Origin of the sequence: Streptomyces sp. NPDC101776 (genome assembly GCF_044766845.1) — a bacterium.
In the GTDB taxonomy this organism is placed as follows: Bacteria; Actinomycetota; Actinomycetes; order Streptomycetales; family Streptomycetaceae; genus Streptomyces.
In genome coordinates this window covers 55,622-112,228 of sequence record NZ_JBIWMV010000002.1, presented here as the reverse complement: position 1 = coordinate 112,228, position 56,607 = coordinate 55,622, and the positions used below count along the sequence as shown (strand labels likewise).

General features: G+C 69.7%; 50 protein-coding genes and 1 tRNA gene (2 of these 51 only partly in view). 30 read left to right on the top strand and 21 right to left on the bottom strand.

What is annotated here, in order from left to right; translation table 11 throughout:
* Positions 1–382 carry the 3' portion of a hypothetical protein gene (locus ACIRRY_RS06265; protein ID WP_403968556.1) on the top strand. Its footprint begins 248 nt before the window's first position, so only the last 382 of its 630 coding nucleotides appear in the window; the start codon falls outside the window, past its left edge; it ends in the stop codon at positions 380–382.
* A gap of 40 nt (positions 383–422) precedes the next feature.
* Here the strand turns inward: ACIRRY_RS06265 and ACIRRY_RS06260 are convergent, their stop codons facing one another.
* The 5 genes from ACIRRY_RS06260 to ACIRRY_RS06240 all read right to left on the bottom strand — a co-directional run bounded on the left by ACIRRY_RS06260 (position 423) and on the right by ACIRRY_RS06240 (position 8,556).
* Complete coding sequence (locus ACIRRY_RS06260; protein WP_403968554.1) at positions 423–1,838, bottom strand: S28 family serine protease; 1,416 nt, start codon at positions 1,836–1,838, stop codon at positions 423–425.
* Between the two features lie 125 nt (positions 1,839–1,963).
* Positions 1,964–2,356, bottom strand: a complete 393-nt coding sequence (locus ACIRRY_RS06255; RefSeq protein WP_403968552.1) for a hypothetical protein — start codon at positions 2,354–2,356, stop codon at positions 1,964–1,966.
* Positions 2,357–2,701: 345 nt separating this feature from the next.
* Entirely contained in the window at positions 2,702–6,436 is a 3,735-nt protein-coding gene (locus ACIRRY_RS06250) for an ABC transporter ATP-binding protein (RefSeq protein WP_403968550.1), read from the bottom strand.
* A gap of 151 nt (positions 6,437–6,587) precedes the next feature.
* Complete coding sequence (locus ACIRRY_RS06245; RefSeq protein WP_403968548.1) at positions 6,588–7,658, bottom strand: esterase-like activity of phytase family protein; 1,071 nt, start codon at positions 7,656–7,658, stop codon at positions 6,588–6,590.
* A 46-nt stretch (positions 7,659–7,704) separates the two neighbouring features.
* Positions 7,705–8,556, bottom strand: coding sequence for a serine hydrolase (locus tag ACIRRY_RS06240; protein WP_403968546.1), 852 nt, complete (start codon positions 8,554–8,556; stop codon positions 7,705–7,707).
* A 145-nt stretch (positions 8,557–8,701) separates the two neighbouring features.
* Between ACIRRY_RS06240 and ACIRRY_RS06235 the strand changes: the two genes are divergently transcribed.
* The 4 genes from ACIRRY_RS06235 (at position 8,702) to ACIRRY_RS06220 (ending at position 13,761) form a co-directional block, all read left to right on the top strand.
* Positions 8,702–11,008 (top strand): ArnT family glycosyltransferase, encoded by a 2,307-nt coding sequence (locus ACIRRY_RS06235; protein ID WP_403968544.1) that lies wholly within the window; start codon positions 8,702–8,704, stop codon positions 11,006–11,008.
* A 203-nt stretch (positions 11,009–11,211) separates the two neighbouring features.
* Positions 11,212–12,018, top strand: a complete 807-nt coding sequence (locus ACIRRY_RS06230) for an endonuclease I family protein (protein ID WP_403968542.1) — start codon at positions 11,212–11,214, stop codon at positions 12,016–12,018.
* Positions 12,019–12,192: 174 nt separating this feature from the next.
* Positions 12,193–12,606 (top strand): peptidase inhibitor family I36 protein, encoded by a 414-nt coding sequence (locus tag ACIRRY_RS06225; RefSeq protein ID WP_403968540.1) that lies wholly within the window; start codon positions 12,193–12,195, stop codon positions 12,604–12,606.
* 312 nt (positions 12,607–12,918) lie between these two features.
* A complete protein-coding gene (locus tag ACIRRY_RS06220; protein WP_403968538.1) occupies positions 12,919–13,761 on the top strand; it encodes a carbon-nitrogen hydrolase family protein in 843 nt (280 codons plus the stop codon).
* An 81-nt stretch (positions 13,762–13,842) separates the two neighbouring features.
* Here the strand turns inward: ACIRRY_RS06220 and ACIRRY_RS06215 are convergent, their stop codons facing one another.
* Entirely contained in the window at positions 13,843–14,625 is a 783-nt protein-coding gene (locus ACIRRY_RS06215; RefSeq protein ID WP_403968536.1) for a GntR family transcriptional regulator, read from the bottom strand.
* 82 nt (positions 14,626–14,707) lie between these two features.
* Here ACIRRY_RS06215 and ACIRRY_RS06210 point away from each other — a divergent pair, with 82 nt between their 5' ends.
* From ACIRRY_RS06210 to ACIRRY_RS06195, 4 genes are all read left to right on the top strand, one after another.
* Positions 14,708–15,181, top strand: coding sequence for an ATP-binding protein (locus ACIRRY_RS06210; RefSeq protein WP_403968534.1), 474 nt, complete (start codon positions 14,708–14,710; stop codon positions 15,179–15,181).
* 89 nt (positions 15,182–15,270) lie between these two features.
* Positions 15,271–15,570, top strand: a complete 300-nt coding sequence (locus tag ACIRRY_RS06205) for a hypothetical protein (RefSeq protein ID WP_403968532.1) — start codon at positions 15,271–15,273, stop codon at positions 15,568–15,570.
* On the top strand, positions 15,567–16,019 hold the full coding sequence (locus ACIRRY_RS06200; protein WP_403968530.1) for a type II toxin-antitoxin system VapC family toxin: 453 nt from the start codon (positions 15,567–15,569) through the stop codon (positions 16,017–16,019). The genes ACIRRY_RS06205 and ACIRRY_RS06200 overlap by 4 nt, the downstream gene beginning before the upstream one ends.
* Positions 16,020–16,275: 256 nt before the next feature.
* Positions 16,276–17,058 carry a VOC family protein gene (locus ACIRRY_RS06195; RefSeq protein WP_403968528.1) on the top strand — a complete coding sequence of 261 codons (783 nt, stop codon included), beginning with the start codon at positions 16,276–16,278 and terminating at the stop codon, positions 17,056–17,058.
* A gap of 70 nt (positions 17,059–17,128) precedes the next feature.
* Here the strand turns inward: ACIRRY_RS06195 and ACIRRY_RS06190 are convergent, their stop codons facing one another.
* The 3 genes from ACIRRY_RS06190 to ACIRRY_RS06180 all read right to left on the bottom strand — a co-directional run bounded on the left by ACIRRY_RS06190 (position 17,129) and on the right by ACIRRY_RS06180 (position 21,311).
* Positions 17,129–18,814, bottom strand: coding sequence for a thiamine pyrophosphate-binding protein (locus ACIRRY_RS06190; RefSeq protein ID WP_403968526.1), 1,686 nt, complete (start codon positions 18,812–18,814; stop codon positions 17,129–17,131).
* On the bottom strand, positions 18,811–19,779 hold the full coding sequence (gene speB, locus ACIRRY_RS06185) for an agmatinase (protein WP_403968524.1): 969 nt from the start codon (positions 19,777–19,779) through the stop codon (positions 18,811–18,813). Before speB ends, ACIRRY_RS06190 begins: the two co-directional genes overlap by 4 nt.
* Positions 19,780–19,841: 62 nt before the next feature.
* Positions 19,842–21,311, bottom strand: coding sequence for a sodium:solute symporter (locus ACIRRY_RS06180; protein ID WP_403968522.1), 1,470 nt, complete (start codon positions 21,309–21,311; stop codon positions 19,842–19,844).
* Positions 21,312–21,430: 119 nt separating this feature from the next.
* Here ACIRRY_RS06180 and ACIRRY_RS06175 point away from each other — a divergent pair, with 119 nt between their 5' ends.
* Complete coding sequence (locus ACIRRY_RS06175; RefSeq protein ID WP_403968520.1) at positions 21,431–22,993, top strand: PucR family transcriptional regulator; 1,563 nt, start codon at positions 21,431–21,433, stop codon at positions 22,991–22,993.
* Positions 22,994–23,071: 78 nt separating this feature from the next.
* Positions 23,072–23,860, top strand: coding sequence for a phosphatase (locus tag ACIRRY_RS06170; protein ID WP_403968518.1), 789 nt, complete (start codon positions 23,072–23,074; stop codon positions 23,858–23,860).
* A 21-nt stretch (positions 23,861–23,881) separates the two neighbouring features.
* Here the strand turns inward: ACIRRY_RS06170 and ACIRRY_RS06165 are convergent, their stop codons facing one another.
* The 4 genes from ACIRRY_RS06165 to ACIRRY_RS06150 form a co-directional block, all read right to left on the bottom strand.
* On the bottom strand, positions 23,882–24,871 hold the full coding sequence (locus ACIRRY_RS06165) for a cation diffusion facilitator family transporter (protein ID WP_403968516.1): 990 nt from the start codon (positions 24,869–24,871) through the stop codon (positions 23,882–23,884).
* A gap of 4 nt (positions 24,872–24,875) precedes the next feature.
* Complete coding sequence (locus tag ACIRRY_RS06160) at positions 24,876–25,748, bottom strand: acyl-CoA thioesterase (protein WP_403968514.1); 873 nt, start codon at positions 25,746–25,748, stop codon at positions 24,876–24,878.
* 36 nt (positions 25,749–25,784) lie between these two features.
* Positions 25,785–26,942, bottom strand: a complete 1,158-nt coding sequence (locus ACIRRY_RS06155; protein ID WP_403968512.1) for an acyl-CoA dehydrogenase family protein — start codon at positions 26,940–26,942, stop codon at positions 25,785–25,787.
* A 135-nt stretch (positions 26,943–27,077) separates the two neighbouring features.
* A complete protein-coding gene (locus ACIRRY_RS06150; RefSeq protein ID WP_403968511.1) occupies positions 27,078–27,680 on the bottom strand; it encodes a TetR/AcrR family transcriptional regulator in 603 nt (200 codons plus the stop codon).
* Positions 27,681–27,786: 106 nt separating this feature from the next.
* On the opposite strand from ACIRRY_RS06150, the gene ACIRRY_RS06145 reads away from it, so the two are divergent.
* The 4 genes from ACIRRY_RS06145 (at position 27,787) to ACIRRY_RS06130 (ending at position 33,603) form a co-directional block, all read left to right on the top strand.
* Positions 27,787–29,403, top strand: a complete 1,617-nt coding sequence (locus ACIRRY_RS06145; protein ID WP_403968509.1) for a carboxyl transferase domain-containing protein — start codon at positions 27,787–27,789, stop codon at positions 29,401–29,403.
* 68 nt (positions 29,404–29,471) lie between these two features.
* Complete coding sequence (locus ACIRRY_RS06140) at positions 29,472–31,490, top strand: biotin carboxylase N-terminal domain-containing protein (protein ID WP_403970798.1); 2,019 nt, start codon at positions 29,472–29,474, stop codon at positions 31,488–31,490.
* Between the two features lie 8 nt (positions 31,491–31,498).
* On the top strand, positions 31,499–32,437 hold the full coding sequence (locus ACIRRY_RS06135) for a hydroxymethylglutaryl-CoA lyase (RefSeq protein ID WP_403970794.1): 939 nt from the start codon (positions 31,499–31,501) through the stop codon (positions 32,435–32,437).
* Between the two features lie 5 nt (positions 32,438–32,442).
* Entirely contained in the window at positions 32,443–33,603 is a 1,161-nt protein-coding gene (locus ACIRRY_RS06130; RefSeq protein ID WP_403968507.1) for an acyl-CoA dehydrogenase family protein, read from the top strand.
* Positions 33,604–33,609: 6 nt separating this feature from the next.
* Here the strand turns inward: ACIRRY_RS06130 and ACIRRY_RS06125 are convergent, their stop codons facing one another.
* The gene (locus ACIRRY_RS06125; RefSeq protein ID WP_403968505.1) at positions 33,610–34,257 is read right to left on the bottom strand and encodes a biliverdin-producing heme oxygenase; all 648 of its coding nucleotides are present in this window, start codon (positions 34,255–34,257) and stop codon (positions 33,610–33,612) included.
* Positions 34,254–35,384: a polyprenyl synthetase family protein gene (locus ACIRRY_RS06120; RefSeq protein ID WP_403968503.1), complete on the bottom strand. Its 1,131-nt coding sequence runs from the start codon at positions 35,382–35,384 to the stop codon at positions 34,254–34,256. The genes ACIRRY_RS06125 and ACIRRY_RS06120 overlap by 4 nt, the downstream gene beginning before the upstream one ends.
* A 222-nt stretch (positions 35,385–35,606) precedes the next feature.
* Here ACIRRY_RS06120 and ACIRRY_RS06115 point away from each other — a divergent pair, with 222 nt between their 5' ends.
* The 6 genes from ACIRRY_RS06115 (at position 35,607) to ACIRRY_RS06090 (ending at position 42,756) form a co-directional block, all read left to right on the top strand.
* A complete protein-coding gene (locus ACIRRY_RS06115) occupies positions 35,607–36,656 on the top strand; it encodes an ABC transporter substrate-binding protein (protein ID WP_403968501.1) in 1,050 nt (349 codons plus the stop codon).
* Positions 36,657–36,764: 108 nt separating this feature from the next.
* Positions 36,765–37,598, top strand: a complete 834-nt coding sequence (locus ACIRRY_RS06110) for a siderophore-interacting protein (protein ID WP_403968499.1) — start codon at positions 36,765–36,767, stop codon at positions 37,596–37,598.
* Between the two features lie 152 nt (positions 37,599–37,750).
* A complete protein-coding gene (desA, locus tag ACIRRY_RS06105) occupies positions 37,751–39,193 on the top strand; it encodes a lysine decarboxylase DesA (RefSeq protein WP_403968497.1) in 1,443 nt (480 codons plus the stop codon).
* On the top strand, positions 39,177–40,454 hold the full coding sequence (locus ACIRRY_RS06100; RefSeq protein WP_403968495.1) for a lysine N(6)-hydroxylase/L-ornithine N(5)-oxygenase family protein: 1,278 nt from the start codon (positions 39,177–39,179) through the stop codon (positions 40,452–40,454). Before desA ends, ACIRRY_RS06100 begins: the two co-directional genes overlap by 17 nt.
* Complete coding sequence (locus ACIRRY_RS06095; RefSeq protein WP_403968493.1) at positions 40,451–40,981, top strand: GNAT family N-acetyltransferase; 531 nt, start codon at positions 40,451–40,453, stop codon at positions 40,979–40,981. The genes ACIRRY_RS06100 and ACIRRY_RS06095 overlap by 4 nt, the downstream gene beginning before the upstream one ends.
* Positions 40,978–42,756: an IucA/IucC family protein gene (locus tag ACIRRY_RS06090; RefSeq protein ID WP_403968491.1), complete on the top strand. Its 1,779-nt coding sequence runs from the start codon at positions 40,978–40,980 to the stop codon at positions 42,754–42,756. Before ACIRRY_RS06095 ends, ACIRRY_RS06090 begins: the two co-directional genes overlap by 4 nt.
* Before the next feature lie 91 nt (positions 42,757–42,847).
* Here ACIRRY_RS06090 and ACIRRY_RS06085 read toward each other — a convergent pair whose 3' ends face one another.
* Positions 42,848–44,437, bottom strand: a complete 1,590-nt coding sequence (locus ACIRRY_RS06085) for a beta-N-acetylhexosaminidase (protein ID WP_403970791.1) — start codon at positions 44,435–44,437, stop codon at positions 42,848–42,850.
* 97 nt (positions 44,438–44,534) lie between these two features.
* On the opposite strand from ACIRRY_RS06085, the gene ACIRRY_RS06080 reads away from it, so the two are divergent.
* Entirely contained in the window at positions 44,535–45,413 is an 879-nt protein-coding gene (locus ACIRRY_RS06080) for a DUF4429 domain-containing protein (protein ID WP_403968489.1), read from the top strand.
* A 60-nt stretch (positions 45,414–45,473) separates the two neighbouring features.
* Here ACIRRY_RS06080 and ACIRRY_RS06075 read toward each other — a convergent pair whose 3' ends face one another.
* Positions 45,474–47,054, bottom strand: a complete 1,581-nt coding sequence (locus ACIRRY_RS06075; RefSeq protein ID WP_403968487.1) for a purple acid phosphatase family protein — start codon at positions 47,052–47,054, stop codon at positions 45,474–45,476.
* Between the two features lie 165 nt (positions 47,055–47,219).
* On the opposite strand from ACIRRY_RS06075, the gene ACIRRY_RS06070 reads away from it, so the two are divergent.
* Entirely contained in the window at positions 47,220–47,477 is a 258-nt protein-coding gene (locus tag ACIRRY_RS06070) for a hypothetical protein (RefSeq protein WP_365300745.1), read from the top strand.
* 12 nt (positions 47,478–47,489) lie between these two features.
* On the top strand, positions 47,490–49,307 hold the full coding sequence (gene glmS, locus ACIRRY_RS06065) for a glutamine--fructose-6-phosphate transaminase (isomerizing) (protein WP_200712217.1): 1,818 nt from the start codon (positions 47,490–47,492) through the stop codon (positions 49,305–49,307).
* A 115-nt stretch (positions 49,308–49,422) separates the two neighbouring features.
* Here glmS and ACIRRY_RS06060 read toward each other — a convergent pair whose 3' ends face one another.
* Together ACIRRY_RS06060 and ACIRRY_RS06055 are read right to left on the bottom strand one after the other, a co-directional pair.
* On the bottom strand, positions 49,423–49,986 hold the full coding sequence (locus tag ACIRRY_RS06060; RefSeq protein WP_403968485.1) for a GPR1/FUN34/YaaH family transporter: 564 nt from the start codon (positions 49,984–49,986) through the stop codon (positions 49,423–49,425).
* A gap of 120 nt (positions 49,987–50,106) precedes the next feature.
* Complete coding sequence (locus tag ACIRRY_RS06055) at positions 50,107–50,634, bottom strand: universal stress protein (RefSeq protein ID WP_200677450.1); 528 nt, start codon at positions 50,632–50,634, stop codon at positions 50,107–50,109.
* Positions 50,635–50,983: 349 nt separating this feature from the next.
* On the opposite strand from ACIRRY_RS06055, the gene ACIRRY_RS06050 reads away from it, so the two are divergent.
* From ACIRRY_RS06050 to ACIRRY_RS06030, 5 genes are all read left to right on the top strand, one after another.
* Positions 50,984–51,328: a hypothetical protein gene (locus tag ACIRRY_RS06050; protein ID WP_403968483.1), complete on the top strand. Its 345-nt coding sequence runs from the start codon at positions 50,984–50,986 to the stop codon at positions 51,326–51,328.
* Positions 51,329–51,714: 386 nt separating this feature from the next.
* On the top strand, positions 51,715–52,968 hold the full coding sequence (locus tag ACIRRY_RS06045; RefSeq protein ID WP_403968481.1) for a helix-turn-helix domain-containing protein: 1,254 nt from the start codon (positions 51,715–51,717) through the stop codon (positions 52,966–52,968).
* Between the two features lie 134 nt (positions 52,969–53,102).
* On the top strand, positions 53,103–53,705 hold the full coding sequence (gene orn, locus ACIRRY_RS06040; RefSeq protein WP_403968479.1) for an oligoribonuclease: 603 nt from the start codon (positions 53,103–53,105) through the stop codon (positions 53,703–53,705).
* Between the two features lie 82 nt (positions 53,706–53,787).
* A tRNA-His gene (locus tag ACIRRY_RS06035) sits at positions 53,788–53,860 on the top strand.
* 75 nt (positions 53,861–53,935) lie between these two features.
* Positions 53,936–54,448 carry a GNAT family N-acetyltransferase gene (locus ACIRRY_RS06030; RefSeq protein ID WP_403968477.1) on the top strand — a complete coding sequence of 171 codons (513 nt, stop codon included), beginning with the start codon at positions 53,936–53,938 and terminating at the stop codon, positions 54,446–54,448.
* Here the strand turns inward: ACIRRY_RS06030 and ACIRRY_RS06025 are convergent.
* Positions 54,420–55,196: a serine/threonine protein kinase gene (locus ACIRRY_RS06025; protein WP_403968475.1), complete on the bottom strand. Its 777-nt coding sequence runs from the start codon at positions 55,194–55,196 to the stop codon at positions 54,420–54,422. The two genes, ACIRRY_RS06030 and ACIRRY_RS06025, sit on opposite strands and share 29 nt — an antisense overlap.
* A 140-nt stretch (positions 55,197–55,336) precedes the next feature.
* Here ACIRRY_RS06025 and ACIRRY_RS06020 point away from each other — a divergent pair, with 140 nt between their 5' ends.
* Positions 55,337–55,927 (top strand): TetR/AcrR family transcriptional regulator, encoded by a 591-nt coding sequence (locus ACIRRY_RS06020; RefSeq protein WP_403968473.1) that lies wholly within the window; start codon positions 55,337–55,339, stop codon positions 55,925–55,927.
* A gap of 25 nt (positions 55,928–55,952) precedes the next feature.
* Here ACIRRY_RS06020 and ACIRRY_RS06015 read toward each other — a convergent pair whose 3' ends face one another.
* On the bottom strand, positions 55,953–56,607 hold the 3' portion of the coding sequence (locus ACIRRY_RS06015) for a LacI family DNA-binding transcriptional regulator (protein WP_403968471.1). 401 nt of this gene lie beyond the right edge of the window; the window shows 655 of its 1,056 coding nt (coding positions 402–1,056); the start codon falls outside the window, past its right edge; its stop codon occupies positions 55,953–55,955.

The window sequence follows — 56,607 nt, the reverse complement described above, 5'->3', positions numbered from 1 at the left end:
CGCCCGGCACGACGGCGAGGTGAGCAGCGGTCCCCCGTGCCCGGCGACCACGGACTTCGTGCTGCACATCAGCGCCCAGGGCCCGTCGGGCGCGGGCGGCGACGGGGTCATACCGAAGGGCTACGCCTGTATGCGCAACCTCGAACCGCCGCACCCCGGCGACCCGGGTGGCGGGGGCGGGCCCCGCACGATCGTCGGCGACTGTGTCTACGGCTCGGGCAGCGGCCAGGTCCGGGAGACGGCGTGCGACGGCTCGGGGCAGCGGAAACCGCAGTACAAGGTCGTCAAAGCCGTGCTCCGGCGCACGAGTTGCCCCGCGTCGACCGCCCTGTACGTCCAGCTCGGCGGCGAGCGACCGGTGGGCTGCGCCCGGCCGGTGTAGTCGGAGGACCACCAACGGCCGGGCGCAGTAGAGGGGTTGCTTACGGGCGGAGCGTCGGCTCGCGCAGCACGTCCTGCCGGTCCAGCTTCGCGTCGTACGGTGCGAGTGCCTTCGCCTGTGCCGTCGTCGGGGCGGGGACGCCGGCCCACGCCAGGATGCGGGCGGTGGCGAGCGCCTTCTGGTCGGCGGTCAGGGCGGCGACGTTCGCGCCGTGGTTGAGGCCGGGCGCGGTGAAGACGTACGAGTCCTTCGCGCCCTTCCCGACGGCGAAGCGCTCCGCGCCCCACGGGTCGTTCTGGCCGTAGACGAAGAGCATGTGGTCGGCGTGGTGGCGGACCCAGCTGTCGACGTCCCGCATCGCGGTGGGCTGGAACTTCATCGGGATGGAGCGGGGGACGAAGTTGCGGGGCGGCTGGTAGCCGTAGTGGATGTACTTCTTCTCGATGTACGGGAACTGGACGGTGGGGGCGCCGAGTTGGGTGCCCGCCTGGTAGTAGTACGGGGTGTACGGGTCCAGGCCCTGGTCCGTGTAGAAGGAGAAGCCGGAGATCGTGTCGACCGAGGTCCAGATCTCGTCGTCGGTGGCGGCCTGTGCGTTCGCCGGGATGCTGTCGCAGTCGGAGAGCAGGCTGTACTGCCAGAAGCCCCAGACGTAGTCGAGGACGACGGCTTCGTAGGCCTTGTCCAGGCTGCCGACGGTGGTGAAGGTGAAGCCGTTCTCGGCCGCGTAGGCCGCGTACTTCTTCTCCAGCGGTTCCCGGCGCACCAGCGCCTCGCGCTGTACGGCGTCCAGGCGGTCGCGGCACTCCTTGGTGCCGACCTTGGTGAAGAAGCGGTCGTAGGCCGAATCCTCGTTGTTCACCACGTCGTTGGGGGCGACGTAGGCGACGACGCCGTCCATGTCGTGCGGGTAGAACCGCTCGAAGTAGGTGGCCGTCATACCGCCCTTGGAGCCGCCGGTGGCGATCCAGTTCTTGGTGTAGACCGACTTGAGGGCCTTGAAGACGCGGTGCTGGTCGCTGGCCGCCTGCCAGATGTCGAGCTTGGACCAGTCGGCGGGAGCGGGCCGGGACGGCGTGAAGTACCGGTATTCCAGGGAGACTTGGTTCGCGTCCGCGATCCGGGTCGGTTCACTGCGGCTGGGGGTCGTGGAGACGTTGTAGCCGCTGGTGTAGAAGACCGTCGGGCGCGAGACGTCCTTGTGCAGCACGGTGATCCGCTGCTGGAACGTGCCCTTGGACGGGTGCCGGTGGTCGACCGGCTGGGTGTAGTTCAGGACGAAGTAGCGGTAGCCGGTGTACGGCTTCTCCTGGATCAGGCTCATGCCGGGTATCGCCAGCAACTGGTCCTTGATATCAGTGACTTGGCCGGTCTGGGCGGCGGTGGCCACCCCGGCCGTACCCAGCGTGCCTATGAGCACGGTGAGCGCCAGCAGCCATCTGAGCGCCTTGCGCATGCAATCTCCCCTGTGAGGCAGTTGTGAACCGGAAGCTATCGGAGCAACTCCAGTCACACCAGAGGAGGTTGTTCACTCGGGGGCTGATCGCCGGGTCAGCGGCGGCCGGCTCAGCGGCCGTCAGGTCAGCAGAGGATCCAGCCCGACGTGACCGACCCGTTCGCGACCGAGCCCTTGATCCGCACACAGCGGTGCCCGGCGTGCACGGTGACCGGTCCGGCCCGGCGCGTGTAGCGCCCCTTGTCGACGACCGGGCGGTTGCCGCGCGCCTGGACGCTGACGGACATCACGCGCTTGGCGCCGGTGCTCTTGGGGACGGTGTACGCGCAGACGTAGTCGCCCCGCCGGAAGACATGGACGGTGCCGGTGGAGAAGGGCAGCGTCGCCACCTCCCGCCCCGGGCAGACCGCCGCCGCCTGGGCGGTGCCGGGGGCCGTGAGCGCGAGCAGCCCGGACGCGGTGAGCACGGCCGTGCCGAGCGCCACCCGCCGTCGTAGCGCACCCATGTCCACAGTCATCCCTCCCGCACAGCAGCCGAACAGCGTACTGATGTACGGACGCAAGACGTATGTCGCACGGTTGCGCGCCCCTCGGCGCCACGGAGGCCGGCGGGCAGCGAAGGGGTCAGTGGGGCGCGCCGACCGGCTCCTCCGACTCGGGCTCACCGACGAACGTGCGCCACAACCTCGCGTAATACCCGTCCAGCGCGAGCAGCTCGTCGTGGGTGCCGTCCTCCACGACCTGCCCGTGGGCAGAACCTCCCCATGCCGCTCTCGCACCGCTCGGCCCTGGCGGGCCTCCCGGGCATCGACACGGCGGCCGGACTCCGTCCGGCGCTCGGCGCCGCCTCGGGACCGCGCGGGTCAGGCGGCGGTCGTCGACACGTCCTCTCCGACGAACGTGCGCCACAACCTCGCGTAGTACCCGTCCAGCGCGAGCAGCTCGTCGTGGGTGCCGTCCTCCACGACCTGCCCGTGGTCCATCACCACGACCCGGTCCGCGCGGGCCGCCGTGGTGAGGCGGTGGGCTACGACGAGGGTGGTGCGGCGGCCGGCGAGGCGGTCGGTGGCTTGGTTGACCTGGGCTTCTGTTGCCAGGTCGAGGGCTGCCGTTGCCTCGTCGAGGAGGAGGATGTCGGGGTCGACAAGCTCCGCTCGGGCCAGGGCCATCAACTGGCGTTGGCCCGCCGAGAGGTTGCGGCCTCGTTCGGCGACCTCGTGGAGGTAGCCGCCGTCGAGCGTCGCGATCATCTCGTGCGCGCCGACCGCGCGGGCCGCCGCCTCCACCTCGGCGTCGGTGGCGTCGGGGCGGCCGTAGGCGATGGCGTCGCGGACGGTCCCCTGGAAGAGGTACGCCTCCTGGGGGACGACGCCCAGGTGATGGCGGTACGACGTGATGTCCAGCGAGCGGAGGTCCGTGCCGTCGACCGTCACCCGGCCGCCCGTCGGATCGTAGAAGCGGGCGACCAGCTTGACGAGTGTCGACTTGCCCGCGCCCGTCTCGCCGACGAAGGCGACCGTCTGGCCCGCCGGGATCGTCAACTCGACGCCCCCGATGGCCTCTTCGTCATCGCCGTACGCGAAGTGCACGTCCTCGAAGGCGATGTCGCCGCGCAGGGAGAGGACTTCGAGCGGTTCGTCGGCGGCCCGGGTGGAGGTCGGTTCCTGGAGGAGTTCCTGGATGCGGCCCAGGGAGACCGTGGCCTGCTGGTAGCCGTCGAAGACCTGGGACATCTGCTGGACCGGGGCGAAGAACAGGTCGATGTAGAGGAGGTAGGCGACCAACGCGCCTGTCGTCAGCGTCGCGTCGTCCACCCTGCCCGCGCCCGCGATCAGTACCGACGCCGCCGCCACCGACGACAGGAACTGGACGAAGGGGAAGTAGATCGAGATCAGCAACTGGCCCCGGGTACGCGCCGCGCGGTAGCCGGCGCTGCGCTCGGCGAAGCGCCTGCCGCCGTCCCGCTCGCGGCGGAACGCCTGCACGATCCGCAGCCCCGACACCGACTCCTGGAGGTCCGCGTTGACCAACGACACGCGCTCACGGGCGAGTTCGTACGCCTTCACGCTCGCCCGGCGGAAGAAGAACGTCGCAATGACGAGGGGTGGGAGGGTCGCGAAGACGACCAGCGCGAGCTGGATGTCGATCACCAGCAGGGCGACCATGATGCCGAAGAACGTGACGACCGAGACGAAGGCCGTGACCAGGCCCGTCTGCAGGAAGGTCGAGAGGGCGTCGACGTCCGTCGTCATCCTCGTCATGATCCGGCCGGTCAACTCCCGCTCGTAGTAGTCGAGTCCGAGGCGTTGGAGCTGGGAGAAGATCTTCAGGCGGAGCGTGTAGAGGACCCGCTCCCCCGTGCGTCCGGTCATCCTCGTCTCGCCGCGCTGTGCCACCCACTGGACGGCCACCGCGACGAGCGCCAGCAGCGAGGCGGACCAGATCGCGCCGATCGCCATCTTGGTCACGCCCTGGTCGATGCCGTGCCGGATCATGATCGGCAGCAGCAGACTCATGCTCGCGTCCACGGCGACCAGGCCGAGGCTGATCAGCAGCGGGGCGCCGAAACCGCGCAGCAGCCGACGCAGGCCGTAGGAGTCCTCGGCGCGTACCGCGCGTGCCTCGTCGATGTCGGGGGTGTCGGTCGCCGGGGGCAACGCGTCGACCTGGGCGAGGAGTTCGGGCGTCGCGGGCATCCCGGACAGCGCGGTGTCCTTGGGCTCGCGGTCACCCGTCCACAGCCGGGGCGTGAGCCCGCGCTCGGCGTCGAACTCGGCGTCCAACTCCGCGCGTACGGAGGTGTCCTCGGCCGGTGCGGCGGCGGGCAGGGCATGGCCGGGAGAGACGCCGCCGAGTTCGTCGGGGTCGGTGAGGAGACGGCGGTAGAGCGGTGAGCGTTCCTGGAGTTCGTCGTGCGTGCCGATGTCGGCGAGCCGGCCCCCGTCGAGGACGGCGATGCGGTCGGCGAGGTTGAGGGTGGAGCGCCGGTGGGCGATCAACAGTGTCGTCCGGCCCTCCATCACCTGTTTCAGCGCCTCGCGGATCTCGTGCTCGACGCGTGCGTCCACCGCCGAGGTCGCGTCGTCCAGGACCAGCAGGCGCGGGTCGGTGAGGATCGCGCGGGCGAGGGCGACGCGCTGCCGCTGGCCGCCGGAGAGGGTGAGGCCCTGCTCGCCGACCGTCGTGTCGTAGCCCTCGGAGAGTTCCGCGATGAACCGGTCGGCCTGCGCGGCCCGGGAGGCGGTGAGGATCTCCTCCTCGGTGGCGTCGGGGCGGCCGTAGGCGATGTTGTTGCGGACCGTGTCGGAGAAGAGGAAGGAGTCCTCGGGGACCAGGCCGATCGCGGCGCGGAGGGAGTCGAGGGTGAGTTCGCGGACGTCGTGGCCGCCGATGAGGACGGCGCCGTGGGTGACGTCGTAGAAGCGCGGGAGGAGGAGGGAGACCGTGGATTTTCCGGAGCCCGAGGAGCCGACGACCGCGAGGGTCTCGCCGGGGTGTATCTCGAAGCTGAGGCCCTTGAGGACGGGGCTGGTTTTGCCGGGGGCGCCGTCGTAGCCGAAGGAGACGTCGTCGAACTCGACGGTCGCCGGGGCGTCGGCGGGGAGTTCCTTGGTGCCGTCCGTCATCGAGGGCTCGGTGTCGATGAGCTCCAGGACGCGTTCGGTGCCGGCGCGGGCCTGCTGGCCGACCGTGAGGACCATGGCCAACATGCGGACCGGGCCGACGAGTTGGGCGAGGTAGGTGGAGAAGGCGACGAACGTGCCGAGCGTGATGTGACCGCGCACCGCGAGCCAGCCGCCGAGGGCGAGCATCGCGACCTGGCCGAGGGCGGGGACGGCCTGGAGGGCGGGGGTGTACTTGGCGTTCTGCCGGATCGTGCGGAGGCGTCCCGCGTAGAGACGGCGGCCGACCTCGCGGAGTTTGCCGGTCTCCTGGTCCTCCTGGCCGAAGCCCTTCACCACGCGAACGCCGCTGACGGCGCCGTCGACGACTCCCGCGACGGCGGCGGCCTGGGCCTGCGCGTACCAGGTGGAGGGGTGCAGCTTGCTGCGGCTGCGCCGGGCGATGAAGCCGAGGGCGGGGGCGACGGCCAGGGCGATCAGGGTCAGCGGCAGGGACAGCCAGGCCATGATCGCGAGGGAGATCACGAAGAGCAGGACGTTCCCGATGGTCATCGGGAGCATGAAGAGCAGGCCCTGGATGAGCTGGAGGTCACTGGTCGCGCGGCCGACGACCTGGCCGGTGGACAGCTCGTCCTGGCGGCGGCCGTCGAGGCGGGTGATCGTCCCGTACATCTCGGTGCGGAGGTCGTGCTGGACGTCGAGGGCGAGGCGGCCGCCGTAGTAGCGCCGGATGTACGTCGAGACGTAGACGAGGAGGGCGGCGACGATCAGGGCGGCTGCCCAGGGGGCCATGGAGCGGGTGTGGCCGGTGATCACGTCGTCGATGATCACCTTGGTGACCAGCGGGACGACGGCCATGACCGCCATGCCGGCGAGGGAGGCGCCGAGGGCGAGGATCACGTCCTTGGGGTAGCGCCAGGCGTACCCCGCGAGCCTTCTGGCCCAGCCCTGTGTCTCCCCCTGTTGTGCTGCCACGCGGGTGCCTTCCGTTTGTCGATCTACGGAAGGCACCAACGCGGATTGAACCGGATTTCATCCCTCCGCAACATTGCGCTTCGCGCGGAGGGGTCGTTTTCGGGTGCGGGTCAGCTGTGGCCGGTCGCGCAGTTCCCCGCGCCCCTGAAGACTAAGAGGCGGGCGTTGTGCGCACCCGGAGATGGTAGAAGCGGGTCGTCTGTGCCGCGTTCTGGTTGTCGTCGCTGACCAGGAGGACCTTGTAGCGGCCCTTCTCCTTCCCCGTGATCACCATGCCCTCGATGTTGTCGAGGAGGGGGTTCGGCTGGGGCTGCTTCGCTGTCGCGCCGAGGGTCGGGCAGTCGGCGATGTCCGCGAGGAGGGTCTTCTTGACGAGGCGGACGCCGGGCTGACCGGTGAGGGTGTCGATCCTGCTGGTGTCGGTCGCGTGGCGCGGGTCGGCCAGGTAGAGGCGGACGGTGTTGCCGACGCCGCTGGTGAAGCCGCGCTCCAGGACGAGGAGGCGGCCGTCGGGCAGGGCCTGCACCTCGGGGACGCCGAGGAAGGTGGCGTCGGTCTTGTAGGCGTACTGCGCGGCGAGCCTGAAGTGGTCGCCCTTGGTCCGGGTCCAGGTCTGGAAGCGGACGGCGCCCGAGGTGTCCCCGGCGATCGGGTACTCCATCGACGCGAGGAGCGTGTGGCCGCCGGGCAGCAGGGTCAGGCCCTCGAAGGTCTGGTTGGAGACGGCCCGCCCGGCCGGGGCGACCAGGAGGGAGGACGGGACCGGGAGGCGGTCGAGGATCTTGCCGTCGGTGGAGTAGCGGCGGATCGACGGCTCGGTCTCGGAGGTGATCAGGCGCGTTCCGTCGCGGTCGATGACCAGGCCCTCGGAGTCGAGGGCGGCGCCGTTCTCGTCGGCGAGCTGGACGACCCGCTTCGGCTGGAGGGTCTTCGCGTTCAGGTCGAACAGCGAGGAACGGTCCTCCAGCGCCGCGAGCGAGCCGTCCTTGTCCACGGCGAGCGCGGAGAAGTTGCCGACGAAGGTGCCGTCGTACGTCGTCTTGTCGAGCGCGTCGGAGAAGCGGTCGATCGAGACGGACGACGAACAGGCGTTAGCGGTAAGGGAGTTGCTGGTACGGGAGGTGCTGGAGGTGCTGATGGCGTTCGCGGGCCCGGCGGCGGTGAGGCAGGTGGCCGCCGCCAGGCCGGCGGTCGCGGTCGCGATTACGGTTCTCAGGCGCATGGGCGTCACCGTAGGACGGGTGGGTGACGTGCGGGAGACCCGTCGGTTAAGCCAGGTCCTTGTGAATCGCCTTTGCGACACCCTGGATCGTGGTGATCCCGTAGCTCATCGTGCTGTTGTCCTGGGTGAGCACGGACATCATGTAGTCGCGGCCACCCCCGTTGAAGGTGCCCAGGCTGTGCACGCGCCAGCCGTGCGTGGAGCGTTGCAGCCAGCCGTTCTTGACGTGCACGGTGGCGCCCGCCGGGGCTCCGTACGGCGTGCCCCAACGCTGGCCGGCGATCACCTGGTTCATCAACTTCAGGATGTACGCACGGGAGTTGTCGCTCAGCACCGTGTTCTTGGCGGTGACCAGCTTGAGCAGCTTCTGCTCGTCGGTCACGGTCTCCTGGGTCAGGCCCCAGTAGTTGTTCGCGCCCGGCTTGGTCTGCGTCATGCCGGCCGCGGCGAGGAAGCCCTTGATCTTCGTCAGACCGAGCTGCCGCCACAGGGTGGAGGTGGCGTCGTTGTCCGACTTCGTGATCATGGCCTTGGTGAGGGTCGTCTCGCGGGCCGTCAGCACGCGGTTGTGCTTCTTCGCGTCCCAGAGCAGCGTGGCGAGCACGGTCACCTTGACGGTGCTGGCCGAGTCGTAGGCGGTCGTCGCCCGCAGGGTGCAGGTGGTGTTGGTCTTGCGGTCGTAGAGGCCGACGGCGACGGTTCCCTTACGGGTCGCGAGAGCGGCTGTGATGTCCTTCTTCAGCTTGTCGGCGAGGCCGGCCTTGGCGGACGTACAGCTGACCGTCGGGGTGGCCGCGGCGGCGGGCGTCGCGGCGGCCAGGACGGGTATCAGGATCCCGACGCCCGCACCGACGGCCACCACTCTGGCTCGACGGGATGTCCAATGAGTCTGAGTCATGCATGAGTTGACTCACAGGAAGGCGTGAAAGGTTGTACGAGTTGGGGAACGGCTGTACGAGGCATTACCTCGCCCTTTGCGAATTCACAGCCAGGGGCCAGGTACGGCACAGCGGCCACCCACCCTGCCTCTGCACGATGCGTGGGTGACATCTGCCACCGATCCGCACCCCCACACCGAACCGGCGTCCGCCGACTGGCCGCCGCCGGCCCCACCCGCCGAGGCGCCGCCCGAGAAGGCGCCACGCTGGTCGCTGCCCGCGCTCGTCGCCATCCTGGTCCTGGCGGCCGTGCTGTACTCCTGGAACCTGAGCGGCTCCAGCATGAACAGCTTCTACAGCAGCGCCATCTACAGCGGTACGCAGAGCTGGAAGGCCTGGTTCTTCGGCTCGCTGGACGCGGGCAACTTCATCACGGTCGACAAGCCGCCCTTCTCCCTGATGGTGATGGGCCTGTCGTGCCGGATCTTCGGCTTCGGCACCTGGCAGATGATGCTGCCGGAGGTCGCCGCCGCGCTCGGCACGATCTGGATCCTGCACTCCTCCGTGAAGCGGTACTTCGGGCACGTGGCCGCGACGATCGCGGCCCTGGTCCTCGCGCTCACGCCGATCACGGTCGCCATCAACCGTGACAACAACCCCGACACCCTCCTCGTCCTGCTGATGGTGGCGGGCGCGGCCCTCGGCCTGCGCGCCGTGCGCACCGAGAGGCTGCTTCCCCTGCTCGGCTCGGCGGTCTGCTTCGGCTTCGCCTTCAACACCAAGCTCCTCCAGGGCTACATCGCGCTGCCCGCCGTCTTCGCCGTGTACCTGTTCGCGTCGAAGCTCGGCTGGAAGAAGAAGCTCGTCCAACTGGCCCTGGCCACGGTCGCGTTGGCCGTCTCCAGCTTCTGGTGGGCCACGGTCGTCTCCCTCGTCCCCGCCGCCGACCGCCCCTACATCGGCGGCTCGACGGACGGCACGGCCTGGGACCTGATCATGGGCTACGACGGCTTCGGCCGCGTGTTCGGCGGCGAGGGCAACGGCGGGGGTGGCGGGGGTGGCGGAGGCGGTACGTTCGCCGGCACCGCGGGCCTCGGCCGGATGTTCAACGACATCCTCGGCGGCCAGATCTCCTGGCTGCTCCCCTTCTCGGCCATCGCCCTGATCGCCGGCCTGGTCCTGGTCGGCCGCGCCCCGCGCACCGACGCGACGCGCGCCGCGCTGGTCATGTGGGGCGGCTGGACGCTGCTGCACTACGTCACGTTCAGCATGGCCCAGGGCACGATGCACCCGTACTACACGACCGCGCTCGCCCCGGGCATCGCGGCCCTGTGCGGTGGCGGCGGCGTGATGCTGTGGCGTGCCTTCCGCGGCGACGACGCGCGCTGGTCCTGGGTACTGCCGGCCGACCTCGCGGTCACCGGCATCTGGGCGATCGTCGTCCTGCGCCGTGCCTCCGGCTGGAACACCTGGCTGTGGCCGACGATCGGCGTCCTGATGGTCCTCGCGATCGTGGGCCTGTTCGTGTTCCGTTCCGGCAACCGCGGCCGGTTGTTGACCGCGTCCATCGCGGCGGCGATCATCGCCGCGCTCGCCGGCCCGACGGCGTACGCCGTGACCCCGGCCGCGTCCAGCGGTTCCGGTGGCGGCATGGGCGGTACGAACCCGACGGCCGGTCCGTCCACGGGCGGCGGCATGGGCGGCGGTCCCGGTGGCGGGGGCGGCGGCCGTGGCGGCTCCGGCGGCGGCGAGGGCGGTCCCGGCGCGATGGCCGGCGGCGGCACCCGGCAGGGTGGCGGTCAGGCGAGCGGCGAGGCGCCGGGTGGAATGACACCGGGTGGCGGCGGCACGGGTGAGCTGCCGCAGGGCGGCGGAGCACCGAGCGGGGCGCCGAGCGGCGGCACGACCGGTGGCCAACAGGGCGGTACCACTGGGGAGTTCCCCGGCGGGGGTACGGCTCCTGGTGGCACCGGTACCGGCTCCGGTACGGCTCCGGGTGGCACCGGCGGTACGCGCGGCGGCTTCGGCGGTGGCGGTGGCGGCGGTATGGGCGGCACCACGTCCAGCGCGCTGATCTCGTACCTGGAGAAGAACCAGGACGGCGCCAAGTGGCTGCTCGCGGTGTCCAATTCGCAGAGCGCGGGCCAGCTGATCCTCAGCACCCACAAGCCCGTCATCTCCATGTGGGGCTTCACCGGCTCCGACCAGGCGATGACCCTCGCCAAGCTCAAGGAGCTGGTGAAGAAGGGCGAGTTGCACTACATCCAGCTCGGCGGCGGCGGAATGGGCGGCAACAGCACCCTGAACACCGAGATCACCGCGTGGGTGCAGAAGAACGCGACGGCGGTGAAGGAGAGCGCGTACGACAAGAGCGCGACGACGGAGTCCTCGGAGTCGAGTTCTTCGTCCTCGTCGACGTCGACGACGAACACGTCGACGCTGTACCGGCTGGACGCGTCGGACGTGAAGTGACACCGACGTAGGCAGCGACGAACGGCCAACGGCCCCCGACCTCACGGTCGGGGGCCGTTTTGGTACGTCAACTCGCGTAGACACGAGGCAAATTGTCGCTTCCGGTCACCTGATCGACACGTCCAGTTTATTTACAGGACTGCATGTCCATGCCACGCTCCCGATTGCCGCCCCATTCAACCCGCGTAGATGGGACACTCTTTATGTTGGTGACTCGCATGCACCGCTGGAAAACGGTGGCGTTGACCACCGCAGCGGTCCTGGTGGGCCTCGCGGCCCCGACCCTGACGGCGACTCCGGCCTCCGCCACGACAACGGCGTACGACTCGACGTACTACAAGAACGCGGTCGGCAAGACGGGTACGACTCTCAAGTCCTCGCTGCACACGATCATCAGCGCCAACGTCACGAAGATCTCGTACTCCGCGGTCTGGAACGCCCTCATGGCCACCGACCAGGACCCGAACAACAGCAGCAACGTGATCCTGCTGTACAGCGGTGTCTCCCGCGCCAAGTCCCTCAACGGCGGCGACGTCGGCGACTGGAACCGCGAGCACACCTGGGCCAAGTCCCACGGCGACTTCGGCGAGGCGATCGGCCCCGGCACGGACCTGCACCACCTGCGTCCGGCCGACGTCCAGGTCAACAGCATCCGCGGCAACCTGGACTTCGACAACGGCGGCAGCGCGGTCACCAACGGCGGCGGCAGCACCGTCGACTCCGACTCCTTCGCGCCGCGCGCGGCGGACCGGGGCGACGTGGCCCGCATGATCCTCTACATGGCCGTGCGCTACGAGGGTGACGACGGCTTCGCGAACCTGGAGCCCAACGAGAAGGTGGGCAACGGCAGCAACCCCTACATGGGCAAGCTCTCCGTCCTCAAGGCCTGGAACGAGGCGGACCCGCCGAGCGCCTTCGAGGAGAAGCGCAACCAGGTCATCTACGACACGTACCAGCACAACCGGAACCCGTTCATCGACCACCCGGAGTGGGTCGAGGCGATCTGGTAGGACTGCGTGGTGAGTTGGGCTCCTCACTGTCCGTGGGGAGCCCAACCGTTGCGGGGCAAGGTTTCCGCAAGGTGGGGACAAGGTCTGCATTCCACAATCCGTGCACGCACCGCCGAGGGGCCGGCCCGAGACGTGTTCTCCGCCGGAAGGATCGCTCACGGGAAAGGACCACGAATGAACCTCACCACACACGCAGTCCGCAGGACTCTGAGCGCGACCGTCGTCGCCGCCACGGTGGCGGCTCTGGGCCTGTGGGCGCCGAGTTCGGCCGAAGCCGCCGCGAGTGACTGCCCTTCCGGCAGCCTGTGCGTCTGGGACCAGATCAACTACACGGGGAACCGCTGCAGTTGGAGCAACGCCGACAACGACTGGACCAGCGGGACCGTGGCGTGTTCATGGGCCGACGACCGCAACGTCAAGTCGGTCTACAACCACGGGACTTCTTCCTCGTACGAGGGGGTCGGCCTCTATTCCGGAACGGGCTACTCGGGGTATCTCGGCTGCATAGGACAGGGCGTGAAGGGCCCGGGCGTCAGCGGCGGCCCCGGCCTCAAGGTGCTGTCCCACAAGTGGCTCACCAGCTGCTGAGTCCGGACGCCGGAGAGGGTGGGCACGGCACGGGCCGAGCGCTTGGTGGGGCCGCCAAGGGGGAGCGGCCCCACCGTCGCCGACGCGAATCATGACGGCCACGGGCACCCGACCGACTCACCGTCCACAGCAGCACGGGGCGCCGAAGGAAGTGGCGTCGGACCACATCGCACGTGGCCTCCCGGAATCGGATGTCATCGCACCCAGGACTGGGGCCGACCCCACCCCGGCATCGCGACCACCTCATGTCCACCCACGAGCGGGAGTCTGCCGCACGGGCCCGCGCCCCACCCCCATGTCTACGATGGATCCGTGGCCTCCCCGTCATCGCTTCGCATCGCGATCGCCCAGGTAATGATCAGCGACGACGCCCGTCAGAACGGCCCGGCGGTCCGACGGCTCATGCGGGAGGCCACTGCGGCGGGTGCCCGCCTGATCCTGTTTCCCGAAGGCTGCCTGTCGGGCTACGCCAAGGAGCAGATCCGTGACTGGGACCAGGTGGACTGGCCCGCGGTCGAGGAGGAACTCCGTCAAGTGGCCGCGCTGGCGGCCGAGTTGCGGCTGTGGGTGGTACTGGGCAGCGCCCACCGGCTCACCCCGCCGCACCGCCCGCACAACAGCCTGTACGTCATCGCCGAGGACGGCCAAGTGGTGGACCGCTACGACAAGCGGTACTGCTCCAACACCGAGATCCTCGGCTACTACACACCCGGGTTCGCACCGACCGTCTTCACGGTCGACGGATACCGGTTCGGCTGCGCGATCTGCATCGAGATCAACTTCCCGGAACTGTTCCTGGAATACGAACGTCTCGGCGTGGACTGCCTGTTGCTGTCGGCCTACCCAGTCGATTCGGTCTTCGAGGTCAAGGCCCGGGCGCACGCCGCCATCAACAACTACTGGCTGGCGATGGCCACACCGGCCCAGACCACCGCTCTCCTCGACTCCGAACTGATCAGCCCGAACGGCACCGTCCTGGCCCGTGCCGACGCCACGACCGAGCTGATCATCGGCGAACTGGACTGCGACGCACCCGAGTTCGACATCGCCCTCAACAAGGCCCGCCCCTGGCGAGCGAGCGCCCGCCAGGGCGACATCTACCGCAGCCGCCGCGTCACCGATCCACTGAGCGACAGTCCGGCCGACTTCGTCTGACGCGGCGGGCGGCCACCCGCACGGACGGCGCCTTCAGTCCTTCTGCGGGCGCTGACCTACCCGCGCCCGGCAGCCGCGTACTCAGCCCTCGAAGTCGTACTCCAAGATGTACGACGCCGCGTCCAGCACCATGTCGTTCACCTCGACCACCTGCCCCTCCCCGTCGAACGCGGTACGCACGACGAGCACCACCGGCACGCCGGCCGAAAGGGCGAGCCGGTCGGCCTCGTGGACACTGGGCATGCGGGAGCGGATTTCCTCGCGGAACCGGACGGGGCGACGGCCGAGTTCCTCAAGCCGGGCGTACATACCGCCGGGGCCGGTGTCGGGCTGCGCGATCGGTGTACCGGCGACCAGTTCGGCCGAGAGGTACGAGGTGGCCAGCAGCACCGGTTTACCGTCGAGAACGTAGCGACGACGGCGCACGCAGACCCGGGCCTCTTCGTCGCCCAGCCCCAGCACTCCCGCGATCGCGGCCGGGGCGTTCTCCTCACCCACCTCGATCGAGTCGACGACGAGTTCACGCTCCCCGGTATCGGTCGCCCAGACGGAACGCCCCTCGCCCCACTGTGCGTGCGCGAGTCGCTCCAGCCCACGCCGTCGGATCGGCCTGAAGTCCCGGACGAACACCCCGGCTCCCTTGCGCGCTTCCGCGATGCCCTCCGCCTGGAGCACACCCAGAGCCTGCCGAGCCGTCATCCGCGCCACACCGTGCTCGGCCATGAGGTCGTTCTCCCCGGGAAGCCGCTCACCGGGCCCGTACTCGCCGGCCTCAACAGCCGCGCGCAGTTGCGCCGCGATGCGCTGGTACTTCGGCTGACGCCCCGTGTCCCCGCCGCTCATCCAGGCCTCTCCTCCGGTCATCTCTAGACATCCTAGGCACCAGCCGCCACCCCCTCACAGCCGACCGCTGATCCGGGACGAGCGATTTCGCACATCTCTAGAGATGTGCATTGCTCTGCTATCTGCCGTGGAGGTCTTCATGTCAGCCCACACCACGACCGCACACCCCTCAAGCCCTGACATGCGAGAGGCTCAGTGGCAACTCCCGCGCAACCCGCGCAGTGCGGGGCACGCACGCGCGCTCCTCCGCTGGCAGCTCACGGACTGGAAAATCGCCGGCGAAGTGGCCGACACCGCCGAGCTGTTGCTCTCGGAGCTGGTCACCAACTCCATCCGGCACGCACGGACTCCGCCCGGCCGCGAGATCGGCGTGCGCTTCGCCACGTATGACGGACGGCTGCGAGTGGAAGTCGCCGACGCGAGCAACCACCGACCCCAACCTCGAGAAGCGGCTCCCGAAGACGAAGGGGGCCGGGGAGTCTCTCTCGTTCAGGCCTTGTCGGAACGCTGGGGAAGCTGTCCCAGGCTGCACGGCATCGGAAAGGCGACATGGGCAGAGCTGTCGCTGCCACGGTGAACGCGGGCAACACTGCGATACCGCCGGTGGATCGATACCGTTGAAATCGTCGTACACCGCATCTCGCCGCGCGCATGAAGGAGATCCCCGTGCCCGACGCCTCCGTTCCCCCGCCGGACCGACCGGCCACGCCGGACGACGCAGTCACGGTGACCCTCACCTACACCGGTGACCAGGCCGATGTACTGCGCACACTCGCCGTGTTGGAGGGACGTACACCTGAGGAAGTGGCGTTGGACCACATCGCACGGGGACTCCCGTTGTCCTTCTCCTCGCCCTTGGGTGAGGACTCGGAGGCGATGGCCGTTCTGGCGCGGGCCATGTTCGACGGACCTTCCGACTTGGCCACTCGATCCGGCGAGAACCTGTTCGAGGAAGGTGGCCGTTGAAGCGGCATCTGTTCGGCGTCGCGGACACATCAGTCCTCCTTGCCGTCTACAACCGGAAGGACGCCCACCACGAGGCCTCCGTACAGGCTCTCTCCCTGGTCGACCGCCTCGTCGTGTCACCGATGGTCCTGGCCGAGCTGGACTACCACCTGACGACGAAGATCAGCGGCAAGGCGGCAGCGGACGTCCTGGCCAGCATGCGCGCCTGGGCAAGCACGGATCGGCTCACGCTCGCCACGGTGGGCTGGCCGCTCCTGAGCGAGGCCGAGCGTCTGATGCGCACGTACGCGGATCATGACGCCATCGGCATGACCGACGCGGTCAACGCCGTTCTGGCTTGGGCGTTGCCGCAGCCGATTGTCCTCGCCCTCGACCATCACTATCGGGATGTCATCGCACCCAGGACTGGCGCCGAGGTTCCGCTGGATGTGCTCCCAGCAGTCCAGTAGCGGGTTGAACTACCTCTGATTCAGGGGGAGTTCAACCCTTCACAGCAGACTCGGGACGCTGCCCTCCCTCGGCACGCGTCCCGACAGTGGCCGCCACGGCGAGCGCCGAACCCTGTGCCACATCACCTGTCGACCGTTCGGCCGTTCGGTGGAAACCGGAGTCCTGTGGGTGCTCGTACGCGGACGGCGACGGCCGGGACGGCATCGTGGCTCCCGTCCCGACCCACGCGCCCGCCCCGCACCCCAGGAGGACCACATGCTCGGCACCGACTTCATCACCGGATCGCCCAACTGGCTCGACCTCGGCAGTCCCGACACCGACGCGGCCGCCGCGTTCTACGGCGCGGTTCTCGGCTGGCAGTTCGTGTCCGCCGGGCCCGAGACGGGTGGGTACGGGTTCTTCCAGGTGGACGGCAAGACCGTCGCGGCCCTCGGACCGCTCACCGAGGAAGGGGCGCACTCGGCCTGGATGATCCACTTCAAGACCGACGACATCACGGCCACCGTCCAGGCCGTCACGGCCGGCGGCGGAACCGTACGGATGGAGCCCATGGACGTCATGGGCGAAGGCATGCTGGCGCAGGCCACCGATCCGCAGGGCGCGCAGTTCGCGCTCTGGCAGCCGGGCAGGACGGCCGGTCTGGAACTCACCTCGGCCCCGAACACCCTGCTCTGGGCAGAACTGCACGCCCCCGACCCGGAGGCGGACATCGCCTTCTACCAGGGCCTGTTCGGCTGGCGCAGCCAGGACATGCCGGCCCCCGGCATGACGTACCGGGTGCTGAGCACCAGCGCCGGCGACCAGCAGGACGCCTCGTTCGGCGGGGTCGCGCCGCTCAACGTCGGCGAGGGCGAACAGCCGCGCTGGGTACCGTACTTCTACTCGACGGACGTCGACGCCACGATCAACACGGCGCGCTCCAACGGCGGTTCAGAACTGATGCCGGCGACGGACGTACCGGAGGTCGGCCGCATCGGCTGGCTCGCGGACCCCTTCGGCGCGGCCTTCGCCCTGCTGAAGCCGGACCCGCGGATGTGAGAGTGAAGTGAGGGCGAGCGCGGGAGGGGGGGACCGGCAAGGACGGCCGCTCTCCCCCTCCCCCACCCCGTCACCCCAAGTGCGTGGCCGCGAACATCCGCAACACCGCATGGAGTACGACCACGGAAGGCCCCGGCTCCCCCAACGCCTTCGCCAGGTCCGACTCCAGCGTCTCCGGCGACGTCCGCACACCCGGCACCCCGAACGACTCCGCCAGCGCCACGTAATCCGGCCGGGTCAGTTCCGTCGCCGTCGCCTCGCCGAACGCGTCCGTCATGTACTCGCGGAGGATGCCGTAGCCGCCGTCGTCGACGATGAGCCACGTGACGTTCAGGTCGTACTGTCGCGCCGTCGCCAACTCCGCGACGGAGTACAGCGCACCCCCGTCCCCCGACACCGCCAGCACCGGCCGCGTCGGGTCCGCCGCCGCCGCGCCCAGTGCCGCCGGGAAGCCGTAGCCGAGGCCGCCCGCGCCCTGGGCGGAGTGGAGGTGGTTGGGGCCCTTCGCGTCGAAGGCCGACCAGGCCCAGTAGGCGAGGATCGTCATGTCCCAGAAGGAGGGGGAGGTGGCGGGGAGCGCCCTGCGGACCGACTCCAACACGCCCTGTTCCAGGGTCAGTTCCTGGGCGGCGATGCGTTCCCGGACCTTCTCCAGAACACCTCGTACCCGCTCCGCCGCCGTCGGATCCGTCCGCTCCGTCACCGTCTCCAGCAGCGCCTGCACCGCGTGCCACGCGTCCGCGTGGATCCCCAACGCCGGGTGGTTCGACTCCAGTTTGCCGAGGTCCGCCTCGATCTGGATGACCCGGCCGCGCGGGGCGAACGTGTGGTAGTTGGAAGACAGTTCGCCCAGCCCCGAGCCCACCACCAGCACGACGTCCGCGTCCTCCAGGAAGTCCGTCGTGTGGCGGTCCTCCAGCCAGGACTGGAGCGAGAGGGGATGTGTCCACGGGAACGCGCCCTTGCCGCCAGGGGTCGTGACCACCGGGGCCTGGAGCTTCTCCGCCAACTGCCGCAGTTTCTTCGACGCGTCCGCCCGTACCACCCCCCCGCCCGCGATGATCGCGGGACGGGCCGCACGCGACAGCAAGTCGGCTGCCACGGCCGTGAGTTCGGGGCGTGGGACCAGGTCCTCCGGGGTCGCGTCCACCGCCGTCACCACCGGGAGCAGGGTCGGAGACAGCAGGACGTCCTGCGGGATCTCCACCCACACCGGGCCGTGCGGAGCCGTGAGCGCCGACTTCCAGGCCTCCGCGATCGCCGAGGGGATCTGCGACTGGGAGCGGACGGTGTGGACCGACTTCACCACGCCCCTGAACGAGGCGGACTGGTCCGGGAGTTCGTGCAGATAGCCGTGCCTGCCGCCGCCCAGGCCCGCCGTCGGGATCTGGCTGCTGATCGCCAACACCGGGGCCGAGGCCGCCCGCGCCTCCTGGAGCGCGGCCAGTGACGTCAGCGCGCCCGGGCCCGTCGACAGCAGCAGCGGCGCCGCCTCGCCGGTGATGCGGCCGTACGCGTCCGCCGCGAACCCGGCGTTGTTCTCCACCCGCAGGCCGATGTACCGCAGGTCGGAGCGGCGCAGCGCGTCGAACATGCCGAGGGCGTGCTGGCCCGGCAGGCCGAAGACGGTCGTCGCGCCGAGGCCCGCCAGGGTCTCCACGACCAGGTCACCGCCGTTGCGCCCGGGGGGCGGGTTCAGCGCGGCGGTGATCTGCGCGGCCGTCGGGCGGAGTTCCAGGTCGTGGTCGTGAGTCACTTCGAACGAGCCTCGGCAATCTGACGGGACATGATGGTGATCAGGTCGTACGCGGTGTGCGACGCCGCCACCGACGTGATCTCGGCGTGGTCGTACGCCGGTGCCACCTCGACGACGTCCGCCGACACCAGGTTGCAGGATGCCAGGCCGCGCAGGATCTCCAGAAGTTCGCGCGAGGTCAGACCGCCGGCCTCGGGCGTGCCGGTGCCGGGCGCGTGGGCCGGGTCGAGGCAGTCGATGTCGATGGAGATGTACAGGGGGCGGTCGCCGATGCGCTGGCGGAGCTGGTCGGCGACCTCGTCGGCGCCCCGGCGGTAGACGTCCGCCGACGTCACGATGCCGAAGCCCATCTTCTCGTCGTCCTTGAGGTCCTGCTTGCCGTACAGCGGACCGCGGATACCGACGTGCGAGAGCGCCTCCGTGTCGAGGATGCCCTCCTCCACCGCCCGGCGGAACGGCGTCCCGTGCGTGTACTCGGCGCCGAAGTACGTGTCCCAGGTGTCGAGATGGGCGTCGAAGTGCAGCAGGGCCACCGGGCCGTGCTTCTTCGCGACGGACCTCAACAGGGGCAGGGCGATGGTGTGGTCGCCGCCCAGCGTCATCAACCGGGCGCCGGTGCCCAGGAGTTGGTCCGCGGCCTCCTCGATCGTCTCGACCGCATCGTTGATGTCGAACGGGTTCGCCGCGATGTCACCGGCGTCCGCGACCTGCGCCAGCGCGAACGGGGACGCGTCCTGCGCCGGGTTGTACGGCCGCAGCAGCCGGGACGCCTCGCGGATCGCGTTGCCGCCGAAGCGCGCGCCCGGCCGGTAGGAGACACCGGCGTCGAACGGCACCCCGACCACGGCGACATCGGCGCTGCCGACCTCGTCCAGGCGCGGGAGGCGGGCGTAGGTCGCGGGACCGGCGTAGCGCGGGACACGAGAGGAGTCGACGGGGCCGCGGGGCGTCTCGTTGCTGGTCATGGGTACTGCCTTCTTTCCTACGCTTCGTCGCGTATGGACTCTTTGTACGGCTGACTACGACTTTACTGGTGGGCGGCGACCGGTTCGGGCGCGAGTTCGGGGGCGCCGCGCCCTGCGAGCCGCTCCCGCCAGGCGGCCAGCACCGCCGCGTCGGTCGCCGGCGTGACGAGCGAGACCGTGACGTACGCGGCCAGGGACAGCAACAGGCCGTAGTACACAGGCTCGTTGGCGAGGATGCCGTAGGCCGCCATCAGGCCGACGACCGCGAGGCCGCCGACGGCCACGGACGCGAGCGCGCCCTGTGCGGTGCCGCGCTTCCACAGCAGTCCGCCGAGGATCGGGACGAGCAGGCCGCCGACGAGGAGGTTGTACGCCACCGTCAGCGCCTCCACCACGTTGTTCAGCGCGATCGCCGTGACGATCACCGCGACGCCCATGACGAGGATGAAGACACGGTTGCCGCGCACCTCGTCGTGCTGCTCCTCCACGCTGTCCCGCTTGACGGCTCCCCGCAGCTTCGACCAGATGTCGTTGTTGGCGACCGTGGCGCAGGCGATCAGCGCGCCGGAGGACGTCGACATGACTGCGGCCAGGGCCGCGGCGAGCACCAACCCCCTCACCCCGACCGGGAGTTCGTCCTTGACGATGGTCGCGAAGGCGTCATCGGGACTGCCCAGGTTCGGGTAGAGGACCTTGGCCGCCGTGCCGATGACGGCGCCGGCGAGGGCGTAGACGAGACAGTAGGTGCCGGCGACCGTGCCGCCCCATCTGGCGGTCCTGTCGCTGCCCGCGGTGAACACGCGCTGCCAGATGTCCTGGCCGATGAGCATGCCGAACGTGTAGATCAGGACGTAGGTGAAGATCGTCTCGCCGCCGATGCCCAGCGGGTCGAAGTACCCGGTCGGCAGTTTCGCCCTCATCTCGCCGAACCCGCCCGCCTTGACGACCGCGATGGGGAGCAGGAGCAGGAGTACGCCGATCGTCTTCACCACGAACTGCACCATGTCCGTCAGCGTGATCGACCACATGCCGCCGAGCGTCGAGTACGCGACGACGATCGAACCGCCGAGGACGATCGCGAGCGTCCGGTTCATGTCGAAGAGGACGTCGAAGATCGTGGCGTAGGCGATCGTCGAGGTGACGGCCAGCATCAGGGTGTAGGCCCACATGACCACGCCGGAGATCACGCCCGCCCGGCCCCCGTACCTGAGATCGAGCATCTCGGAGACGGTGTACACCTTCAGGCGGGCGATGCGGGCGGAGAAGAAGACGGAGAGGGCGAGCAGGCCGAGGCCGATGGTGAAGACCATCCACGCCCCGGACAACCCGTACTGGTAGCCGAGGCCCACCCCGCCGATGGTGGACGCGCCGCCCAGGACGATCGCGGCCATGGTGCCGGAGTACATGACCGGTCCCAGCCGGCGGCCCGCGACCAGGAAGTCGCTCTTCGACTTGGCGCGGCGCATGCCCCACCAGCCCATGGCCAGCATGCCGGCCAGGTAGACGACGATGACGGTGTAGTCGACGGCCATACGGGGGCCTCCTTCGCGCGGTCGCTGCCTGGTCCGGGTCGACACTAGGTGGCCGGAAAGCGGCTGCGAAGTGTACGTTTCATCCACCCGAGCACGAGGTGATGGAGGAAACGTCCACCATGCCGGACCTCACGATTCCCCCCACACCGCCCACACCACCCGTGCCCCTCGCCGCCCTCCTGGCCCGCGAGGATCTGGGGCTGCGGCAGATCGCGGGCCCCGACGACCCCGACACCGTCATCCACTGGGCGCACGTGTCGGAGATGCCCGACCCGTATCCGTACCTGCTGGGCGGCGAACTGCTGCTGACGGCGGGCGTCCACATCCCGGAGGCGGCCGGTTCGGATGGGGGTCCCCCCGGTCGAGCGAAGCCGAGACTGGGGGAGTACTTCGCCGACTACGTCTCCCGGATCGTCGAGGCGGGCGGGGTGGCCCTCGGCTTCGGTGTCGCGCCGGTCCACGACACCGTGCCGCGGGCCCTGGTCGCCGCCTGCGACCACTACGACCTGCCGCTCCTGGAGGTCCCGCCGCCCACCCCCTTCTCCCGCGTGGCCCGCGCCGTCTGGCAGCTGATGGCCCAGGCCCGCCTCGCCGAACTCCGCCGCGTCACCGAGGCCCAGCAGAGCCTCGCGGCAGCGGCCTCTCGCCCCGACCCGATCCCCTCGGTACTCCGCCAACTCGCCCAACGGGTCGGCGGGCGGGCCGTGTTGTACGGCCCCGACGGCACGGAGATCGCGGCGGCGGGACGGGGCGCGACGGGAGCGGAGACGCGGGAGTCGCTGGCGGGGCTGGCGGGGCTGGCGCGGGTCGTGCGTCCCACCGAAACACCCTCGTCCGCCACGACCCCCTCGTCCGCCACCGCCCCTTCGCCCACGTCCGCCACCGACACCGTCCCCGGCGCGCATCTCGCGGCCTACGCCCTGGGTACCGGTCAGGGTTTCGTCCTAGGGGTAGCCGCCCCGCGGCGCGACCCCGGCGACCACACCATCGCCTCCGTCGCCGCCGTACTCCTCTCGCTCCTCACCGGCGAACACCAGAGCCGTACGGGAGCGGACCGGTCCTCGGCGCTCGTACGGCTGCTGCTGGGCGCCCCGCCGCAGGACGTCGCGGCGCTGCTCGGCGGGGACCGGTGGATCGTCGTGCACGCGGCGCCCGACACCCCTGTTCCCGACCCCGTCACCGCGTCCGCGCTGGGCGCCGCGCTCGGTTCCGCGCTGATCGACCTGGCGCCGGACGTCGTACGGGTACTGGTCCCCGCGGGTCGTGAACCCGGCCCGCAGCCCGGCTGGACCCTCGGGGTCAGTGCCGCCGTAGCTCCGCGGGACTGGTCCGCCGCCGACACCCAGGCGGCCCGCGCGCTGGCCCGGGCCCGCGCGACCCGCGCCCCGCTGGTCCGGCACGGCGGTTCCGGCCGCGCCGGTCTGGCCGAGCTGGTCCCGCACGAGGAGGCCGAGGCGCATGCCCGCACCCTCCTCGCCCCGCTCGCCGCGCACCCCGCGCTCGTCGAGACCCTGCGCACCTGGCTCTCCCTGCACGGGAGTTGGGACCGTACGGCGGTCGCCCTGGCCGTGCACCGCAACACCGTGCGGCAGCGGATCGCCCGGTGCGCGGCGCTGCTGGGCGCGGACCTGGACGATCCGGACGTACGGATGGAGCTGTGGTTCGGCCTGCGACACCTGTGACCGTCCGGGGTGAGTGATCCACATCCCAGCGTGCGGGACGCCGGGCGTGGGCACAGCCCTCTGCTCCACAATGTAGGCATGCCGATACCCGGGACCCCCAGCCGCGCCGAGCTCGTCGATCACCTTGTGAAGACCCGTATCGCGGGCGACGTAGCCACGCCCCGCGAGAACAACCTCTCCCACTACCGCAAGCTCGCGAACGGCGACCGCCACTACTGGCTCGGCCTGGAGCTCGGCAGCCGTTGGTCCGACGAGCAGGACGTGCTCGCGGTGATGGCGGAGCGGGTGGGTGTCAACGACGACGCCGAGTACCGCTACGGCCAGGACACCATCGACCCGGAGCTGACGGTCGCGGGGCTCGACCGGCTGGCGGCGCGGCTGCGCAAGGCGGCCGACGGGCAGCAGCGGGTGCTGTTCGCGACCGGTCACCCCGGTGGTCTGCTCGATGTGCACCGGGCCACGGCCGCCGCGCTGCGCACGGCCGGCTGCGAGATCGTGGTGATCCCGGAGGGGTTGCAGACGGAGGAGGGGTACGTCGTGCAGTTCGCGGACGTGGCCGTCCTGGAGCACGGGGCGACGCTGTGGCACACGCACTCCGGTGAGCCGATGAAGGCGATCCTCACCACCCTGGAGCGCGAGGGCCGCCCGCTGCCCGACCTGGTCGTCGCCGACCACGGCTGGGCCGGCTACGCGGGCCGGCACGGCGTCGACTCCGTCGGCTACGCGGACTGCAACGACCCGGCGCTCTTCCTCGCCGAGTCGGAGGGCACCCTCCAGGTGGCGGTCCCGCTCGACGACCATGTGATCAGCCCCAGGCACTACGACCCGATGACGGCCTATCTGCTGGCCGAGGCGGGACTGTCCTGATCCCCCGGCTCAACTCCCTTCTCACGGCCAGGGGTTGAGCCCTTCCGCCCGTCGCTGCGCGTACCCAGGTGTCGGGTCCAGATAGACCCGGTTCACCGAGGGGAACGCCTCCCGCAGTCGCTGCTCGGCCTGTTCGCAGGCCCACTCGATCTGCGCGGCCGTGGACACGTCCCGGAAGTCGACCTTCGCCGCCACCAGCGCCTCGCGCGGGCCCTGCACGAGGGTCGTCAACTCCAGTACGGCCTCGATGTGTTCGACGGCGAGGAGTTCCTCCCGGATGCGGTCCCGCATGGCCTTGGGCAGCGGGCGTCCGATGAGGAGTTCCGCGTTGGAGCGGCCGAGCACCCAGGCGACGTAGAGGAGCAGGGCGCCGATGCAGAGGGACGCGATGCCGTCCCAGACGCCGGAGCCGGTGAGCTGTCCGCCGAGCAGGCCGCCCGCCGCGAGGACCAGGCCGACGAGGGCGGCGGAGTCCTCAAGGACTACGGCCTTGACCGCGGTGTCGGGGGTGTAGCGGAGGTAGCGCTTGAAGGAGGCGTCGAAGCGGGCCGCCTCTCCGCGCGCCTGGCGTACGCCCGTCCGCAGGGAGTAGCCCTCCAGGAGGAAGGCGACGCCGAGCACGATGTAGGAGATGAGCGGGTCGCCGAGGTCCTCGCCGGCGACGAGGGTGTGGACGCCGTCGTAGATCGAGAAGACCGCGCCGCCGACGAAGGTGGCGACGGCGGCGAGCATCGCCCAGATGTAGCGCTCGGGGCCGTAGCCGAGGGGGTGTTCCTCGTCGGCGGGTTTCGCGCTGCGTTTGAGGGCGGTGAGGAGGAGGAGTTCGGTGACCGTGTCGGCGACCGAGTGCGCGGCCTCCGACAGCATCGCGCTGGAGCCGCTGATGACGCCGGCGACCGCTTTGGCGAGCGCGATCCCCAGGTTGGCGACGGCCGCGACGATCACCGTGGCGGTGGACTCGCCGCCGCTCTCGCTCTCCTCGATCGCCGCTGTCTCCTCGGTTTCTGTCATGGCCTCAGTCTTCCCGAGGAACCCGGACCACGCCCTCCTGAATGACGGAGACGGCCAGTTGACCGTCCTGGGTGTAGATCCGGGCCTGCCCGAGTCCGCGCCCGCCGTACGCCGACGGCGACTCCTGGTCGTAGAGCAGCCATTCGTCGGCGCGGAACGGGCGGTGGAACCACATCGCGTGGTCGAGCGACGCCCCGACGACATCTCCTACGGCCCAGCCGCCGCGGCCGTGCGCGAGGAGGATCGAGTCGAGGAGCGTCATGTCGGAGACGTACGTCGCGAGGACCACGTGGAGGAGGGGGTCGTCCGCGAGCTTGCCGTTGGTGCGGAACCACACCTGGGAGTGCGGTTCGCGCGGCTCGCCGAACCTGCCGTACGGCGGGTCGTCGACGTACCGGAGGTCGATCGCCTGACGGGCCTCCAGGAATCGTTCAACGATCCCCTTGTCGAGGTGGTCGTAGCCGAGCAGTCGCTCGCGGCCCGTGGGGACCGTCTCCGGGTCGGGCGCGGGCGGCATCGGGGTCTGGTGGTCGAGGCCTTCCTCGTACGTCTGGAAGGACGCCGACAGCGCGAAGATCGGCCGGCCGTGCTGGACGGCGACCGCGCGGCGGGTGGTGAAGGAGCGGCCGTCGCGCATCCGCTCGACGTTGTAGACGATGGGCGCGCCCGGGTCGCCCATGCGCAGGAAGTACGCGTGCAGGGAGTGGGCGTGGCGGTCGGCGGGGACCGTGCGCCCGGCGGCGACCAGTGCCTGCGCCGCGACCTGGCCCCCGAAGACGCGGGGGACGACGGCGGAGCGGGACTGACCGCGGAAGATGTTCTCCTCGATCTGCTCCAGGTCGAGCAGATCGAGGAGCTCCTGTAGTGCCTGGTTCATGGCGTCCAGTTTTACCGGGCGGGAATTGCCGGGACCTTACAGGCCCATGTCCTTCGCGATGATCGTCTTCATGATCTCGCTGGTGCCGCCGTAGATGCGGTTGACGCGGTTGTCCGCGTACAGGCGGGCGATCGGGTACTCGTTCATGAAGCCGTAGCCGCCGTGCAGCTGGAGGCAGCGGTCGATCACGCGGTGGGCGACCTCGGTGGTGAACAGCTTGGCGCTGGCCGCCTCGGCGGGGGTCAGCTCACCGGCGTCCAGGGCCTCGGTCGCGCGGTCGACGACGGCCTCGGCGGCGTCCACCTCGGCCTGGCAGGCGGCCAGTTCGAACTTGGTGTTCTGGAACGCGGCGACGGGCTGGCCGAAGACGACCCGGTCCTGCACGTACTGCTTGGCGAACCGGACGGCGGCCTTGGCCTGCGCGTACGCGCCGAAGGCGATGCCCCAGCGCTCGGAGGCGAGGTTGTGGCCGAGGTAGGAGAAGCCCTTGTTCTCCTCGCCGAGGAGGTCCTCGATGGGCACCTTGACGTCGACGAACGCCAGCTCGGCGGTGTCGGAGGTCTTCAGGCCGAGCTTGTCGAGCTTGCGGCCGACCGAGTAGCCCTCGGCCTTGGTGTCCACCACGAAGAGGGAGATGCCGTGGCGACGGTCCTCCTTGGAGGGCGCGTCGGTGCGGGCGCAGACGATCATGCGGTCGGCGTGCACGCCGCCGGTGATGAAGGTCTTGGCGCCGTTGAGGACGTAGTGCGTGCCGTCCTCGGAGAGCTTGGCGGTGGTCTTCATGCCCGCGAGGTCGGAGCCGGTGCCCGGCTCGGTCATCGCGATGGCCCACATCTCCTCGCCGGAGACGAACTTCGGCAGGTACTTCTTCTTCTGCTCGTCGTTGGCGAGCAGCTTGATGTAGGGCAGGCCGAGCAGGACGTGCACACCGGAGCCGCCGAAGGAGACACCCGCGCGCGCGGTCTCCTCGTAGAGGACGGCCTCGAACTTGTACGAGTCGATGCCCGCGCCGCCGTACTCCTCGTCCACGCGGATGCCGAAGACGCCCAGCTCGGCGAGCTTGTAGTAGAACTCGCGCGGCGCCTGGCCGGCGGCGAACCACTCGTCGTAGACGGGCACGACCTCGGCCTCGATGAAGGCCCGGAGGGTCTCCCGGAACGCCTCGTGGTCCTCGTCAAACACCGTACGGCGCACCGCCGCCACCTCCAGCTAGCCCAGGGTCCATGTCTAAGCGCTTGCTCAGAACATCACGGTACCGGCGAGTAGGGAGGCCGTCCAGCGGAACAGCCACGTAACGCTCGTCACGCCACCCCGGACCCCGGGGATCCCTCACCCACCCGACGCCGCCGCCCCCAACGCCCCCCGCGCCATCCGATGCAGCAACTCCGCCGTTGCCCCCCGCCCGGGCAACGACCCCGGCCGCCCCAGATGCGGAGTCGAGTTCAGCAGGCCGAAGACCGAGTGGACCGCCGACCGCGCGCTGGGTTCGGGCAGTTCGGGATACACCTCCCGGACGACCTCCACCCACAACTCCACGTACTGCCGCTGGAGTTGACGCACCAGCTTGCGGTCGGAGTCACGGAGCCGGTCCAGCTCCCGGTCGTGGAGGGTGATCAGGGGGCGGTCGTCGAGGGCGAAGTCGATGTGGCCCTCGATGAGCGAGTCGAGCAGGGCGCCCGGGGAGGTCACCCCCTCCGCCTCCGCCAGGCGTCGCTTCGCGCCCGTCAGCAGCTGTCCGCTGATGCCGACCAGCAGCTCGGCGAGCATCGCGTCCTTCCCCGGGAAGTGCCGGTACAGGCCGGGGCCGCTGATGCCGACCGCGGCGCCTATCTCGTCGACCCCGACGCCGTGGAAGCCGCGCTCGGCGAAGAGCCGCGCGGCCTCCTTGAGGATCTGTTCGCGGCGGGTGGGGGCGTCGGTTCTCGTGGTCATGGAAGCAATTCTAGACAGGAAGGTTAGCGGTCGTTAACCTGAAGGAAATGGTTAACGCTCATTAACAGCCGAGAGCGGCCGATCGCTGTGCGAGGGGACCCACGGAATGCAAGAGGCACCGGAGCTGACGAGCGCGGAGGATCCCGCGTCGGAGGCGTGGCGGGCCAACGAGGCGGCGCACCGCGCGCTGGGCGAGGAGCTGCGGCAGAAGCTGGCCGCCGCCCGGCTCGGCGGGGGTGAGCGGGCCCGGGACCGGCACACCGCGCGCGGCAAGCTGCTCCCCCGCGACCGCGTGGACACGCTGCTCGACCCCGGCTCGCCCTTCCTGGAGCTGGCTCCGCTGGCCGCCGACGGGATGTACGACGGGGCCGCCCCGGCCGCCGGCGTCATCGCCGGGATCGGGCGGGTCAGCGGGCGCGAGTGCGTGATCGTCGCCAACGACGCCACGGTCAAGGGCGGGACCTACTACCCGATGACCGTCAAGAAGCATCTGCGCGCCCAGGAGATCGCCCTGGAGAACCGGCTCCCCTGCATCTACCTCGTCGACTCCGGGGGCGCCTTCCTGCCCATGCAGGACGAGGTGTTCCCGGACCGCGAGCACTTCGGGCGGATCTTCTACAACCAGGCCCGGATGTCGGGGGCGGGGATCCCGCAGATCGCCGCCGTGCTGGGGTCCTGTACCGCCGGTGGGGCCTACGTGCCCGCCATGAGCGACGAGGCCGTCATCGTCCGCAACCAGGGGACGATCTTCCTGGGCGGGCCTCCCCTGGTGAAGGCCGCCACCGGCGAGGTCGTCACCGCCGAGGAGCTGGGCGGCGGCGACGTCCACGCGCGCGTATCGGGTGTCACCGACCACCTCGCGGAGGACGACGCGCACGCCCTGCGGATCGTCCGGAACATCGCCGCCACGCTCCCCGCGCGCGGGCCCCTCCCCTGGGAGGTCACCGAGGCGGTCGAGCCGAAGGTCGACCCGTACGGGATCTACGGCGCGGTCCCGGTCGACTCCCGTACCCCCTACGACGTACGGGAGATCATCGCGCGCGTGGTCGACGGTTCGCGCTTCGCCGAGTTCAAGGCCGAGTTCGGGCAGACCCTGGTCACCGGCTTCGCGCGGATCCACGGTCACCCGGTCGGCATCGTCGCCAACAACGGCATCCTGTTCTCCGAATCCGCCCAGAAGGGCGCCCACTTCATCGAGCTGTGCGACCAGCGCGGCATCCCCCTGGTGTTCCTCCAGAACATCTCGGGGTTCATGGTCGGCAAGGACTACGAGGCGGGCGGCATCGCCAAGCACGGCGCCAAGATGGTCACCGCCGTCGCCTGCGCGCGCGTGCCCAAGCTGACGGTCGTGGTCGGCGGCTCGTACGGCGCGGGCAACTACTCGATGTGCGGCCGGGCGTACTCGCCCCGCTTCCTGTGGATGTGGCCCGGCGCCAAGATCTCCGTCATGGGCGGCGAGCAGGCCGCGTCGGTCCTCGCGACCGTGAAGCGGGACCAGTTGGAGGGGCGCGGGGAGTCCTGGCCCACGGAGGACGAAGAGACCTTCAAGGACCCGATCCGGCGGCAGTACGACCGTCAGGGCAGCGCCTACTACGCCACCGCCCGCCTCTGGGACGACGGGGTCATCGACCCCCTGGAGACCCGTCAGGTCCTCGGCCTCGCCCTGACCGCCTGTGCCAACGCGCCGCTGGGTGACACCCAGTTCGGCGTCTTCCGGATGTGATGAGGGTGACCAAGATGCCCAAGACGGTCGAGACGCCCGAGGCAGTCGGGACGCCCGGGACGGTCGGCATGTTCGAGACGGTCCTGGTGGCCAACCGGGGCGAGATCGCGGTCCGCGTGATCCGCACCCTGCGCTCGCTCGGTGTGCGCTCGGTGGCCGTCTTCTCCGACGCCGACGCGGACGCCCGGCACGTCCGGGAGGCCGACACGGCGGTACGGCTCGGTCCGGCTCCGGCGGCCGAGAGCTATCTGTCCGTGGAGCGGCTCCTGGAGGCGGCGGCCCGCTCCGGCGCGCAGGCCGTGCACCCGGGCTACGGCTTCCTCGCCGAGAACGCGGCCTTCGCGCGCGCGTGCGCCGACGCCGGGCTGGTCTTCATCGGCCCTCCGGCGGACGCGATCGCCCTCATGGGCGACAAGATCCGCGCCAAGGAGACCGTGGAAGCGGCCGGCGTCCCGGTCGTCCCCGGCGGACGCGACCCCGAACTCGCCAAGGCGGCGCACGGGTTGGGCGCCCCCGTCCTCCTCAAGCCGTCGGCCGGCGGCGGCGGCAAGGGCATGCGCCTGGTCCGCGACCTCACCCTCCTGGAGGAGGAGATCGCCGCCGCCCGCCGCGAGGCCCGCGCCTCCTTCGGCGACGACACCCTCCTGGTCGAGCGCTGGGTCGACCGCCCCCGGCACATCGAGATCCAGATCCTGGCCGACGGCCACGGCAACGTCGTCCACCTCGGCGAGCGCGAGTGCTCCTTGCAGCGCCGCCACCAGAAGGTCGTGGAAGAGGCCCCGAGCGTGCTTCTCGACGACGCCACGCGCGCGGCGATGGGCGAGGCGGCGGTCCAGGCGGCCCGCTCGTGCGGGTACGCGGGCGCGGGCACGGTCGAGTTCATCGTGCCGGGCAGCGACCCGTCGTCGTACTACTTCATGGAGATGAACACCCGCCTCCAAGTGGAGCACCCGGTAACGGAGTTGGTGACCGGACTCGACCTGGTGGAGTGGCAGCTCAGGGTGGCGGCGGGCGAGCGGCTGCCCTTCGCGCAGGAGGACATCACCCTCACCGGGCACGCGGTGGAGGCACGCATCTGCGCCGAAACCGTGTCCACAAAAGAGGGCTCCCGCGGCTTCCTCCCCTCCGGCGGCACGGTGGTCCTGCTCCGCGAACCGCACGGCGACGGCATCCGCACCGACTCCGGCCTCTCCGAAGGCACCGAGGTCGGCAGCCTCTACGACCCGATGCTCTCCAAGGTCATCGCCTACGGCCCCGACCGCGCGACCGCGCTCAGAAAGCTCCGGGCCGCCCTCGCGGACACGGTCACCCTGGGCGTGCCGACGAACGCCGGGTTCCTGCGGCGGCTCCTTGCCCATCCGGCGGTCGTGGCGGGCGAGTTGGACACCGGGCTCGTCGAGCGCGAGGCGGACGGGCTCGTGCCCGGTGAGGTACCGGTGGAGGTCTACGCGGCGGCGGCGCTGCTGCGGCACGCGGCGCTCGCGCCCGGGCGGGGCTCCGGCTGGGCCGACCCGTTCGCCGCCACGGACGGCTGGCGTCTGGGCGGGGAGCGGGCCTGGACGGCACACCCCCTACGGGTGCCGGGCCACGACCCGGTGACCGTGCGCGTACGCCGCACTCCCGAGGGCGGGACCGAACTCCTGCCGGACGGCGCCGAGAAGCCGCTCGTCGGGGCCGGAACGGCCGGGCCCGACGGCCGGTTCACCCTGCGGCTCGACGGCCTCGTCCACACCTTCACCGCCCTGCCGGACGGCACCTGGCTGGGCCGGGACGGGGACGCCTGGCAGGTGCGGGACCACGATCCGGTGGCCGCCTCGCTCAGCGGGGCCGACCGGTCCGGTGCCGGTTCGCTGACCGCGCCGATGCCGGGGACGGTGACCGTGGTGAAGGTCGCCGTGGGGGATCAAGTGACCGCCGGACAGAGCCTGTTGGTGGTCGAGGCGATGAAGATGGAGCACGTCGTCTCCGCGCCGCACGCCGGCACCGTCGCCGAACTCGACGTGACGCCCGGCGCGACGGTCGCCATGGACCAGGTGCTGGCGGTCGTCACACCCGTGGTCGTCGCGTCTGCGGAGGAGGACCAGTGACACTCCCGATGGTCGTACCGGCCCCCGATCTGCCCGCCCGGGTGCGCATTCACGAGGTGGGGGCGCGGGACGGGCTGCAGAACGAGAAGTCGACCGTGCCGACGGAGGTGAAGGCCGAGTTCGTGCGCCGGCTGGCCGACGCGGGCCTGACCACGATCGAGGCGACCAGCTTCGTCCACCCCAAGTGGGTGCCCCAACTGGCCGACGCGGAGCAGTTGTTCCCACTCGTGCGCGATCTGCCGGGAGTCGAACTCCCCGTGCTCGTGCCGAACGAACGCGGCCTCGACCGGGCGCTCGCGCTCGGCGCCCGCCGTATCGCGGTGTTCGCGAGCGCCACCGAGGCCTTCGCGAAGGCCAATCTGAACCGTACGGTCGACGACGCGCTGGCTATGTTCGAACCGGTGGTGACCAGGGCGAAGGCGGGTGACGCGCATGTGCGCGGCTATCTGTCGATGTGCTTCGGCGACCCCTGGGAGGGCGCCGTCCCGATCCACCAGGTCGTCCGCGTCTGCAAGTCGCTGCTCGACATGGGCTGCGACGAGCTGAGCCTCGGCGACACGATCGGCGTCGCGACCCCGGGCCATGTCCTGGAGCTGCTGGCCTCGCTCAATGAACAGGGCGTCCCCACCAACGTGTTGGGCGTGCACTTCCACGACACCTACGGCCAGGCCCTCGCCAACACCCTGGCCGCCCTCCAGCACGGCGTCACCACCGTGGACGCCTCCGCGGGCGGCCTCGGCGGCTGCCCGTACGCCAAGTCCGCGACCGGCAACCTCGCCACCGAAGACCTCGTGTGGATGCTCCAGGGTCTCGGCATCGACTCCGGAGTCGACCTCGGCCGGCTCACCGCCACCAGCGTGTGGATGGCCGAACAACTGGGCCGGCCCAGCCCGTCCCGCACTGTCCGCGCACTCGGTAAGACAGCACAGCCCCACAAGGAGCAGTGACCGCCATGGACCACCGTCTCTCCCCCGAACTGGAAGAACTCCGCCGTACGGTCGAGGAGTTCGCGCACGACGTCGTCGCGCCGAAGATCGGCGACTTCTACGAGCGGCACGAGTTCCCGTACGAGATCGTCCGCGAGATGGGCCGCATGGGCCTGTTCGGGCTGCCGTTCCCCGAGGAGTACGGCGGGATGGGCGGCGACTATCTGGCGCTGGGCCTCGTCCTGGAGGAACTGGCCCGTGTGGACTCGTCGGTCGCGATCACCCTGGAGGCCGGTGTCTCGCTGGGCGCGATGCCGATCCACCTCTTCGGTACCGAGGAGCAGAAGGCGGAGTGGCTGCCCCGGCTGTGCTCCGGCGAGATCCTCGGCGCCTTCGGGCTGACCGAGCCGGACGGCGGCTCCGACGCGGGCGCGACCCGGACGACGGCGCGGCTGGACCCGGACACCGACGAATGGGTGATCAACGGTTCCAAGTGCTTCATCACCAACTCCGGTACGGACATCACGGGTCTGGTGACGGTCACCGCGGTCACCGGGCGCAAGCCCGACGGCAAGCCGCTGATCTCCTCGATCATCGTGCCGTCCGGGACACCCGGCTTCACGGTCGCGGCGCCGTACTCGAAGGTCGGCTGGAACGCCTCGGACACCCGTGAGCTGTCCTTCGCGGACGTGCGCGTCCCGGCGGCGAACCTGCTGGGCCAACAGGGGCGCGGCTACGCCCAGTTCCTGCGCATCCTCGACGAGGGCCGGATCGCGATCGCCGCGCTGGCCACCGGTCTGGCGCAGGGCTGCGTCGACGAGTCGGTGAAGTACGCCAAGGAACGGCACGCGTTCGGGCGGCCGATCGGCGCCAACCAGGCCATCCAGTTCAAGATCGCCGACATGGAGATGAAGGCCCACACCGCCCGTCTCGCCTGGCGCGACGCGGCCTCCCGGCTGCTGGCCGGCGAACCCTTCAAGAAGGAGGCGGCCCTCGCCAAGCTGTACTCCTCGACGATCGCCGTCGACAACGCCCGCGACGCCACCCAGGTGCACGGCGGCTACGGCTTCATGAACGAGTACCCGGTGGCCCGCATGTGGCGCGACTCCAAGATCCTGGAAATCGGCGAGGGCACCAGCGAGGTCCAACGGATGCTGATCGCGCGCGAGTTGGGCCTCGCGGGCTGAGCGCCCTCAGACCGGCTCGGGCGCCGGTCTGCCCAGCCCCACCGACAACTCCGCCGAGATCAGGGCCACATACCGATAGGCCCGCTCGGCGGCGCCCAACACCCTTTCCTGTACGGCGGGTTCGCCGAGCGCGCGGTCGAGGCGCTCGGTGAGGGCCGCCCAGCGGGCGCGGTCGCCGCTGCCGTAGTACGACGTGCCGCGCCCGTCCGTGAGCCGGTACGCCTCGGTGACGTACCGGCGCAGGAAGAGGGCGCCGAGGGTGGAGCCCTCCAACACATAGAGGAAGCCGAGGAGTTCGGCGGGTTCGGTGACGGCCGTGAGCCGTATCTCGACCACGAAATCCTCGGCGGCCGGGCCGGGGCGGGGGGCCGGACCCAGGGCGGCGAAGTGGCGCAGGTCGCGTTCGACGAGCGGGAGTTTGGCCAGGTCCGGCGACCACACCGAGTCGACGGACGGGCAGAGGGAACGGGCGAGTTCGGTCTCCAGGGCGGCCAGCACCACGCGGTAGGCGGCGAGTTGGCCGACATAGCGGTCGAGCGGAAGGGCGCCGGCGAGCATCGCGGTGGCGAATCCGGTGCGTTCCACGGCCTCGTGCCAGGCGCGGGTGCCGTTCCGTAACCGCTGGGTCGCCGTACCCGTGTTCGTGTCCGTCATACGCCGCTCCGCTGCCGGACCGTCGCGAGCAGACGGTCGATGAGGTGGCCCTTGCGTTCGATCGTCACGTCGAAGTAGGCGGCGCCGCGCTCGGAGCGGCACACCGCGTGCACGGCGTCCTTCGCGGCGCGCTTCAGCGCCACGGCCTCCTCGGCGAGCGCGAGGAGCGTGCGCTCCAGTTTCGGGTGACCGAGAACGTACTGTTTGAATTCCGCTTCGGGCGGTGCGTCGTCGAGGAGCTCCAGCAGAACCCGGTTGCCGAGGCCGTCGAGGTCCTCGTGGGTGTTGGCGCCGCCGAGTTCCGGAACGAAGTCGGTCAGGTCGTTGAACAGCTGGCTGGCGAGGCCGAGTTGGCGCATCGCGCCGTCCAGGGCCAGCCGGTCGTCCTCGACCACCCGCAGCCCCGCGACCGCCGCGTCCAGCGGCATCCGGAACAGGGTGCCGGTCTTGAGGGCGGCCGTCGCCTCCCAGAAGTCGACCCGGGTGGCGCGCGGCGCGGCGAGCAGCTCCGCGCGCGTGAGCGCCGTACGCGAGGACAGGTCGACGGCCTGCCCGGTGAAGCCGCTGCCGACCGAGCGCACCAGACTGTCCACGACGGCGGGGTCGGCCGCGTGCCGCAGCGCGGACATGATCAGCCAGGCACCGGTGTTGAGGGCGAGCGGGGTGCCGTGGGTGGTGTGGAGTGCGGGTTCGCCGTAGCGGACGTCGCTGCCGTCCTGGATGTCGTCGAGGGCGACCGCGGCCTTCAGCAGAATCCTTACGGCAACTGCCGTGCGGCGGATGACGGCCAGTTCGGCGGCCGTGTCGTCCCCCGCGGTCGACTCACCGGGAAAACCACGGTAGTTGCGGTAGGCCCAGTACACCATCGAGGGGCGCAGCGGAGCCCGACCGCCCGGTGCCGCGGCGGTGGGGGGCAGTGCCTGCTGGCCGGTCTTGGAGCCGACGGCGTCGGCGACGGGTTCGTACAGGGAACGCCTCAGCGCCGTGTCGTAGACGGAGGCCGCCGCCCGCGCCGGGGCGGTCAGCGAGCCGAGGAACCCGGCGAGATCGTCCTCCAGCAGTGCCGCGTCACCGCGCACCACCGCTTCCACATCCGTCATGCCCGTCGTGTCCACCGTGGTAGCCACTCCACCTCCGAATGCCGCCGAACATCAGTGCGCAGGGCTCGCTACGAACGAGCGTGATCACAACGCTCGGGCGGGACAAGGTGGTTGAAAGCCAAAGTGCGTAGGGCGTGGGCGGCGGGCCCGGGCGGCGGTCACCCCGCCCGCTGGACAACTAGTGAGGTTAGGCTAACCTACCTTCGAATTGTCCGGCGGGCGCTCCGCCCTGTTCGAAAGCAGCGATACATGTCCAACGCCCGTGCCACTCACCTCTCCCGCCGCGGCATCCTCGCCGCGGGCGGCGCCCTCGGCCTCGGTGCCGTGCTCGCGGCCTGCGGCGACGACGACGCGAAAAGCGGTGGCTCGGACAAGGAGACGACGGCCGCCACGTCCGGCCCCTGGACCTTCAAGGACGACCGCGGCCAGACCGCCAAGACCGCCAAGACCCCGGCGGCCATCGTCTCCTTCATCGGTGTCGCCGCCGCGCTGCACGACTACGGCATCGAGTCCAAGGGCGTCTTCGGCCCGACCGAGCTGAAGGACGGCAAGGCCGACGTGCAGGCCGGCGACCTGGACATCAGCAAGGTCACCAACCTCGGCAACACCTGGGGCCAGTTCAACATCGAGAAGTACGCGGCCCTCGCCCCCGACGTCCTCATCACCACGATGTTCGACGCGGCCGGCACGCTCTGGTACGTCCCGGAGGAGTCGAAGAAGAAGATCCTCGCCGTGGGCGCGCCGTCCGTCGGCATCTCGGTGTACGACGTCCAGTTGCCGACGCCGCTGGCGCGGATGCTGGAGCTCGCCAAGTCCCTTGGCGCGGACACCACTTCCTCTACGATCACCGCGGCCAAGAAGCGCTTCGAGGACGCGGCGGCCCGGCTGCGCGCCGCGGCGAAGGCCAAGCCGGACATCAAGGTCCTCGCGGGTTCCGCGGCTCAGGACATCTTCTACGTCTCCGGGTCGAACCTCTCCGTCGACCTCGAGTACTACAAGGCCCTCGGCGTGAACTTCGTCGAGCCGTCCGCCGCCGCGCTGAAGGCGAGCGGTGGCTGGTACGAGAACCTCAGCTGGGAGAACGCCGACAAGTACGGGGCGGACATCATCATGATGGACAACCGGACGTCGGCGATTCAGCCCGCCGACATCACCGAGGGCACGTGGAAGAAGCTGCCCGCGGTGAAGGCGAACCAGGTGATCGCCCGTAATCCCGAGCCGATTCTGTCGTATGCGAAGTGTGCGCCGCTGCTTGAGGATCTGGCGAAGGCGATCGAGAACGCGAAGAAGGTCAGTTGAGTCAGGGGTGGTTTCGCTTTGTGGGGAAGTGCGGGCCGGATGTGGCTGGTCGCGCAGTTCCCCGCGCCCCTAGGTAAGTATCCCTGACGCCTACTCAGGAGTCACCGTATGACTACGGCCCTGGCCGCTCCGTTCCGCTTCTTCTCACTCCACGTCTTGCGGACGGAGCGGCTCGGGCCGTCTCTCGTTCGCGTCTCCTTCGGCGGGGACGATCTGGCGTGGTTCTTCTCCGACGGGTGTGATCAGTCCCTGTCGCTCTTCCTGCCGCATCCCAGCCAGTCGGAGCCCGCCGTGCCGTACGAACTCGGGGACGGGTGGTGGCAGGCGTGGCGTGAACTCCCGGACGGCGTACGGGCGGTGATGCGGTCGTACACGCTTCGGGCGTTGCGGCGCGGGCCCGATGAGATCGACATCGATTTTGTACTGCACGAACCCGCGGGGCCCGCCTCCCGTTGGGCCGCTCGCGCCGCCGCCGGGGACCGGGTCGTGTTGCTCGGGCCGGCCGTCGCGGACAATCGGGCGATCCGGTTCCGGCCGCCGGAGGACACCGATCTCGTGGTCGTCTGGGGCGACGAGACCGCCGTACCGGCCGTGTCCGCCATCCTGGAGGCGCTGCCCGCCGGTACCCGTGCGCGGGTGTGGCTGGAGGTCCAGCATGCCGGTGATGTGCGGGAGTTGGTGACCGCCGCCGACGCCGAGGTGACCTGGCTGGTGCGCGAGAGCGAGCGTGTCGAGGGGTCCCCCATGGCTCTCGGCGCGCTGCGCGCGGCCCAACTCCCGTCCGCCGAGCGGCCGTACGTGTGGATCGCGGGCGAGTCCGGTCAAGTCAAGGCGCTACGGCGGCACTTCGTGGGTGAGCGCGGGTTCGACCGGCGGCGGGTGACCTTCGTCGGGTACTGGCGGCAAGGGCTGAGCGAGGAGCAACTGCGCGAGGCCGGGTGATCCTCCGAGGGGGCCGTGATGTGTGAGTGACCGCTGTCACGGGAGCGGCGGGTTTCCGGAACATTGAGTTAAGTTAGGCTTACCTAAGTTGATGTTGCGGAATCCCGCCGCTCACCTGTCCCGCACGGACTTCCCCACCGGAGGACCCCCACATGCGCTCGCACCTGCTCAATGACACGACTGCGGAGCACTACCGCCGCTCCGTGACTCAAGGCGTGGAGCGGGTGGCGGCGAAACTCGCCACCACCGAACGACCGTTCACCGGCGTCACGGTCGACGCCCTCTCCCCCCTCATCGACCGCATCGACCTCGACCACCCGCTCCACGACACCGCCGCGGTGCTCGACGAGCTGGACGAGGTCTATCTGCGTGACGCGATCTACTTCCACCACCCCCGCTACCTCGCCCACCTCAACTGCCCCGTCGTCATCCCCGCGGTGCTGGGCGAGGCGGTGCTCTCCGCCGTCAACTCCTCCCTGGACACCTGGGACCAGTCGGCCGGCGGCACCCTCATCGAGCGCAAGCTGATCGACTGGACGAACGAACGGATCGGCCTCGGGCCGCACGCGGACGGGGTGTTCACCTCCGGCGGCAGCCAGTCCAACCTCCAGGCACTGCTGCTGGCCCGTGAGGAGGCCAAGACCGACAGCCTGGCCAAACTGCGTGTCTTCGCCTCCGAGGTCAGCCACTTCAGCGTGAAGAAGTCGGCGAAACTGCTGGGCCTCGGGCAGGACGCCGTCGTGTCGATACCCGTCGGCGCCGACAAGCGCATGCAGACCGTCGCGCTCGCCCGGGAGTTGGAGCGCTGCAAGAGCGCCGGTCTGGTCCCCATGGCCGTCGTCGCCACCGCCGGCACCACCGACTTCGGCTCCATCGACCCGCTGCCCGAAGTCGCCGCCCTGTGCGAGCAGTTCGGGGTGTGGATGCACGTGGACGCGGCCTACGGCTGCGGTCTGCTCGCCTCGCTGAAGTACCGCGGCCGCATCGACGGCATCGAGCGTGCCGACTCGGTCACCGTGGACTACCACAAGGCCTTCTTCCAGCCGGTGAGTTCGTCCGCCCTGCTGGTCCGCGACGCCGACACCCTGCGCCACGCGACGTACCACGCGGAGTACCTCAACCCGCGCAGCACGGTGCAGGAGCGCATCCCCAACCAGGTCGACAAGTCCCTCCAGACCACCCGCCGTTTCGACGCGCTCAAGCTGTGGATGACGCTGCGCGTGATGGGCGCCGACGGCATCGGTCAACTCTTCGACGAGGTCTGCGACCTGGCGGAGGAAGGGTGGAAGCTGCTTGCCGCCGACCCGCGCTTCGATGTCGTGGTCGCGCCCTCGCTGTCCACTCTCGTCTACCGCTACATCCCGGCCGCCGTCACCGACCCGGCCGAGATCGACCGCGCCAACCTGTACGCCCGCAAGGCCCTGTTCGCGTCCGGTGCCGCGGTGGTCGCGGGCACCAAGGTCGCGGGCCGCCACTACCTGAAGTTCACCCTGCTCAACCCCGAGACGACGACCGACGACATCGCCGCCGTCCTCGACCTGATCGCCGGCCATGCCGAGCAGTACCTGGGAGAGTCCCTTGACCGCGCTTCCTGAACCCGCCACCAAGACCTACGACTTCGTGGGCATCGGGCTCGGACCCTTCAACCTCGGCCTCGCCTGCCTCACCGAGCCCATCGCCGAACTCGACGGGATCTTCCTGGACTCGAAGCCCGACTTCGAGTGGCACGCCGGCATGTTCCTCGACGGCGCCCATCTCCAGACCCCGTTCATGTCGGACCTGGTCACCCTCGCCGACCCGACCTCGCCGTACTCCTTCCTCAACTACCTGAAGGAGAAGGGGCGTCTGTACCCCTTCTACATCCGCGAGAACTTCTACCCGCTGCGCGTCGAATACGACGACTACTGCCGCTGGGCGGCCAACCGGCTCACCAACGTGCGCTTCAGCACCACGGTTTCGGAAGTGACGTACGAGGACGAGGTCTACGTCGTCCGGACCGAGGCCGGTGAGATCCTTCGCGCCCGGCACCTGGTCCTCGGCACCGGCACCCCGCCCTACCTCCCGGAGGCGGTCGCGGGCCTGGGCGGCGACTTCATCCACAACTCCCGCTACCTGCGGCACAAGGCGGAGTTGCAGGCCAAGGAGTCGATCACGCTGGTCGGCAGCGGGCAGTCCGCCGCCGAGATCTACTACGACCTGCTCAGCGAGATCGACGTGCACGGCTACGAGCTGAACTGGGTCACGCGCTCAGCGCGCTTCTTCCCGCTGGAGTACACGAAGCTCACGCTGGAGATGACCTCCCCGGAGTACATCGACTACTTCCACGCCCTGCCCGAGCAGACCCGCTACCGCCTCACGGCCGAGCAGAAGGGCCTCTTCAAGGGCATCGACGGCGACCTCGTCAACGACATCTTCGACCTGCTCTACCAGAAGAAGGTCGGCGGCCCGGTCCCCACCCGCTTGCTCACCAACTCCTCGCTGAACGACGCCACTTACCGCGACGGCGTCTACGAACTCGCTCTTCGCCAGGAGGAGCAGGAGAAGGACTACACCCTGCGCTCCCAGGGCCTGGTCCTCGCCACCGGCTACAAGTACGCCGAGCCGGAGTTCCTCAAGCCCGTGCACGAGCGGCTGCGCTACGACTCCCAGGGCAACTTCGACATCGCCCGCAACTACTCGATCGACACCACGGGCCGGGGCGTCTTCCTCCAGAACGCCGGCGTCCACGCGCACAGCATCACGTCCCCGGACCTGGGCATGGGCGCGTACCGCAACTCGTACATCATCCGTGAGCTGCTCGGCACCGAGTACTACCCGGTCGAACAGTCCATCGCGTTCCAGGAGTTCGCCGTATGACCTTCACCTTCCGTCCCCTGGACCCGTTGCAGGACGCCGAGTTGCTGCACCGGTGGCTCACGCATCCCAAAGCCGCGTTCTGGATGATGCAGGACGCGAAACTGGAGGACGTCGAGCGCGCGTACATGGAGATCGCGGCCGACGAGCACCAGCACGCGCTGTTCGGGCTCCAGGACGGTGTGCCCGTCTTTCTGATGGAGTACTACGACCCGCGGTATCGCGAACTGGTCGGTCTGTACGAGCCGTTGCCCGGCGATGTCGGCATGCACTTCCTGACACCGGCCACCGCGACGCCCGTCCACGGCTTCACCCGTGCGGTGATCACCGCCGTGGTGGCCCGCCTCTTCGAGGACCCGGCCGTCGAGCGCGTCGTCGTGGAACCGGACGTGTCCAACACCGCCGTGCACGCCCTGAACGAGGCGGTCGGGTTCGTGCCCGAGCGTGAGATCCAGAAGCCGGAGAAGAAAGCCTTGTTGAGCTTCTGCACACGGGAACAGTTCGACGCGGCCATGGCGGTGTCCGCATGAGCCTCGCCGACGCCGTGGCCCATCTCTCCCCCGAGCGCTGGGAGAAGGCCAACCGCCAGCTCATCCGCAAAGCCCTCGCCGAGTTCGCGCACGAGCGGCTCATCACGCCCGAACCGGTGGAAAAAGACGGTGACCTGTACGTTGTCCGCAGCGACGACGGTCTGACCCGGTACCGGTTCACCGCCGTCCGCCGCGCCCTCGACCACTGGCAGGTCGACGCCGACTCCATCACCCGGCAGCGCGACGGCGCCGAACTCCCCCTCGCCGCGCTTGAGTTCTTCATCGAGCTGAAGCAGGCACTCGGCCTGAGCGAGGCGATCCTGCCGGTCTATCTGGAGGAGATCTCCTCCACCCTCTCCGGCACCTGCTACAAGCTCACCAAGCCGCAGCTCCCGGTCGCCGAGCTGGTGCGGAGCGACTTCCAGGCCATCGAGACGGGGATGACCGAGGGCCACCCCTGCTTCGTCGCCAACAACGGCCGGCTCGGCTTCGGTGTGCACGAGTACCTCTCGTACGCCCCCGAGACCGCGAGCCCGGTCCGCCTGGTCTGGCTGGCCGCGCACCGCTCTCGGGCGGCGTTCACGGCGGGCGTGGGAATCGAGTACGAGTCGTTCGTCAAGGGCGAGTTGGGCAGTGCCGCCCTCGACCGCTTCCGTGCCGTCCTGACCGACCAGGGGCACGACCCGGACGAGTTCCTCCTCATCCCCGTCCACCCCTGGCAGTGGTGGAACAAGCTCACCGTCACCTTCGCCGCCGAGGTCGCCCGCGGCCACCTCGTCTGTCTCGGCGAGGGCGACGACGAGTACCTCGCCCAGCAGTCCATCCGGACCTTCTTCAACAGGTCGAACCCCGAGAAGCACTATGTGAAGACGGCCCTGTCCGTCATCAACATGGGCTTCATGCGCGGGCTTTCGGCCACCTATATGGAGGCGACCCCGGCGATCAACGACTGGCTCGCCCAACTCATCGACAACGACCCGGTGTTGAAGTCCACCGGTCTGTCGATCATCCGTGAGCGGGCGGCCGTCGGCTACCGGCACCTGGAGTACGAGGCGGCCACCGACCGCTACTCGCCGTACCGCAAGATGCTCGCGGCCCTGTGGCGTGAGAGCCCGGTGTCCTCGCTCCGGGAGGGCGAGTCCCTGGCGACGATGGCCTCGCTGGTGCACCTGGACCACGAGGGCGCGTCGTTCGCGGGCGCGCTGATCGAGCGGTCGGGGCTGACCCCGGTGGAGTGGCTGCGGCGGTATCTGCGGGCGTACTTCACCCCGCTGCTGCACAGCTTCTACGCCTACGACCTGGTGTTCATGCCGCACGGCGAGAACGTGATCCTCGTCCTGAAGGACGGCGTCGTCGAGCGCGCGATCTACAAGGACATCGCCGAGGAGATCGCCGTCATGGACCCGGACGCGGTGCTGCCGCCGACGGTGGAGCGGCTGCGGGTCGAGGTCCCCGAGGACAAGAAGCTGCTGTCGATCTTCACCGACGTCTTCGACTGCTTCTTCCGCTTCCTCGCCTCCAACCTGGCCGCCGCGGGTGTCCTGGAGGAGGACGACTTCTGGCGTACGGTCGCGGACGTCACCCGCGAGTACCAGGACGCGGCACCCGAACTCGCCGACAAGTTCCGGCAGTACGACATGTTCGCCCCCGAGTTCTCGCTGTCCTGCCTCAACCGCCTCCAACTGCGCAACAACGAGCAGATGGTGGACCTGGCGGACCCGGCCGGCGCGCTCCAGCTCGTCGGCACCCTGAAAAACCCCATCGCCGGGTTCTGACCGCACAAGCAGGCGGGCACCCCGGGGTACGGTCCCCCGGGGTGTCCGCCGTTCTACAGAAGCCGCTCAGCCAATTTTCGGCTTGCTTCAACTACCGTGCGGGCCACGGGACTTGCGGCGAGCGGTAGTAGTCGATCCCGAGCGCGTCCCAGCGCGGGGCCTGGGCCGCGAGCCGCACCTTGTAGGTGTCCCAGTCGTGCGTCGAGGCCGGCGACCAGCCCAGCTCGGCCACGCCCGGCAGCCTCGGGAAGGCCATGTACTCGATGTTCGCGCCGGTCACGATGGTCTCGGTCCACAGCGGCGCCTCGACCCCCCGGATCGCCGAACTCGGCACCCCGGCAAGGTAGTTGCCCGGGTCCCAGTCGTAGGACCGCTTCACCTCGACCAGGCCCGCCCAGTCCTGGCCGAGCGGGGTGTCCTCGGTGTACTTCATGTCGAGGTAGACCCGGTCGGCGGGCGAGAGGATCAGCCCGGTGCCGTTCTTCGCGGCCTCGGCGACCTGTGCCTTCTCGGCGGCGTCGGTGTCGTCGAGACCCCAGTACTGGGCGAGGGCGCCCTTCACCGGGTGGGCGCCGGTGATCTGGTGCCAGGCGATCACCGTCTTGCCGTACTTGGTGACGATCGGCTGCACCCGGTCCATGAACTTGACGTAGTCCTCATGGCTGGTGGAGTGCGCCTCGTCGCCGCCGATGTGGAGATAGCGGCCCGGGGTCAGCGCGGCCAGCTCGCGGATCACGTCGTCCACGAAGCTGTACGTGAGGTCCTTGCCGACGCACAGCGAACTGAAGCCGACGTCCGTGCCCGTGTAGAGCGGGGGTGCCACGCCGTCGCAGTTCAGGTCGGCGTAGGAGGCGAGGGCCGCGTTCGTGTGGCCGGGCATGTCGATCTCCGGGACGACCTCCAGGAAGCGGGAAGAGGCGTAGCGGACGATCTCCTTGTAGTCGGCCTTCGTGTAGTGGCCGCCCGCGCCGCCGTCGACCTGGGTCGAGCCGCCGTAAGTCGCCAGGCGGGGCCAGGAGTTGATGGCGATGCGCCAGCCCTGGTCGTCGCTGAGGTGCAGATGCAGTTCGTTGATCTTGTAGAGCGCCAACTCGTCGATGTAGCGCTTGACTTGGTCGACGGTGAAGAAGTGCCGGGAGACGTCGAGCATCGCGCCGCGGTAGGCATAGCGCGGGGAGTCCTCGATGGTGCCGCCCGCGATCTGCCAGGGGCCGCGCTGCGCGGACTTCTTCTCGACGGCGGCGGGCAGGAGTTGGCGCAGGGTCTGGACGCCGTGGAAGAGGCCCGCAGGCCTGCTCGCGGTGATGGTGACACCGGAGGTCCCACTGACCAGCCGGTAGCCCTCGGCGCCGAACGTGCCCTTGGCCAGGCGGAGTTGGATACCGCCCTTGCCCCGCGAGGTGATCGGCAACCGGTAGCCGGTGGAGGGTCGCAGGATGCCCGCGAGGTACTCGCCGATCCGGCGCGACTCCCGGGTGTCGTCGACGCGGATGCGGGTCCCGCTCGTGATCTTGTACGGGTGTCCCGCGGGCGCGACCTTGGCGGGCGCCGGGACCACCCGGCCCAGCGGGGTGACGGCGGCGGGCCCGGCGGCGGGTGCGGCGCCGGCGACGGACACGCTCGCGGCGGCGACGAGCAGCAGCGAACCGAGGAGGCGGGTCGTTCTGTGGCGCTGTCTCACAAGGTGTCTCACAAGCGGTGCCTTCCTTGAAGCCGAAAGCCGGAAGCCGGACAGGTACAGACCATTCTGTCGTCAGACCGGTGGAACAATCCCTCCTATGGCGGAAATCATCCAGAAGGACGGCACCTGGATCTTCGACGGCGACGCCCTGCGGCTGACTCCCGGGCGGGACAAGAACGTCGGCCTGTTCCGCAGGACCCTCGGCGAACTCGTCGTCCCCCTGGGCGCGTTGGCGGGCGTCTCGTTCGAGCAGGGCCGGAGGTCGGGGCGGCTGAGACTGCGGCTGCGCGACGGTGCCGACCCCCTGCTGCACGCCACCGGAGGCCGGCTCGCCGAGAGCGACGACCCGTATCAACTCCCCGTCGAGTCGGACCGGTACGGCGTCGCCGAGTACTTCGTGGACGAGGTGCGGAGCGCCCTGCTGCTCGACGAGGTCCCGGCCGACCCGGTGGACGCGTATCTGCTGCCGGGCCCCGCCGTGCCGCTGTCGGTCTCCGCCGGGGACGGCACGGCGAGCTTCGACGGGGAGCACGTACGGCTGGAGTGGAACTGGAAGACCGAGGACGCCAAGTCCGCCGCCGGTGCCCGCACCCTCGCCGTCACGGACCTCGTCGGCGTGGAGTGGCGTCCGTCGGCCGGTCTGGAGAACGGCTACATCCGCTTCTCGGTGCGCAGCGCGCCGACCAAGGCACCGCCCAAGTACGACCCCAACGCGGTGGAGTTGTGGGGCTTCAAGAAGGACCCGCTGATGGCCCTGGTCGCCGCGGCCGTACAGGCGCGCCTCCCGCACCCCGCCGCCGAGACGGACGTACGACCTGAACGGCCCGAACCCGCACGGCAGTTGACGGCCGCGGCGGAGGACGGCCACGACGCGCTGCTGCGGCGGTTGCGCGAACTGGGTGAGCTGCACCGGGACGGGGTGCTCACGGACGAGGAGTTCGCGATGGCCAAACAGGCGGTCCTCAAACGCATGTGAGGACCGCCTGCCGGATGAACTACGCCCCGCCTTCCGGGCGTAACTCGATCTGAATCGGGGTTACTTGGCCTTGCGGGCGACCGTGAAGCGGTCGACCTCGGCGCCGGTCTCGGCGATGCCGCGGACCGTCAGGGTGGCCGTACGGCCCTTGTGGGCGGGCTGGACGTCCACGCGCAGGAACGAGTAGTTGAGGTAGCGCACGCGCGACCAGGCGACCGTCTCGTTGACCTTGCCGTCCTTCGTGTTGACGAAGGCGGCGACCGAGTCGACGTCGGCGACGTGACCCTCGTAGGAGTCCGGGGCGGAGAACGCGTACAGGCTGCGGCCGGCCGCGCCCGCCGTCACGTAGACGACACCCTCGGTCTCCGGGTACGCCGTGCCGCCGATCGGCAGCTTCTTGACGACGGCGTTCTTCTTGATGACGTCGGTGCGCTCGTACTGGTGGTTGTGGCCGTTGATGACCAGGTCCACCGTGTACTTCTCGAACAGCGGCACCCACTCGCCCCGCACTCCCCCCTCCGAGGAGTGCGCGGTGGAGGTGCAGTACGCGCAGTGGTGGAAGAAGATCACCACGAAGTCGATGTCCCTGGACGCGCGGAACTTCTTGAGCTGCGCCTCCAGCCACTTGGTCTGGGTGCCGCCGGAGATACCGAGGTTGGCCGGGATCTCGAAGGACACGTCGTTGGCGTCGAGCGAGATGATCGCCGTGTTGCCGTAGACGAAGGAGTAGACGCCCGGCAGGTTCGTCTTGTCGGGGCCGTTGTCCGGCAGGTTCCAGCGGGCGTCCTCGCCGCCGTAGCCGTTGGGCGAGTACCAGGCCTCCATGTCGTGGTTGCCGTAGGCGGGCATCCACGGCACGGACTTGGCGACCGACTCGGTCTGCGCGAGGAACAGGTCCCAGGTGCGCGAGTCGAAGCCGGCGTCGGCGGTCTGGCCCGCACCGGCCGGGTCGGCGTAGCAGATGTCGCCGGCGTGCAGGTGGAAGGCCGGGTTCTGGCCCAGGAGCAGGCTGTTGTTGGCCAGGCCGTGGTAGCCGACGCCCTCGTCGCCGAAGGCCGTGAAGGTGAACGGCACGGCGCTGTCGGGGGCGGTCTTGAAGGTGCCCAGGGTGCCGAGCAGGTGGGCCTCGGCCGGGTCGAAGCCCGCGTGGCCGACGCCGTAGTAGTAGGTCTTGCCCGGACGCAGGTGGGTCAGCTTGGCGTGCAGGTAGTACTGGGTGTGGTCACCGCTCGCGCCGACGCCCGCCGGGGTGTACAGCGTGCGCACCTCGGCCTCGATCTTGCGGGAGAGGTCCCAGGGGTGCGCGCCGATGCGGACGAACGGCTTCTTGACGTTGGTCGGGACCTGCCAGGAGACCGTCACCTCGGTGCTCGGGTCGTTGCCGAACGCGAGGTGGCGGCCGAACGGGGAGACGAGGGCCCCGTCGACCGAGGACGCGGTGGAGCTGGAGGCGTAGGTCGCGGAGGCCTGGCTGGGGACGGCCGCCTGGGCGACCGCGCCCGGGACGAACACGCCGCCGGCGACGGCGCCGAGGGTCACGGCGCCGCCTCTGATCATCGTGCGCCGCGAGAATTTCGAGCGTAGGTACTCGTGCTGCTCAGCCATGCTCATGCGGCCGGCGAGCTCTTCGGGTACTCCCATACGAGGAATGTCCATGGCGTCTGAAACTCGTCCATATGAGCGACGTAACACAAGACACAGGATGGACAGCTTGCGAACAGAGTCCCATAAGACATTCAACAGGCCACTGCCCGATATCGGGCAGGATTCTTGCAAACCTTCCCCCGGTACCCCAGGATCAACCGGGTGCACGACGAACTCGTTGATCATCTGACGCGCTCCTCGCCCCTCAACCGGGGCGAGGCACTGCGGGTGATCCAGGACGTGCTCGCCTACTTCGACGAGACGACCGAGGACTACGTCCGTCGCCGCCACCGCGAGCTCCAGGCCCAGGGCCTGGTGAACGCGACGATCTTCGACCGGATCGAGGCGGACCTGAAATACCGGGCCGTGGCCCCGCCCGAGCTGACGCTCAGGCAGCTGCGCCGGATCGTCTACGGCTAGGAATGCTTATACATGTGCGGAATCGTCGGATACATCGGCAAGCGTGACGTTGCGCCGCTTCTGCTGGAGGGCCTGCAGCGGCTGGAGTACCGCGGCTACGACTCGGCGGGCATCGCCATCACGGCCCCCAAGACGGCGGGCCTGAAGGTGGTCAAGGCCAAGGGCCGGGTCCGTGATCTGGAGGCGAAGGTTCCGGCGCGCTTCAAGGGCACCACCGGAATCGCCCACACCCGCTGGGCCACACACGGCGCCCCCTCCGACGTGAACGCGCACCCGCACCTGTCCGCCGACAGCAAGGTCGCCGTCGTCCACAACGGCATCATCGACAACGCCTCCGACCTGAGGAAGAAGCTCGAAGCGGACGGCGTCGAGTTCCTCTCCGAGACGGACACCGAGGTCCTCACCCACCTCATCGCCCGCTCCCAGGCGGAGACCCTGGAGGAGAAGGTCCGCCAGGCACTCCGGGTGATCGAGGGGACGTACGGCATCGCCGTGCTGCACGCCGACTTCCCCGACCGCATCGTGGTGGCTCGAAACGGCTCTCCGGTGGTCCTCGGCATCGGCGAGAAGGAGATGTTCGTAGCCTCGGACATCGCCGCACTCGTCACCCACACGCGCCAGATAGTGACCCTCGACGACGGCGAGATGGCGACCCTCAAGGCCGACGACTTCCGGACATACACCACCGAGGGCACGCGGACGACGTCCGAGCCGACCACCGTCGAGTGGGAGGCCGCCTCCTACGACATGGGCGGCCACGACACCTACATGCACAAGGAGATCTTCGAGCAGGCCGACGCCGTGGACCGCGTGCTGCGCGGCCGCATCGACGACCGCTTCTCCACCGTGCACCTCGGCGGCCTGAACCTCGACGCCCGTGAGGCCCGGCAGATCCGCCGCGTCAAGATCCTCGGCTGCGGCACCTCGTACCACGCGGGCATGATCGGCGCCCAGATGATCGAGGAGCTGGCCCGCATCCCCGCGGACGCCGAGCCGGCCTCCGAATTCCGGTACCGCAACGCGGTAGTCGACCCCGACACCCTCTACATCGCGGTCTCGCAGTCCGGCGAGACCTACGATGTCCTCGCCGCCGTACAGGAGTTGAAGCGCAAGGGCGCCCGCGTCCTGGGCGTGGTGAACGTCGTCGGCTCGGCGATCGCGCGCGAGGCGGACGGCGGCATGTACGTGCACGCGGGCCCCGAGGTCTGTGTCGTCTCGACCAAGTGCTTCACCAACACCACAGTCGCCTTTGCCCTGTTGGCGCTCCATCTCGGCCGCACCCGCGACCTCTCGGTCCGCGACGGCAAGCGCATCATCGAGGGCCTGCGCAAGCTGCCGGCCCAGATCTCCGAGATCCTCGACCGCGAGGACGAGATCAAGAAGCTGGCGGCCGAGTACGCCGAGGCCCGCTCGATGCTCTTCATCGGCCGCGTCCGGGGCTACCCGGTGGCCCGCGAGGCCTCCCTCAAGCTCAAGGAGGTCTCGTACATCCACGCCGAGGCCTACCCCGCCTCGGAGTTGAAGCACGGCCCCCTCGCCCTGATCGAGCCCGCCCTCCCCACGGTCGCGATCGTCCCCGACGACGACCTCCTGGAGAAGAACCGCGCCGCCCTGGAGGAGATCAAGGCCCGCAGCGGCCGCATCCTAGCGGTGGCCCACCAGCACCAGGAAAAGGCCGACCAGACGATCGTCGTCCCGAAGAACGAGGACGAACTGGATCCCATCCTGATGGGCATCCCGCTCCAACTCCTCGCGTATCACACGGCGTTGGCGCTGGGGCGTGACATCGACAAGCCGCGCAACCTCGCGAAGTCAGTAACGGTGGAATAGGTTTTTTAGGGGCGCGGGGAACTCCGCGACAAGCCCCCACCGGCCGGCAGAGGCCACCCAACGGAAAGGCCCCCCACGTGTGCCTCATACACGAGGGGGGCCTTACCACTGCCGGTCAACTGGTAGCCGTCACGCCCCGACCCGCAGCCCGCCGCGGAAGAACCGTCGGCCAGTGAGCCAACGCAGCCGTCGCCGAGTACCAGGCAACAGCCCCCGCAGCGACACCGAACCACCCCCCGACCTTGCCCAGCCCGTCGTTACCGGCGAACTGAGCGACGGCGAGCAGCACGAGGCACACGAAGAACAACCCATAGGTCCCCTGGGTGAGTTGATCCCCACCCGCGAGCGCCACGGAGAACGCGACCAGAGCGAACAGCACCAGGAACAACCCCGCCGCGTTGTCCGAGGCGGAACCCCCCGCACTGACGGCCCAGGTGAACCACAGCGCGCCGAACGCGGAGAACGCCGTACCGTTCGCCACGTCGCCGTCGCGGAGCGCGAGCAGCCCGGCGACGAAGAGCGCAACTCCGCCTACGTAGTGGGCCAGTGACACGGCGTCAGCCGTGGAGACCCCGTCGATGACATTCGTGTACCCGAGGCCGAAGGCCAACAGGGTGATTCCCAGGGCGAGTCGGCCGACGATCGAGGTGATGCTTCCCGCAGAGACGTCATTGTCCACGGCGGGCTCCCTTCCTGCATGTGCGGTTGTGCGGTGTGACCGATATATGCCCTTCACAAGGACACAAACACCTCTGCACAACGGCCAATTGGGGAGCCGACCTGTGAGTTCGCCCGTGGACTACGGGATGACGACGACGGGCCGCTTCGCGCGCTTCGCGAGCCGCCCCGCGACGGAGCCGAAGATGCGCCCGACGATTCCGTGGGTCGAGCCCACGACGATCGCGTCCGCCTCGTACTCCCGCCCCACCTCTTCGAGTTCATGGCAGATGTCGCCACCGCGCTCGACAAGGATCCAGGGCACTTCCGCCAGATACTCGGCGCAGGCCAGCTCCAGCCCCAGCACCTCGGTGCGGTGATCCGGAACGTCGACGAAGACCGGTGGCTCGCAGCCCGCCCACACCGTGGTGGGCAGCCGGTTGGCGACATGGACGATGACCAGGCCCGAGCCCGAGCGATGGGCCATGCCGATCGCGTAGGCGAGGGCACGCTCACTGGACGTGGACCCGTCGAAGCCGACGACCACGCCGTGCTTGAAGGCTGGATCGCAGGAATGACGTGGCTGTTCCGCCGCCAGGGGCTCGGCCGCCGTGGGATCGGCGACAGGGCGCTTGCGGTCCGCTGGTTCGAAAGATTCGTGACCGGCCATGGGTGTCTCGGCTTTTTGATCCTCTTGGGAGGGGACAACAGGGTGCGCGGAGCTGTGTCCGGGAATCATCTTCCCAACCCCATACCCCCAAGGGTACGGCGGCACTCCTCCTTAGCCCATATCCCGCACATGCTCCGGCGGAGTTCCCCGGAGCATGCACGAGGGGGCGCCCGTAACGCAATGGTTGCTGCCTCGTACAGGCGGTTTGCACAGGGTTCACTTATCCGCGTCCCACCACGCCCGTCCGCGTCGGCCCATGTCCACCGTGTCCGCCCGTGGGCTGCCCTACAGTGACCGACGCATCGAACACGCGTTGAACCCGGCGAGCCGCCGCCCCAGGGAGCACGCCATGTCCGGACACCGCACGACCTCCGAGGGACACCCCCACTCCGACAGCGCGACCGATGTGGTCCGCTGGGCGGTCTTCAGCTGCGTCCTCGTCCCCGTCGTCCTCCTCTGGTACGGCAGCTCGCTCGCCGGCGCCGCCGGTACGGCGCTGGGCCTCGCGGCCGTCACCGCCGCCTGCCGGGTGCTGCTGCGCCGGTCCGAGCAGAGCGCGGTCCCGCTGTTGGCCGAAGAACATGCCCCGCCGCCGGCCGGGGAAGACGCCCCGCACCGCGGCCACCGCCACCGGGCCGGGGCGGGGGCGCACAGGGGCGGGCGGCACGGCGGGGGAAGTACACCGGTCGACTGACCGGTTTCCGCGCACGCGCCCGACGCTTTTCAGCCAACTTCCGGCCACTGCGCATCTGTTGTCCGAACCACCCCCCAACCCCCGTTCCACCTGCACCGAAAGGGTCTGGGGGGCCTTGCGCACCCTACGGGGATTGGCCACTAAGACGAGGCGCACTTCCCTGCACGGCCCACGAGTGCAACGCTTCGTGATCGAATGCTTCACGCCAAGTTGCCATGTCGACAATATGCCGGTTGCCGAACTGGTCACCCCGGCACCACTGGACACAGTAGATTCGATCTTGACGTCTTACGGCGGGGGACTCGTGCAGGACCGAGGGGAAACGTGCTGGAGCGACATGCCCGACAAGTTAGGGGCGCCGCGACCACCGAGGGGGGCTTAGCAGTATGAGCCACGACTCCACTGCCGCGCCGGAAGCCGCGGCCCGGAAGCTTTCCGGGCGACGCCGCAAGGAGATCGTCGCGGTGCTGCTGTTCAGCGGCGGCCCCATCTTCGAGAGTTCCATACCGCTGTCGGTGTTCGGAATCGACCGGCAGGACGCCGGAGTTCCGCGTTACCGGCTCCTTGTGTGCGGCGGCGAAGAAGGCCCGCTGCGCACCACCGGAGGGCTGGAACTCACCACACCGCACGGCTTGGAAGCGATCTCGCGGGCGGGCACCGTCGTCGTGCCGGCCTGGCGGTCGATCACCTCGCCGCCGCCGGAGGAGGCACTCGACGCGATCCGCCGTGCGCACGAAGAAGGGGCCCGCATAGTCGGCCTGTGCACCGGCGCCTTCGTGCTGGCCGCGGCGGGCCTGCTGGACGGCCGTCCGGCCACCACCCACTGGATGTACGCGCCGACGCTGGCCAAGCGCTATCCGTCGGTGCACGTCGATCCGAGGGAACTCTTCGTCGACGACGGGGACGTGCTGACGTCCGCCGGTACGGCGGCCGGAATCGATCTCTGTCTCCACATCGTGCGGACGGACCACGGCAACGAGGCGGCCGGCGCGCTCGCCCGGCGCCTGGTGGTCCCGCCGCGCCGAAGCGGCGGTCAGGAGCGCTACCTCGATCGGTCTTTACCAGAGGAGATCGGCGCCGACCCGCTCGCGGAGGTCGTCGCCTGGGCGCTGGAGCACCTCCACGAACAGTTCGACGTGGAGACGCTGGCGGCACGCGCGTACATGAGCAGGCGTACGTTCGACCGCCGCTTCCGCTCGCTCACCGGGAGCGCTCCCCTGCAGTGGCTGATCACGCAGCGGGTGCTCCAGGCACAGCGTCTGCTGGAGACGTCGGACTACTCGGTGGACGAGGTCGCGGGGCGCTGCGGCTTCCGTTCGCCGGTGGCTCTGCGCGGCCATTTCCGGCGCCAGTTGGGCTCGTCGCCGGCCGCCTACCGGGCCGCGTACCGCGCCCGCAGGCCGCAGGGCGACAAGCAGGTGGACGGCGACGGCGCTCCGGGTCAGCCCGGTGGTCCGGGGTCCCTGGGTCCGGCCGGGCTGCCGCCCGCGCTGCACCCTGACGGCCCGGTCCCGATGCAGACCCGGCGTACGGCGGCGAGCGCGCTGTCGTCGGCGTCGACGTCCTCGGCGGAGAACGGCCGTGAGGCGTACGCCACAAGTCGGGCGGCGAGTCTGCCCGGCCAGCGCAGCGCGCCGTAGTACCCGCGACGTAGGAGCGGTAAGGCTCCCGGAGGTTTCCGTCAGGAGATCTCCGGGGGTTTCCGCATGCCCGGGACCACAAGGTCACCGCACGGTCGGCTCACCTGAGCGGCGCGCACCTTAAGGTTAGACACATGAACGATCGCATGGTGTGGATCGACTGCGAGATGACCGGCCTCTCGCTGTCGGATGACGCTCTCATCGAGGTGGCCGCCCTCGTCACCGACTCCGAGCTGAACGTGCTCGGCGAGGGGGTGGACATCGTCGTCCGCCCGCCGGACCAGGCGCTGGAGACGATGCCGGACGTAGTACGCCAGATGCACACCGCATCCGGCCTGCTCGACGAACTGGCCGGCGGTACGACGTTGGCCGACGCCGAGGAGCTGGTCCTGGCGTACATCCGGGAGCACGTCAAGGAGCCGGGCAAGGCCCCGCTGTGCGGCAACTCGGTCGGCACCGACCGCGGTTTCCTCCTCCGTGACATGCCGACCCTGGAGGAGTACCTCCACTACCGCATCGTGGACGTGTCCTCGGTGAAGGAACTGGCCCGCCGCTGGTACCCCCGGGCGTACTTCAACAGCCCCGAGAAGAAGGGCAATCACCGCGCCCTCGCCGACATCCGCGAATCCATCGCCGAGCTGCGCTACTACCGCGAGGCGATCTTCGTCCCGCAGCCCGGACCGGACTCGGAGACGGCCCGTACGATCGCCGCGAAGCACGTCCTGCCCGCGCACTAAAAGGCGGGCGCGAGCACCCCTTCGGACCCTGTACACTTTTTCTCGGCCGGTCGGAAACTCGCAGAGTGAACAACCGGGCATGGTGGGTGTAGCTCAGCTGGTAGAGCACCTGGTTGTGGTCCAGGAAGTCGCGGGTTCAAGTCCCGTCACTCACCCTGAGTAATCGGCCGGTGGCTTCGGAAACGAAGCCACCGGCCGATTCGTTTTCCGGGAACGGGAGCCCGCCCACGATGGACATCGACCGCGAACTCATCAGTACCGCCCGGCTGGATCTCGTGCCCCTGAGCGCGGCGCACGCGGCGGAAATGGCCACGGTGCTGTCCTCCCCCTCCCTGCACACCTTCATCGGTGGCGAACCGCTGACTCCGGACGCCCTGCGGACCCGCTACGAGCGTCTCGCCGCGGGCTCCCCCGACCCGGCCGCCGCCTGGTGCAACTGGGTACTGCGCCTGAGGGTGGAGGACCGCCTGGTCGGCACGGTCCAGGCCACGATCACGGAAGCGGGGTCGGTCGCGGAGATCGCCTGGGTGGTCGGAGCGCCCTGGCAAGGGCGGGGCATCGCCTCCGAGGCGGCGCGGGGGCTGGTGTCGTGGCTCGCCGCCCGGCCCGCCGTCCGTACGGTCGTGGCGCACATCCACCCGGACCATCGGGCGTCCGCGGCGGTCGCCACGGCGGCGGGGCTCGCGCCGACCGAGGAGTGGGAGGACGGCGAGGTCAGGTGGCGGCGCGCCATGCGTCCGTGAACTCCCGTACGCCCGCGAACCGTTCGGCGGGATCGGCGCGGGTGGCCCTTTCCAGTACGGCGAGTTGGGCCGCCGTGCCCCGCCAGGCCCGTTCGCCCTCGCCGGCGTCGAGGAGGAGGCGGGCGGTGCGGGCGAGGGCGTAGACCGTCGTGCGGATGTCGATGCGGGCGCCGTGGTGCCACTCCTCGGGGGCCATGAAGCGGGCCGAGCCCGGGAGTCGGTCGCCCTGGAGGACGAAGGGGCCGGGGCGGTACTCGTCGAGGTCGACGAGGTGGAGCGCGTCGCCGTAGAAGTCGTAGAGGAACGCGCCGTCGTAGAGGTCGACGGCCACCATGCCCGCGGCCTCCACCGCGAGGTGGGCGTCCAGGACGCGGTCGATCGCGCGGTGGACGGAGGCGAGAGGTAAAGCGCGGAAGCGGGCACGGGCGGGGCCGTAGAGGGACTCGCCGGGGCGCCAGGGCATGACGGCCGCCGTAAGGCCGCTGTCCGTCACGGTGACGCGGTGCAGGTGCGGGACGATCGCCGGGTGGCGTACCGCGCGGTGGAAGGTCCAGGCGCGGTCGAGTGAGGCCTGGGCGGCGGGTGTTGTGGCCGCCTTCACGAACCAGCGTTCGCCGTCCGGGAGTTGGACCGCGTAGCCGACGCATCCGGAGTCCTGGTCGCCGAAGGTGCGGAAGATCTCGCCCACGGTGCGGAGGTACGGCTCGGTCGCGGGGATCTCGGCGACGGCCAGGAGTGGATGGGGCAAAGGAATGCTCCTTTTCGCGGCACCACCGAAAAGCACGCTCGAAAGGCACGCTCGATAAACAGACCCGGTAAGTAAGCTCGGTAAGTAAATACAACGGGTCAACTTTTAAAGCAAGCCAACCGAGAGTTATGCTCCGAGGCATGACCGATACGCCGATCATCGGCCGCCGCGAGCGCAAGAAGGCCGCCACCCGGCAGGCCCTGGCCGACGCGGCGCTGGAGCTCTTCCTGGCGCACGGCTACGACCAGGTGAGCATCCGGGATGTCGCCGAGGCCGCGGACGTCTCCACGACGACCCTCTTCAAGCACTTCCCCAGCAAGGAGGCGCTGGTCTTCGACCTGGACGCGGACCAGGAGGCCGCCCTGGTCGCGGCGGTACGCGACCGGTCTCCGGGCACATCGATCCCGCGAGCGCTGCGGGACCACCTGCTGGGCGCCCGCTTCTTCTCGTCCGACAACGGCGAACAGCTCACCGCGTTCCACCAACTCGTTCTCGGCACACCGGCGTTGACCGAGTACCACCGCCGCATGTGGATGCGCCACCAGCACGCCCTGGCAACGGCGATCGCGGATTCCGTGAACGCCCCCGCCGACGACCCCCGTTGCACCTCCCTGGCCCACTTCGCCCTGGACGCCCGCACCCTCGCGGAGGCATCGGCGGATCCTCGGGCGACGATGTGCGCGGCGTTCGACTTGCTGGAGCGGGGCTGGGTGGCCGTAGGGCCCGAGTGATCCCGCGGAGGCGGGCGGAACGCTCCTAGGACGACGCCCGCGTCACCAACTCCGTTGCCAGGACCGCCTGTCGGCGTTCGAGGCCCCGGGACGTGGCCGGGCGGCGGTCCGCGATCTCGGCGAGGAGGAGGTCGATCATCGCGCGGCCCATTTCCTCGATCGGCTGGCGGACGCTGGTGAGGGGCGGGTCCATGTGGCGGGCGATGGCCGAGTCGTCGTAGCCGACGAGGGCCACGTCGTCCGGGATACGGCGGCCCTCCTCGCGGAGGACCTGGCGGGCGCCCGCCGCCATCACGTCCGAGCCGGCGAAGACCGCGTCCACGTCGGGGCGGCGGGCCAGCAGCTCCTTCATCGCGCGTCGGCCGCCCTCCTCCGTGAAGTCGCCCGGCTGGATGAGGTGTTCGTCCAGTTCGTGGCCCGCGTCGAGCAGGGCCTCGCGGTAGCCGTCGACGCGGCGCTGGGCGCCGTAGACGTCGAGGCGGCCGGTGATGTGGGCGATGCGGGTGCGGCCTCGGGTCAGGAGGTGTTCCACCGCCGAGCGGGCGCCGCCGTAGTTGTCCGAGTCGACGGAGGTCAGGGTTTCCGCCGCCGAGCGCGGGCCGCTGATCACCGCCGGGATCTCCAACTGCGCCAGCAGGTCCGGGAGTGGGTCGTCCGCGTGGACCGAGACCAGCAGGACG

What these genes read in the sequence shown, in the direction of transcription:
- ACIRRY_RS06050 (WP_403968483.1), top strand. Translation starts at nt 50,984, where the DNA reads ATGTCCGGACACCGCACGACCTCCGAGGGACACCCCCACTCCGACAGC.
- ACIRRY_RS06030 (WP_403968477.1), top strand. Translation starts at nt 53,936, where the DNA reads ATGGACATCGACCGCGAACTCATCAGTACCGCCCGGCTGGATCTCGTG.
- ACIRRY_RS06090 (WP_403968491.1), top strand. Translation starts at nt 40,978, where the DNA reads ATGAGCCTCGCCGACGCCGTGGCCCATCTCTCCCCCGAGCGCTGGGAG.
- ACIRRY_RS06175 (WP_403968520.1), top strand. Translation starts at nt 21,431, where the DNA reads ATGCCGGACCTCACGATTCCCCCCACACCGCCCACACCACCCGTGCCC.
- ACIRRY_RS06055 (WP_200677450.1), bottom strand. Translation starts at nt 50,634, where the DNA reads ATGGCCGGTCACGAATCTTTCGAACCAGCGGACCGCAAGCGCCCTGTC.
- ACIRRY_RS06165 (WP_403968516.1), bottom strand. Translation starts at nt 24,871, where the DNA reads ATGACAGAAACCGAGGAGACAGCGGCGATCGAGGAGAGCGAGAGCGGC.
- ACIRRY_RS06230 (WP_403968542.1), top strand. Translation starts at nt 11,212, where the DNA reads ATGTTGGTGACTCGCATGCACCGCTGGAAAACGGTGGCGTTGACCACC.
- ACIRRY_RS06145 (WP_403968509.1), top strand. Translation starts at nt 27,787, where the DNA reads ATGCAAGAGGCACCGGAGCTGACGAGCGCGGAGGATCCCGCGTCGGAG.
- ACIRRY_RS06240 (WP_403968546.1), bottom strand. Translation starts at nt 8,556, where the DNA reads ATGACTCAGACTCATTGGACATCCCGTCGAGCCAGAGTGGTGGCCGTC.
- ACIRRY_RS06110 (WP_403968499.1), top strand. Translation starts at nt 36,765, where the DNA reads ATGACTACGGCCCTGGCCGCTCCGTTCCGCTTCTTCTCACTCCACGTC.
- ACIRRY_RS06045 (WP_403968481.1), top strand. Translation starts at nt 51,715, where the DNA reads ATGAGCCACGACTCCACTGCCGCGCCGGAAGCCGCGGCCCGGAAGCTT.
- ACIRRY_RS06195 (WP_403968528.1), top strand. Translation starts at nt 16,276, where the DNA reads ATGCTCGGCACCGACTTCATCACCGGATCGCCCAACTGGCTCGACCTC.
- glmS (WP_200712217.1), top strand. Translation starts at nt 47,490, where the DNA reads ATGTGCGGAATCGTCGGATACATCGGCAAGCGTGACGTTGCGCCGCTT.
- ACIRRY_RS06255 (WP_403968552.1), bottom strand. Translation starts at nt 2,356, where the DNA reads ATGACTGTGGACATGGGTGCGCTACGACGGCGGGTGGCGCTCGGCACG.
- ACIRRY_RS06140 (WP_403970798.1), top strand. Translation starts at nt 29,472, where the DNA reads ATGTTCGAGACGGTCCTGGTGGCCAACCGGGGCGAGATCGCGGTCCGC.
- ACIRRY_RS06150 (WP_403968511.1), bottom strand. Translation starts at nt 27,680, where the DNA reads ATGACCACGAGAACCGACGCCCCCACCCGCCGCGAACAGATCCTCAAG.
- ACIRRY_RS06215 (WP_403968536.1), bottom strand. Translation starts at nt 14,625, where the DNA reads ATGACCGGAGGAGAGGCCTGGATGAGCGGCGGGGACACGGGGCGTCAG.
- ACIRRY_RS06260 (WP_403968554.1), bottom strand. Translation starts at nt 1,838, where the DNA reads ATGCGCAAGGCGCTCAGATGGCTGCTGGCGCTCACCGTGCTCATAGGC.
- speB (WP_403968524.1), bottom strand. Translation starts at nt 19,779, where the DNA reads ATGACCAGCAACGAGACGCCCCGCGGCCCCGTCGACTCCTCTCGTGTC.
- ACIRRY_RS06075 (WP_403968487.1), bottom strand. Translation starts at nt 47,054, where the DNA reads ATGGGAGTACCCGAAGAGCTCGCCGGCCGCATGAGCATGGCTGAGCAG.
- ACIRRY_RS06210 (WP_403968534.1), top strand. Translation starts at nt 14,708, where the DNA reads ATGTGCATTGCTCTGCTATCTGCCGTGGAGGTCTTCATGTCAGCCCAC.
- ACIRRY_RS06180 (WP_403968522.1), bottom strand. Translation starts at nt 21,311, where the DNA reads ATGGCCGTCGACTACACCGTCATCGTCGTCTACCTGGCCGGCATGCTG.
- ACIRRY_RS06020 (WP_403968473.1), top strand. Translation starts at nt 55,337, where the DNA reads ATGACCGATACGCCGATCATCGGCCGCCGCGAGCGCAAGAAGGCCGCC.
- ACIRRY_RS06125 (WP_403968505.1), bottom strand. Translation starts at nt 34,257, where the DNA reads ATGACGGACACGAACACGGGTACGGCGACCCAGCGGTTACGGAACGGC.
- ACIRRY_RS06130 (WP_403968507.1), top strand. Translation starts at nt 32,443, where the DNA reads ATGGACCACCGTCTCTCCCCCGAACTGGAAGAACTCCGCCGTACGGTC.
- desA (WP_403968497.1), top strand. Translation starts at nt 37,751, where the DNA reads ATGCGCTCGCACCTGCTCAATGACACGACTGCGGAGCACTACCGCCGC.
- ACIRRY_RS06095 (WP_403968493.1), top strand. Translation starts at nt 40,451, where the DNA reads ATGACCTTCACCTTCCGTCCCCTGGACCCGTTGCAGGACGCCGAGTTG.
- ACIRRY_RS06170 (WP_403968518.1), top strand. Translation starts at nt 23,072, where the DNA reads ATGCCGATACCCGGGACCCCCAGCCGCGCCGAGCTCGTCGATCACCTT.
- orn (WP_403968479.1), top strand. Translation starts at nt 53,103, where the DNA reads ATGAACGATCGCATGGTGTGGATCGACTGCGAGATGACCGGCCTCTCG.
- ACIRRY_RS06225 (WP_403968540.1), top strand. Translation starts at nt 12,193, where the DNA reads ATGAACCTCACCACACACGCAGTCCGCAGGACTCTGAGCGCGACCGTC.
- ACIRRY_RS06135 (WP_403970794.1), top strand. Translation starts at nt 31,499, where the DNA reads ATGGTCGTACCGGCCCCCGATCTGCCCGCCCGGGTGCGCATTCACGAG.
- ACIRRY_RS06160 (WP_403968514.1), bottom strand. Translation starts at nt 25,748, where the DNA reads ATGAACCAGGCACTACAGGAGCTCCTCGATCTGCTCGACCTGGAGCAG.
- ACIRRY_RS06245 (WP_403968548.1), bottom strand. Translation starts at nt 7,658, where the DNA reads ATGCGCCTGAGAACCGTAATCGCGACCGCGACCGCCGGCCTGGCGGCG.
- ACIRRY_RS06115 (WP_403968501.1), top strand. Translation starts at nt 35,607, where the DNA reads ATGTCCAACGCCCGTGCCACTCACCTCTCCCGCCGCGGCATCCTCGCC.
- ACIRRY_RS06080 (WP_403968489.1), top strand. Translation starts at nt 44,535, where the DNA reads ATGGCGGAAATCATCCAGAAGGACGGCACCTGGATCTTCGACGGCGAC.